The organism is Paraburkholderia sediminicola, assembly GCF_046027825.1.
Lineage (GTDB): Bacteria > Pseudomonadota > Gammaproteobacteria > Burkholderiales > Burkholderiaceae > Paraburkholderia > Paraburkholderia sediminicola_D.
This window is the reverse complement of the sequence record NZ_JAQQDU010000033.1, coordinates 1-56,661: the sequence shown is the minus strand read 5'-3', so window position 1 is coordinate 56,661 and position 56,661 is coordinate 1. Positions and strand designations below refer to the sequence as shown.

Below are 56,661 nucleotides of genomic sequence, written 5' to 3'. Positions count from 1 at the left end.
CCGTATTCTTCCGGCGGCTCCAGGTCGGTCAGATCGTTTCCTTCGCGCTTGATCCCGAGGGCGCGGGAATGATCATCCATGTCTTTGTCAATGCGCCTTACGACCGCTACGTGACGAGCGACACGCGCTTCTGGCACGCAAGCGGTGTGGATGTGACGCTGGATACGACAGGCGTAAAGGTCAACACCGAATCGCTGGTGTCAGTCCTGATTGGTGGCCTCGCATTCGAGAACCCATCTGGCGCGACGAACCGGGTTGAAGCAGACGCGCAGCATCAGTACGAGCTTTTCGTAGGTCGGGCCGAGGCAATGAAGGAGCATGACGCGCTCGTCGACAAGTACGTGCTCAACTTCAAGGAGTCTGTGCGCGGATTGACTGTCGGGGCGCCCATTGACTTCCGCGGGATCGTGATCGGCGAGGTCTCGGCGATCAACACGCACTTTGACCCGGCGACAAAGGAATTCAGTATCCCCGTCGAGGTCAGCATTTTTCCTGAACGGCTGATTTCACGCGACGACTCCGGAAGCGCCATTGCGGCGATACCGTCGGAGCGCAAAGAGTTCGCGGACTATCTGGTGAAAAAAGGGCTGCGGGCCCAACTGAGGACGGCGAGTCTGCTGACTGGTCAACTCTATATCGCGATTGATTTCTTTCCCTCGGCACCGAAGGCAGCCGTCGACTGGAGTAAAAAGACGCCCCAACTGCCAACGGTACCGGGCAACCTGCAGGGCTTACAGGACTCCATAGCAAGTCTTGTTGCCAAGCTGAACAGGATTCCATTTGAAGGAATCGGCAACGACCTGCGCAAAACGCTCAATGACGCGGATACGCTGATGAATACGATCAACACCGACGTGGCGCCGGAGGCAAAAGCGACGCTGGCCACAGCACGTGAAGCGCTCACGTCAGCGAATCGCGCGCTGCAAAGCGACTCGCCATTGCAGCAAAGCACTGCGGAAACCATGCGCGAGTTGTCGCGGACAGCGGCCTCGTTCCGCGCGCTGGCGGAGTATCTCCAACGCCATCCAGAAGCGCTGCTCCGTGGCAAGACCGAGGACAGGTGATGAGCAGAATTAAAACGTTACGTCTGACGACAATCGTGTTGATGATGTTGACCGTGTTCGCCGGATGCGCAACGTCGCCGGCGTCACGTTTCTACACATTGAGTGCGGTTCAAGCGGTAGGACAACCGCAACGCGCCGATCCGATCCTGATCGCGATCGATCCGGTGACGGTTCCCGAGCTGGTCGATCGACCGCAAATCGTATCCGGGCTGGATGCGAACCGTGTGTCTATCGATGAGTTCGCGCGCTGGGCCGAGCCGCTGAAGAGTCAGATTTCACGCGTACTGGCTGCGGATCTCGCGCAACGCATCCCCGGAGCGATCGTATCCAGCTATCCACAACGTGTGGACGAAAACGCCTGCCGCGTATCGGTTGATGTGCAGACCTTCGATTCGTCGGCCGACGGCACAGTGACGCTGGCCGTTATCTGGTCGGTGCGTCAGCCGAAGCGTGAGGAAAGAATCAGCGGACGAACGGTTGTACACGAGACCGTGAGCGGACCTGGCTACGACGCCCTGGTAGACGCGTACAGCCGAGCCCTTGCGTCCGTGGCAGGTGATGTCGCCGTAGCGGCGCGTTCGGCTATGCGACAGTGATACGAGACTTTATCGCGAGCTTTGGCGGCCGCTAGGGGGAGGTCAGGCCTGGAAGCTGGTCAGTCGATGCGACAGACTGTTGAGCGAGCGGTCCAGGTACCCGGGCGGCGCGAGCGCTGGGCGGCGACGGAAAGCGTCGCCGTGTGAGATGACAGCGCATGCTGGCCTAGCCGCCCGAAGGCGACGTATGGCCCAGCACGCCGGCCACAGCTAATACCGCAAGCATGACGACGGCTTCGACGGCCAGCAGCCGGTCGATGCCACGCTGCGCATCGCGATACGCAGCGCCGCCATCTTCTGCCGTAGTTCGCAGATGCGGCAGATAGATCATCCGGTTGTAGCCCCCCAGCAGCACCGCCAGTGTGACGAACACGAGCTTGAGCGTCAGCACGCGCCCATACAGCACGCTAAGCAATGGCGCGGTGAGGTGCGCCGTGTCCTGCGTCACGTTATAGAGGCCGGTCACGATCACCACCGCGAGTGCAATCGTCGCCAGATGCGACAACTGTGTGCAGAACGCCACGCGCCGCAGCGGCGTAGCCGATGCCGGATCATTCCATCGCCACAGCACGGGTGCTGCGACGATCACGCTGCCCGCCCACAACGCCGTTGCACTCAGATGCACCACATGCGCCGCCTCGCGCACCGTGAAATCACCCGCGTCGGCGGCGTGGCTGGCAGAGGCTTTGCCCGCCACGTAGACGAGTATGCCCACCGTCGCGAGCCACCACGCCGGGCGGCTGTTGCGCGTGCCGCCAAGGCACGCGAATACCGCCCCGGCAAAGCCCACCGACCACGCGATGCCGAAGTGCGATTGCCTCAGCACGGCGCCGACCGCCGCACCTGCGTCGCTGAACGCCGACCCGCTCATCACGGCAGCCTGCAGCCATAGGTACAGGCCGCAGGCCAACACGAGCACGCAGAGTGCATCGAGTCGGGAGCGGCCCAGCGTCACTGAAGCAGCGGCTCGGCCCTGATCCTGCCGCCCGAGCAGCACGCCGCACACGAGCGCCCCGACAGCAACCGCGAACAGCATGTCTTGCGCGGCCGCGACGACGATCTGCACGACGACGAGCGGATCCACCGTTACTTCACCGTGAAGGTGTAGTGCCCCTGTGTGCGGTGACCGTCGTCAGCGACCGCCACCCAGGCAACCGAGTAGTCGCCCGGCGTCAGTGGATTCAGCGCCACCGACATGTGCTTCTTGTTGGACGGATCGACCACGGATTTGCCGCTCGTCACCGGCTTGCCCTGCGCATCGGTGACGGAGATCGAGCTGAACGCCGGTTCGAGACCATCATCGAAATCGATGGCCACATCCTTTTGTGAAGTGCTCACGGTCGAGCCGGCGGACGGCGCCTCGTGAGTTGGATAGGCATGAGCGTGCGCGAATTGCGCAACAGTCAGCGTCAGCGCGGCGACGAGGCCGCGCGCCATGGAGGCGTTCAGGAGAGCGGTTTTCATCAGTTGAAGAGCGGCTTGCCGAGAGAGTTAGGGAAGATGTCGTCGAAATACAGGTGAGCGTCGAACAGGACGCCCACATGGTTGCCGGTCAGGTGATTGACAGGGATCTGTGCTTCGATGCCAAACTGGCCGTAGCGGTTGAGCCAGAGAACGCCCGGGTTGACGGTGCCGGTTGTTTGGCCGGCACATGCGCCCGCCGTACAGGTGCTCATCGGGGCTTCTACGACCAGGACCATGTTATTGAACGGTTGTGGAATCCCGAGGTCCTTCACCTGCGATTGCAGGTAAGGAATGCTGTACTGCAACGTGAGTCCCCAACCGAGCGAATTCGGTCCGTTATCCGACGACGTCGTCGTCAGGTTGGGGCCGATCTGTCCGGTGACGGCGAAAGGCCGCAGGTAGTTCAGCGAGGCCGGCAGGTCGCCGAAGCCCTTGCCGAAATAGAAACTCGGCGTGAGCGTCGAATACGAATTCGCGATCGATTTCGCGCCGGTTCCGCCAACTTCAGCGAGCAGCCCGATCGACGTCATGAATTCGTGGCGCGCATTCGCATAGATCATGTACTTGGCGCCGACGGTGATGTTGTCCCAGCCCTTGGCCGAGCCGCCGTTCGGGGCGTTCTGGGTCACGTAGTCGCTGGCAATGCTGAAGGCGAGATTCTTCGTGATCAGCTTGTCCCACTCGTAGGACACGGTGTTGACGTTCATGTTGTCACCGTTGTCGTCCGGGGTCTTGATGTGGCCGAACTGGGTGTCGAATTCATCGCCGACACCGGGGTCGTCGACCGTCAGCGTGGCGGGAAATACGCGGTCGCCAACCACCGCGTGAGCTGATGCAGCCGGCGAACCGGCGAGGCAGGCGGCGCCGGCCGCCATCATCAGGGCAGCGCGCGCGGGCGCCGCGTGCCGTTTGAAGAACGTACGCATGATCTGATTCTTCTCCAATTGTCTTGATGCATCGCCGCGTTTGCGTGCGGCGACGTCCCGCGACTGCTAACGCAGCGCGGATTCTGTTCGGGTACAGATCGACTCAGGAAAGAACGGGAGGCGCACGCGGCTGGGCCGCGGTATAGATGAGGGGGACGTGGACCGCGTCGTGCGTTGCGACGACCGGTGCTCGCGCAACCGATAGCGTGGCGGCAAACACCGCAGGCGTACCCGGCAGCACCGGCGCGTGGGCCAGCACGCCGCAATAAGCGCAAGCTTGCCAATGGAATGCCGGTGAATGCGAGGATTTGCTGTTCTGCGCGACCGGACTGTTATCCGGATCTGCGGAGCAGTAAGTGGCGAGTGCCTGGCCGAGCCGATCGTGTGCCGCCAGCGCCTGCGAAACTGTCGGCGCGAGCGTACTCATCAGGATTGCAAGCAATCCCAACAGGCTGCCGATTTTCTGGAGGCGAAGACGAAGCATGCTGAGCGCTAAGCATGAGAGGAGGCAATGAATGGCGCCGATTATGCCACGCAACTATTCACTTGAAGATACAAAGTCCCACATATTCGGGGTAGATGAGTTGCATTGTAAGCACGTTGACAGGAATAGCGGATTGCGAAGCTTCGGTCGAGCCGGCGTCGCCTCGATTCGCTACACCATGATGAATCCGTGCCGCATACCCAGCATCACCGCTTCGGTGCGGCTTGTTGCGCCCAGCTTGCCGAAAATGGCGGAGAGGTGGAATTTGACGGTGTTGTCGGAGATGGTGAGTTGGCGCGCGATCTCCTTGTTGCCGAGCCCTTCGGCGAGCATCGCCAGCACTTCGATCTCGCGTGCAGTCAGGGCTTCGATGTGCACTGCGGACGCCAGCGGGCGAGGCGGCTTTCGTCCGGCCAGCAGCCTCGCGAGGATCTCTGGCGGCAGCACGCAAAGACCCGCGGCCGCGGCTTCGATCGCGGCGACGATTTCGCCTGGGGCCGCGTCTCGCGGCAGGATCGCCATGACGTTGTCGGGCACCGCCTCATGAATCCATTCGATGTCCGTATCGTCGGTCAACAAAACGAGCGCCAACGGCGCTTGAGTTGCGTCGAGCGCTGCGTCGAAACTTGACCTGAGCGTGTCGCTCGCCTCAGGCTCCAGGTCGATGACGATCACATCCGGCAACGAACCGGCAAAGCCGATGACGAGCTTTTCCCCGTCGGGTGCACTGCCCACGAACCCGAGTGACGGCGTCGCATCGACAAGCGCTTGCAGGCCCGCGCGCACCTGCGGCGCTTCGGCGATAACGACGACCCGGACCGGCCTCATCTGTGCCATTTGCTACCCGCCACTTGACTGGTTGCCTCAACCTCAGCGGCACGCATTCCGTTGAGGGCGTTCGCCGACGATGACCGCACACTCGTGGCGCTCCCCGCCGCGAATCAGCGCGATCTTCAGCGCCTGGCCGATGCGCTCGGAACCTAGCGCGTCGTGCACGTCGTCCATATCGCGGCATGGCTCACCGTCCAGCTCGATCAGCACATCGCCGATCAGCACGCCGGCCTTTTCCGCCGGACCGTTCGCCGCGAGCGAAACGACCAGCAATCCGTGATCGGATGACAAAGTCATTTTCTGCATCCATGCTTCCGACAGGTTGACTGGCTGCGTGCCCACGCCGAGGTAGCCGCGTGACACGTGTCCTTTGGCCAGCAGTTCGTCGGTGATGCGCGCCACGGTTGCCGCCGGAATCAGGATGCCGGCGCCACGTGCGAGCGCCGATGTGCAGATGCCCATGACCTGTCCGCGCATATCCGTGAGGGCCGCGCCCGAGAAACCCGGGCGCAGACCACCGTCGAGCCGCACGAACGCATCCAGTTGCCCGCCACGCCACGTACGCCAGGGTCCGCCAACGGCGCCGACTACGCCGAAATCGGCACTGGCGCCAGGCCCGTCATCCCGCGCGACTGCGAGCACCAGATGACCTGTCTTGAGCGAACGGGCGTCGCCGGACTCGACTGGGTCGACGTCCACGCCGTCCAGTTTGAGCACGGCGAGATCGGTGCCCGTGTCCCGCCCCGCGAGAACCGCCGCGACGGTCCGGCCATCGGCCAGCGTGACGTTGATCCCGTCTTCGTGTCTGAGCGTGTGCGCAGCCGTGACGACGACGCCCCCCCGCCAGATTACGCCACTTGAAGGAATGCGATGCCGCCCGTGCACCGCGACGACGCGCTGTCCCACGCGCTCGACGATGCCCGCCAGGTTATCGGAAAGGTCCTGCAAGGGATTTCCGCCAGACGTTGAGGTTTCCATGTCGTTTCTCCTGCCAGTTGGAACGCGATCCGCGCGTGTTTCGCGCCCTATGTGCGCGATTCTTCGCCGGCATGGTGCTGGCGAGCGTATTCAGAATGACAGGGCGAGAACGGACGCACACCACCCGAATGGGTAGTCGGCTGGATGCAATACGGGCGTCGGGATGCGACATTGTTTGGCCGTTGTGCATCCGGCTTTACGACCGTGTCACTTCCGGCTACGCTGCCAGACAGGGCGTGTTGGCGTTGCCCAAGAAGCACACGTCATCGTTTCGACATCGAGGGAGCATGCACGATGGAGAATGAGCAAACGGCTGCTGCTGCCGAGCCAAACCAGGCCGACGGCCTCCCGAGCGTTGCGCTGGCGCTGCAGGGCGGTGGGTCGCATGGCGCCTTCACGTGGGGTGTGCTCGACCGGCTGCTGGAAGAGGTCGAGCGGGAGAGGCTTCATATCGCCGCGTTCAGCGGCGCGAGCGCGGGCGGCATCAACGCCACGCTGTGTGCGTGCGGACTGGCACTCGGTGGCGCCGAAGCGGCGCGAGGCAAGCTCCGTGCATTCTGGGAAGCAGTGTCGCGCAGCGGCGCACTCGCCGGCAATTCGCTCTTCGGGTTTGCCGAACCCGGTCCGTTCGGTGGCTGGAACATCGACTGGAGTCCAATGGCGATCGCTCTCGAGGCCGTGGGCCTCGTTATCTCTCCGTACAACAATCCGTTCTACCAGGATGCGCTGCAGCCGCTGCTTGAGCAGGCCTTGCCCCCCGCCGATCTGGCGGCATTTAACCAGACCGAAGGCGCGGCACCCGTGTTCGTCGCGGCGACGAATGTACGCGACAACCAGCGCGTGATATTCACGCAGCCGGCAATTTCCATTGATGCGCTGCGTGCCTCCGCCTGCCTGCCGACCGTGTTTCGGGCGGTGACGATCGACGGCGTGCCCTATTGGGACGGCGGTTATCTCGGCAACCCGCCGCTGTCGCCGCTCGTCGATGTCGTCCAGGACCTGATCCTGGTGATGGTCAATCCGCTTGTCAGGCAGCACATGCCGCCCAGAAATGCGCCCGACATTCAGGATCGCCTGAACGAGATCGGTTTCAATGCGTCCGTCGTGCTTGAGATTAATGCCATCGAGGCGGTGAATCGCGTCCTGGCCGATCTCGGTGGCGCGGGCGCGTCGAAGCGGACGAAATACAAGCCAGTGCGCTTCCACCTGATCCGTGACGACCCTTTTCTGGCGGAGTTCGGCTTCGTGTCGAAGAGCAGCACGTCGTGGGCGCTCATCGACAGGTTGTTCGAGCGCGGGCGAGCGGTGGCCGACCGATGGCTCGCTTTCAGTCAAGGCCAGATCGGCCGCGCGTCATCGTGTGACGTTCACGCTGAACTGGTCAGGCCGGTGTTGGGGGTGAGGAGCGTCGATTCAAAGAATCACCCTGTACAGCCGGGGAGTACCGCTTAACAAACGTTGCTTTTGTATAAGCAAGACTAAAACCGGCCCGTTCTGTATTACGAGCGCTAGTGTTGTAAGGCCGGGCGGTAATGCTCGCCATTGTGCAGCCCGCGTTCCGCGCGGCGGCCAGTCTCGACCGGATTAGCGCGAGCTGAATGCCACGACCACGATGGGCAGGATGCGTGCTGGCAATGTAGAGATGCGCGATTTTTCCCACTGGAGTTGCAATGACGCTCATGCCTCCGGTGCCCGCGAGCTGGCCGTTCAGTCTTGCCGCAAACAGCATCGTATCGGCTCTCGCAATGGCAATCTTTGCAAGCGCTTCAAGCAGAAGAGGCGATCGACGTACCGCTTGCATTTCGAACCCCGCGATCGAATGTGACACAAACACATCCTCGACGATGGCGCGATCGGTCACGATCTCGATGCCGTTCGGCGGCCGTGCTGTCAGATCCTCATCGATTAGCATCCGGACGTAGGTGTTACTGAATGCATTGACTGCGTATCCACGCTCCATTAGCACAGCGAGCGCGGTGCCATCTGCATGCGGGCAGAGATCGATCTCGACATCCAGCGCCCGCTCGTTATATACCGCTTCAAGCTGCTCGACAGCGTCCGCGCTGACCGGTGTACCCATACCGAACCCCGTGACGTGATTGAGCTTTCTTCCGAAGATGTTTTCAGTCAGCGCCGCAATCCCTCCGCACATTTCGAGCGTATGGACGCCTTCACGCTTTGTCAGTCCACGGTAAGTTTCGACTTGCAGCGCCAAATGTCGGGCCTCGGCATTCTCTAGCGCATAGGCAACTTCAGGCCCTGTCAGAATCATGGGAATCACATCGGGGACGTTTCGAAGCCTTGAAATCTATCATCATTGACGCACTAATCTGATTGCCTTTTCTGGCTTCGATTGAGTCAGGGGAAGCGGCCCGAGCACGTCCGATAAAAAAACGCCGCACCCGGCGGGGTACGGCGCATGTCGAGCGGTCGTGAAGAAGTGACTATTAGGCGCTCTTTTCCGCAGCGGCCGGAAACGGCAAGCTGTGAATCCGCTTACCAGTGGCCGCGAAAATCGCGTTCGCGACCGCCGGCCCGACCGGCGCGACACCTGGCTCGCCGACGCCGGTCGGCGCTTCGCCGGACTGCACGATATGCACCTCGACCTTAGGCATTTCAGCAAACCTCAGCACCTGGTAGGCGTCGAAGTTGTTCTGCTCGACCTTGCCGTCCTTCAGCGTGATCGCGCTGTGCAACGCAGCGCCGAGGCCGAAACCGATGCCGCCTTCCATCTGGGCCGCGATGATGTCGGGATTGATCGGCGTGCCGCAATCGACGGCACAGACAACGCGTTCCACTTTCACGTTGCCGTCCTTGTCGACGGAGACTTCCGCGACCTGGGCCACGAAGGTCTGGAATGCCTCGGCGACCGCGATTCCACGCCCGCGACCTTTCGGCAGCGGTTTAGCCGGATCCCAGCCCGCTTTCTCTGCGGCGAGTTCGAGCACGGCCCGCATGCGCGGTTCGTGCGCGAGCAGGTCGCGGCGGAAGACGAACGGGTCCTTGCCCGCGGCGTGCGCGGCTTCGTCGATGAACGCCTCGACCGCAAACGCCGTGTGCGAGCTACCGACGACCCGCCACCACAGCACCGGCACGCCGGTCTGCGTGGTCGTCAATTCGACCGAGATGTTCGGAATCGCGTAGGCCACGTTCGCGGCACCCTCGACCGACGTCGAGTCGATCCCGTTCTTGACCATGACGCTCGCGAACGGCGTGCCGGAGAGAATCGACTGGCCGACGATCCGGTGCTGCCAGCCGACGAGCTTGCCGTCGGCGGTGAGGCCGGCATCGAGTTTATGGAGGTACATCGGGCGGTAGAGGCCGCCGTGGATGTCATCCTCGCGGGTCCACTGAAGTTTGACGGGCGTGCCGTTCGCGCCGAGCGCTTTCGCGATCGACACGGCCTCGACGATATAGTCCGACCGGGTGTTCGCGCGTCTGCCGAAGCTTCCACCCGCATACAGCGTGTGAATTTTCACCTGCTGCGGATCGAGCCCCGCCGTGCGTGCGGCATTGCCCTGGTCGACGGTCTGGAACTGGTCGCCTGCCCAGATTTCGCAACTGTCGGCGGTGAGCTTGACGACCGCGTCGAGCGGTTCCATCGGCGCGTGGGCGAGATACGGGAACGCGTAGGTGGCAGAGATTTTCTTCGCCGCGCCCGCGAGCGCCTGCTCCGCGTCACCGTCTTTTCGGGCGGACATGCCGGGCCGCTCGGCGAGCTGCCTGTATTCAGCCATGATCGCGTCCGAGCTGCGCTTTTCGGCCTTCGAATCATCCCACTCGACCTTCAGCGCGTCGCGACCCTGTTTCGCCGCCCAGAAGCCATTCGCGACCACCGCGACGCCGCCCGGCACCTGCACGACCGAGACGACGCCCGGCACCGCTTTCGCGGCCGACGCATCGAACGACTTGACCGTCGCGCCGAAGAGCGGCGGACGTTGCAGTAGCGCGACCAGCATGCCCGGAAACGTCACGTCGAGCGTGAACTGCGCGGTGCCGTCGGTTTTCGGCGGCACGTCGACGCGCGGCAACTGATGGCCGATCAAACGAAAATCCGCTGGCGACTTGAGCGTGACCTTGTCCGGCACCGGCAAGCGGGCCGCGGCCGACGCCAGCGAGCCGTAGGTCGCGGTGCGGTTGGCGGCCGCGTGGTGGACGCTGCCGTCGCGCGTCGTCAGGTCGGCGGCGGGCACCTGCCACTGCGCCGCAGCGGCCGAGACCAGCATCGCGCGGGCTTTCGCGCCGGCTTCGCGCAACTGCATCCACGAGTTGGCCATTGCCGAACTGCCGCCGGTGCCCTGGATTGTGCCGAAGGCGAGATTCGCATAGCGCTTCGCGTCGGCGGGCGCGCTTTCGACACGCACGTCCTGCCAGTTCGCATCCAGCTCTTCGGCGACGATCGTCGCGATGCCGGTGTACGCGCCCTGGCCCATCTCGACGTGCTTGGCGATGACGGTGACGCTGTTGTCGGGCGCGACGCGCAGGAATGCATTGGGTGCGAACGTCGCCTCCGGCAGCGTGGCAGCGAGCGCGCGGCGCCCCGTGCCCGCCCACTCGAAGCCGACGGTGAGGCCGACTGCCGCGATGGCGCTGGCTGCTTTCAGGAAGGTCCGGCGGGATGGACGTGCCGCGTTCGTGAGATCGAGATCGAGATCGGTCGTCATGGTCAGGCCTTCAGGGTGGCGGCGGCTTCGTGGATGGCCGCGCGAATGCGGACATAGGTCGCACAGCGGCAGAGATTGCCGTTCATCGCGGTGTCGATGTCGGCATCGGTGGGGGTGGGATTATGTTCGAGCAAGGCCGTCGCGGACATGATCTGCCCGGACTGACAGTAGCCGCACTGCGGGACCTGCAGCTTGACCCATGCGGCCTGAATGGCTTTGGCGGGCCGGCTTTCGATGCCTTCAATGGTCGTGATGCGCTTGCCCGCGATGGCGGCGAGCGGCAACACGCACGAACGGGTGGCTTCGCCTTCCAGATGAACCGTGCAGGCGCCGCATTGCGCCATGCCGCAGCCGAACTTCGTGCCGTGCAGTCCCGCGTTCTCCCGGATCGCCCAGAGGAGCGGGGTAGTGGGATCGGCATCGAGCGTAACGTTCTTGCCGTTGAGGACAAACGATGTAGACATGGAATCTCTCCGTGGGGAAAGCCCGGACTTGGCGCCGGGTGTACGCGGCAGTGTGACTGACCGCTTGTCGTTGCGCTTACACAATCCTGCAAATATATTGAACAATGCTGCAAATCCAGTGGGCCAGCGGCGGTTGCCCGGCAGCGGATGGGTATGCTCGATTCCGTCAACGGATTTCAATGCGTATGAAACAGAATTCTTCCTGGGTCGATCCTTCGACGTCGCGCGAAACGGCACGCCGTGAACTCGCCGCGCTAGTCAGCCGCTTCGCGCCGGTGGACGGCGCGCATCAGACGGCGATTCCCGCGCTGACGTTCTACCGATACTCGACGCCCTCCGATCTTGGCTGTGGCGTGACGAGTTCCGCGTTCGTGTTCGCAGCGCAAGGCGCCAAGCGGGTCGTGGTCGCAGGGCAGGCTTACGACTACGATCACCTGCATTGCCTCGTGACGTCCGTCAATTTGCCGATGACGTCGCAGGTGACGCGGGCATCATCGGACGCGCCTTATCTGTGCGTGAAGCTCACGCTTGATCCACAACGCATCGTCGAACTGGCGACGCAGTTGCATCTGCCGGAACCGGATGCCGCGTCGGCGGGCGAAGGCATCGCCGTGGGCTCGCTGTCGGCGCCGGTTTTCGATGCGGCGCTGCGGCTCGTGCGATTGCTCGATACTCCGGGTGACATCCCGGTTCTCGCGCCGCTCATCGAGAAGGAATTGCTCTACCGGCTGATGACGAGCGAGCAGGGCAAGCGACTGCGGCACATCGCTATCAGCGGGAGCCAGACGTACCGGATCGCACGGGCGATCGAGTGGATCCAGAATCACTACACCGAGCTTTTGCGGGTGGAGACGCTGGCGCAGGAGGTGAACATGAGCGTGTCGTCGCTCCATCATCACTTCAAGAACGTCACGACACTGAGCCCGCTGCAGTATCAGAAGCAACTGCGGCTGCATGAGGCGCGCAGATTGTTACTTGGGCAGAATGGGGATGTCGGGTCGGTGGCGATCCGGGTCGGGTATGACAGCCCCTCCCAGTTCAGCCGCGAATATAGCCGGCTGTTCGGGGCGCCTCCACTTCGCGATGTGGTGCAGTTAAGGCGCGGGAACGGGGTGGGGTTTGGGGAGTAGTCGAAAGAACATGGTGTGCCGCGATTCTGGCGGCGTGTTGATGAACGCAACCCGGGAAATGAACATGAGCAAGCTGACCGCCACGATCAAGCGCGAATTCATGGAGCTGCTGCCACCGACGATCTTTTTCTTCGTCATCCTCCACATCGTCGCGATTGTCCGCGCACTGATGACCCGAGGCACAGGCATTTCGATGCCGACGTCCGCCTCCGTGACCATCGCCGCCCTGATTCTCGGCAAATCGGTGCTGATCGCCAACATGCTGCCGTTTGTCAACCGCTTTCCCGAGAAGCCGCTGATATGGAATGCCGGCTGGAAGACCTTGCTGTACGCGCTAGTGGCTTTGTTTGTGCATTACCTGGAGCGCTTGTACGACTACTGGAAAAACGCATCGGGCCTGATTGCTGCCAACGATCAACTCCTCGCGGAGATCAACTGGGCTCATTTCTGGGCCATCCAGATCCTGCTGGTTGTGCTAATCGCTAACTACTGTGTACTCGCCGAGTTGTCTCGCGTGATCGGTCGCGACAGGTTCAGGGCCATCTTCTTCGGTCCCTTGCCGGCCAGGCCGACAGGGCAGGGTAGCTAGTTCACTTGCCGCAGGCGGGTAGGTGCGGGCGGGAGCGTGACGGCCAGGGGCGGAGCCGCAGCCGGCATCGGGGCGGGCAGGGCAGCGTCACTCCCAAAGGCTTTCAGGCCCCCAACTGGAGTTACCGGCGGCTTGCGCCTATCCTTGTCTCACCTCTTTCGCTGCCAGCGGCGCCGAAGAGGTCTTCCGCACTCTTCGACAATGGCTACCGCCCATCAAGGGCAAACCCGAAAGGAGAAAAGCAAATGTCACTATCCATCTCGCAGCGCGCCTTCATGGTGTTCGGTGGTCTGGCCTTGGCGGGCACGCTGACCTTGGCGCAAGCGGCACCGGTTTCATTCGACGTCCCGTTGACGGGTGCCCAACAGGTTCCGGCCGTGCAGACTCCAGGTAGCGGTAGCGCCAACCTCACGTACGATCCCAGTACGCGGGTCGTAACCTGGAACATCAGCTTTAGCGGATTGACGAGTCAGGCCACGATGGCGCATTTCCATGGCCCCGCCCCGGCCGGTAAAAACGCCGGCGTGAAAGTCTGGCTCTCCCAGAAAGGCACCATGGAGGTGACGAGCCCGCTCAGCGGTCAGGCCACGCTATCCCCGGATGACGCCAAGATGTTCGAAGCCGGTGACATGTACATCAACGTTCACACCAAGACCAATCCGGGCGGTGAAATCCGCGGCCAGGTGGTGCCGCCGAAGGGCAACTGACGCGATCGCTGAAGCGGCACCCTGAGATCAGGTTCGCGGCAAGCTCAGAGATAGGCCGCGAGCAGCATCACCACGGCAGTGCCTACGCCGAGCGGCAGCAGCGCCAGCAGTGCTGGCGTCTGCCGCGGCGCGTCGATGGAGGCGGGCAGGAGCTTGTAGCCGGTTAGCATCGGACGCAGCAGATTGTGTCCTTTCGCTACCGCATAGAGAGCGATCACGAGCACGTGCAGCGTGACCGCGGCGAGCAGTACGTCCCAAACAAGCCCGTGCAGTGTCGAAATAGCGTTGGCGACCCACGCGGGCACCAGTTCGCTCAACGGCCCTTCGTCGGCAATGTCGTTATTGACGTAGAGGCCGCTCAGCGTCTCGACCAGTAGCAACGCGAGCAGCAGCAGGACCATCCAGCCGCCGGCCGCATTGTGTCCTACCTGCACGTCCGGCTCGCGGCGAAACAGGTGACGCAAGTGACGAAGTGCAGCCGCGGGCGACGCCACGAAACTGCGAAAACGCGCGGTCTCACTGCCAAAGCAGCCCCACAGCAGCCGGAAAATGACCAACGCGAGCAGCGTTTCGCCGACCCGGATGTGCCAGTCGATCCAGTTCAGCTTCAAGGTGACATAGGCCGCCGTGACGAGCACCACCACGAGCCAGTGAAACAGCCGCACCGGCACGTCCCAGACCAGCACCGGGCGGCGGACAGGCTGGGTGGGCCGCGTGACGGGTTCGTGAGCGTCCATGTGTCGTGTCTCCGTCCGCAAGTGGCTGGAAGAGATGCAGGGCCGGTTTGCACACCGTGCCGGAGAATAGTAACTCGGTGAGGCAGTGGCCCGTGTTGTTCCGTATGCCAGGCGCTGATAGCGCTCAGAACCGCTGCGTCATATTACCGTCTTCATTCTGTCCTCGTCGGCGGTAGGAATACCATGCCGAACGTGCGTCATATCAAGTCCTTAAATAGGGCGCAGAACCTCGCGAGTTCGAACTGCAGCACAAGCATAGGGGGCTGCCAAGGTGTAACCTTTGAAAGACGCGCAGGATGCCCGATTCATTCAAGACACATGTCAACGCGATGTCTACCTTCGGTGCGCATGAATCGAAGGCAAGTCATCGCTACGCTGACTATGTGCGCGGCGTTGCCCGCTGCCGCAAGAGGAGCTCACATGCAAGAGTTCGAGCGTATCAAGATCCTGTTCGTTGCCGGGTTTGGACCCATCGTCCGCGATAAAAGCGTGGGACGAAACTTGTACGGCGAGATCCTCAATATCTCATTCACGGAGGAGCAGGGCGGTTATCTGCATACAGTGACCCTGAAAGGTGTTGGGAGTTTTGCCTTGTGGCCGCTCGAGCAGGCGGCACAGTCCTGCTTTGGCAAAGATTCCTGGCCAGACGACACCCCCGTTCCCCAAGCATGGCTCGAATTTGATGTCGAGGACGTTGAAGACGCAACTGCGGAACTGGAATCGCGAGGCTATCGAATGCTCGTCAGAAACAAGAAAGAGCCATGGGGTCAGACAGTCACACGATTTCTTTCGCCGGAAGGATTGCTGGTCGGACTAACAATCACGCCGTGGATGCGGCGCTCGTAAGTGCCGACGAGGTGTTTCGGCCGATGCCGGAAACGGAGATTACGCCGAAGGATTGGAGAGCGTTGGTGAGCCGCTCTGGCGAGTTACACGTGGACATCGTTTCTTGCGGTTCACGGTTGCACAGCGATGCGTCGGCACCTTGTGCTACCGCTAGCGCATTTGCTGTGTCAACAGCTGACGCTGTCCGCTGCCCGATAGGTTGAGTCCGCCATACGTTGTCAGCTTCCAGGGAGCAGACGTGTGGAAAAGCTCCGCGATGCCGGGGCAATTTTTCCCAAGTCTGTTCCACATGTGCGTTCTACGCTGTTTGCACGGTCAATTGCCGTTCAGGAGAGGTGCGTATGTTCAATCACATTGGCTTGAGGGTATCAGACGTGGCGCGCAGTGTGCGCTTCTATCAGCAACTGCTGGCGCCGCTCGGTTTCGAGTTGTGTATGCACAAAGGCGAGCTCGCAGGATTCGGCAAACCGGGGCAGCCACAATTGTGGCTGCATGGGGCGGCCGCGGCCGCCGCGGCGTCGCGCGGCACGCACGTCGCGTTCGAGGCGACGAGCCGCGCAGCCGTGGAGCGCTTCTATAGCGAAGGCATACGCGGGGGCGGCGTGGACAACGGCAAGCCCGGGCTGCGCTCCGACTACAGCCCGACGTACTATGCCGCGTTTCTGATCGATCCGGACGGGAACAACATCGAGGCGGTTTGCATGCACGACGACGCATGAGCCGCGCGGTGCAGGGGAAGTGACGTCCATCAGCGTGGGCGCCTCAGCGCACCGTACTGTCATTTGGCGTCACGCGACGCACGGTATTCAAACACGCGTTCGGCCAGCGGCTGGCGCGTTCGCCGTCACCGAAACCGGTCATCCGGGACCGTGGTATTCCTGGCCAATGTGTGGGGCAATTTTTGCTGTCTTTGTGCGCAACCAGCTAGTCGAGGCGGCTGATATGTCGGCGTTGCTATGCCTGCAGCCGGAGCGGCGCAGAGGCCACAACGGCCGTCACAGCCGGTGCGGTGCTAGGGAGAAGTGGGAGGCGCAGCTGAGATAACACCCGTTAGCCCGACGAACCGCTGCCCACCGATTTCCGCACGTCGTTGGAACGAGTCCGGGTGACGGCGCCCAACGAATACACAACTCACGCAACGATCCCCGAAAGACAAAAGCGACCGCGAGCCTTGTCTGGAAAGGCGTCGATTCACATGACATGCTGTGAAATAACTTTCGCATGGCCCGTTGCGGCGTGCGCGGCTAAAGTGCGCGTATCGGATGCGGTGCAGTGGTCCACAACTCCACCGCAGACGATACCCCGGCCACTACCGTTATGGCATTGTCATGGTACAACTTGCAAAATTCTCGCTGTACGTCACGGCTTTCGTCATTGCCGTATCGATGGTCGAAGCCGTCTGGCTTACCCGAAAAAATCGCAATACGGCCACGCCGTTTGCGTGGCACGAAGTGTGGCTTTCGCTCGCCGACGTCGGCGCGCGAAAGCTGCTCGCGCTACTGCCGCTATCGCTCGCGACACCTGTGTTTGCCCTAGCTTGGGAGCATCGCATTTTCACGGTAGAACTCAATAGCGCGCTGATGGTGCTGGCGCTCTTCATTGGTCAGGAATTCTGCTACTACTGGTATCACCGCGCATCACATCGCATTCGCTTCTTCTGGGCCACGCATGCGGTGCACCACTCGCCGAACCAGCTGACGCTTTCCACCGCGTACCGGCTCGGCATAACAGGCAAGCTTTCGGGCTCGGCGATCTTCTTCGCGCCGCTCGTGTGGCTCGGCGTGCGTCCTGAAGTCGTTCTGCTGACACTTTTCATCAACCTCATGTATCAGTTCTGGCTCCATGCCACGTGGATTCCGAAGCTCGGTTGGCTCGAGTATGTGTTCAATACGCCGTCCTCGCACCGCGTGCACCATGCGTCGAATATCGACTATCTCGATGCGAACTACGGTGGCGTGCTGATTATCTTCGACCGGCTGTTCGGCACCTATGTCGAGGAACGCGCCGACGAACCTTGCCGCTACGGGCTTGTCACGCCGACCACCTCACGCAATCCGTTCGTCGTCGAGTTCGAGCACTGGGCGACGCTAGTGCGGGATGTGATCAAGGCGAAGAGCGTGTGGGCCGCGATCAATCACGTGATCCAGCCGCCGGGCTGGCTGCCGGGTGGTGGCGGCGAAACCGCGGAAGAGCTGCGCCGCAAAAGTGAGGCCGCGCGCCGCGAGTGCGAAGGGGCCAACGGCTGATGAACTGATGAAAATGTGACGGGCAGGGCGCGTGGATTGGAGCGCATCCTGCCTGTTTTTTTTGTGAAGATGATGCTGTGTAATGTGTGTACCCTCGGTCCATCGCCTTCACCAGGTGTGCGATCGGGGGTAAACATGCCAGCGCATCCAGGTTCTTTCCGTTGGTTCGTCGGCATGCCCGATGCACGCCGCGCAGTTTTGACAGACGAAATGATGGAACAGGCGCAGCGACGTTCCATCATGGAACTCTCCGGGCGTGCTTCGCAACCGGTCAAGCAATTTGACGCGTTGCGACTCAAGGACGAAATCCTTGCGATGGTGGCGCATGAACTTCGCGGGCCTTTGACGCCGATGCAGCTCGCGGCGAACTATATCCGCAGGGTGTCGGCCGATCGAACCGACGTGTTGCAGTCGGTCGATATGATCGAGCGGCAGATCACACAGATCACACAGATCGCACGGCTTGCCGAGGATCTGATGGACGCGATGCGAGTCGAGCGTGGGGCGCTCCGCGTGATCAAGGTCCCCATCGACGTCGTCGCGGTACTTGCTGCTCCGCTAACCGCGGCTGCACTGGCAGCGGCGCGGCGCAAGCAGACTCTAACGGTCCAGATTGCTGACAGGACGTTGCGCGTTGACTGTGATCCTGTTCGCATCGCGCAGGCCGTGAACAATCTCCTGCACAACGCGCCGAAATACACGCCGGAAAACGGGTGTGTCACGGTGAAAGTGCTGGCGGAGCGCAACGTTCTTGTCTTGTCCGTGAAGGACGATGGTATGGGCATGTCGAATTCGCTCATGCCGCATATCTTCGAACTTTTCGCTCAAGCCAGCAGAACGATAGGGGCAAGTGCCGGTGGCTTGGGGGTAGGGCTTGCCGTCGTGAAAGCCGTTGCGGAGTCGCATGGCGGGACTGTGTCGGCGTTCAGTGCTGGCCCGGGTGCAGGCAGCGAATTCACGCTTCGACTGCCCGTCGTGGTGAAGGCGTGCGTAACGGAGCTGCTAGCGTGATGGTGCGCTCCAGTTACGCGCGATCAACATCATCTATGAAACGACCAAAGAACTTGGTGCGATGATCCTGATTCCGAGTTCGATGGTCGACCGCCTGGACCCACCGCTCGCGCTGGCGATTGCAGCGCATGATTTAACGGGCGCTGCGCCGCCCCAGATCAAGACGTCTGGGGAATGCGGTACTTGGAGCACGGCATCGATCGAAACAGGATGACGTCAATGGTCCAGATAAATTTCAGAAAAGGCGGCTTAAGTAGACGCTACCGTACAGACGGCCAAAGCTCGCTCGGTCCATGCTGACCTCAGAAACAGGAGGCGGCCATGTACATCGAACTTTCACCTCAGGCTGTCCAGACTCTCAAATCGCTCGATCGGATTCCAGATTCCCTGGCAGAGACGCCGCGCTCGATAGCGGAAGAACTGTTGAGCTTCGGGCTTGCCTATGAATCGCGTGCCTGTGGCGTCATCAACATGACCGCGGCGGGCCGGGTGTGGTTGAATCAGCGCGTCGCATAGCTCGATGCAGCTGGCTGAGCCTTGCTTTCGCCTGTTGGCCGCAGCGGGCGCCTTTCGATTTCTCGTCTTTGCGTCCGGCGGCGGACCGACTACCGCTAGCCTGGCGACTATGTCAACGTCAGCTATTGCGACGTGACGTTGGGTTGCGAACACCAACGTCGAATTAGTCGGAACCTTGCATATCCGTTCGCGACACAGGGAGATTTAAAATGTCATTAGGATTACTTCTTCTTATCGTTCTGGTTCTGATGCTCGTCGGCGCTTTTCCGTCATGGCGATACAGCAATGGATGGGGCTACGGTCCGAGCGGCATTCTCGGGGTTGTGCTGGTCGTGGTGATTGTTATGCTCTTAATGGGACGATTGTGATACTTCTGTCCCGATCGGCTCGCGCCCATTTCATCGAGTTGCGACAAGGCCGTGGGGACCGGTTCGCGTACCTCGACCGCGAGTGCTGCACTGGGCTGATTTGCCGGTGAAACGGCCCAGAAACCGGTCGCTCCCGCTTTCGCGCCTGACAGCGGGTCCAGATTTACCGCCGAGCCTGTGCCACCCTTAGTTTCATGATGGAGGGTAGGCTGCTGCGCGCCACCGCGCAGCGTAATTCAATAAACCGCTCCGAACGGTAGTACAACTGCGCCTGCGCCCATCTTGTTAGTCGCAATCTTACGAAGACGACGCCGCTTCTCCCGGGATTTCGGGGAGTGTCTCATGTCGAAACGGGCGCCGTATACCTGGTGCCTGGCTGGTACCTGGCACCTGGCGTCCTCAGCGGTGTTGTGGATGGCCGGGCGAAACTAGAGCGGCAGGAACAAGCTGATTCCAGGGGCCTCCTGCGGTGCATAAACAACAGGCGGTGCTCCGTAGCCATAGTCTTGATCACCGTAACCGTGACCATTGTGACGATGATCGTCATGCCGGTACGCCTGGCGTGGGGGAGCATGGCCCTGGCCATGCTGCTGGCCGCCATGGTGAGTCTCCTCCGCTTGCAGAGGCGCTGTTGTGACGAGGCAGGCGATCGCTAACGTAAGGCCAAGTGCGCTCAAAAGTCGTGCTTTCGTCGCGCCCTTGTCAGGCGTGCGGGTGAGTGAAGTTTTCATGATGTGTTCCTTGGTTCGGCTGCCGACTGCGTGGTGCAGCCGCGGGTCATCCCTTCTTCGCCGCATGGTGGGTGTCGCTGCGGAAAATCAGATCGGCATTGTGCTTCTGCGTATCCGACATGCTGTTGTAAAGCGCCTCGAAGGCTGAGGTGAGCTTCTTGATGCCGTCCGCGTGAGCATCGACAACCTGACCATAGGATCGAAGATCGTCGATCGCGCTCATGCTGTTGGCGTTAGCCATACGGGACTGTCTGAGTGAATCCATCGTGCCGGCGTTGTCGCGCATGACCTGCGCAACGGGTTGCCAGAGGGATTCCTGGTCAGCAGTGATCTGAAGCCTTGCGTGAAGGTTGTTGATGCGGGTATCGACGGGGGTATGGGTCGCCACGGTCATGACGTGCGCGCTTGCCTGAGTCTGCCCTGGCGTGGCGGCGCTTGTCGGAAGGGCAAGCGTCGCGATGGCGAGAAGCAGTCCTGCCGCGAGCACAGGCATGGGCCGGCGTTGGAAAGGAGTTGTCGTGCGCTTCATGGTTTCTCTCCCAGGGAATTCGGTCAGGGATCGAATTGCCTGCAAAGTACCCATGCTGCGAGCGCACTGCGAGCGAATTCGATTGAACGGATTACTTATGTCCCCATTCCCGATCCAGGTCTGTCCGATGGCGGACGTTTGCGTGCAAGGTGGCGGGACGCCGCTCGTGGGGTTCTGCAGGTATGGCGGCTGGACATCGCGTCGACGCGGGGCGGAGTCTGGTACGGGACCGTACCGACATCTCTCGCGAACCTGGCCACGCTTTGATTAGGTTATCGCCGGCAGCGGTGGAGCACAGGAGAAGACGCCATGACCCCCACGACAGCGACGGCTCCAACAAATGACCCGGTCAGCCCGCCGGGCGCGCCACCGGCTGGCGGCCTGAGCAGCGCTGAAGCGCGCCTGCGGAGAAGGGCGTCTGGTCCAAACACCATGCCCGATACGTCAGCGCATCCGTGGCGCATGGCGCTCGAAAAATTCTGGGCGCCCGTGCCGTGGATGCTTGAAGCCGCCATCGTGCTGCAGTGTGCACTCGGCAAACTCCTCGAGGCGGGGATCATCGCCGGACTACTCGTGTTCAACGCCGCGCTCGGACTGCTGCAGGAAAGCCGCGCGCAGGCGACGCTCGCGGCACTGAAATCGCGCCTGGCGCTGAGCGCGTCGGTGCTGCGCGACGATAAATGGTCGATCGTCCCGGCCGCGGACCTGGTGCCGGGCGATGTGGTCAAGCTATTCCTGGGCGGTGTCGTGGCGGCCGATATGCGCCTCACCTCGGGCAATGTGCTGCTCGACCATTCGATGCTCACCGGCGAATCGGTACCGATCGAAGCCGGTGCTGGTGCGCAGACATTCGCCGGCGCTTTGGTACGACGCGGCGAGGCGGTGGCAATCGTGACGGCGACGGGCGCGCGTACACGCTTCGGCCACACGGCGGAACTGGTTCGCACCGCTCACGTGGTGAGTTCTCAACAGAGGGCGGTGCTGCTCGTGGTGCGCAATCTTGCGGCCTTCAACGGTGTTGTCATCGCAGTACTGGTTGCCTACACGTTGTTTGTCCACATGCCACTTGCCGACATCGTACCGCTCGTACTAACCGCCGTGCTCGCATCGATCCCGGTTGCGCTACCCGCCACCTTCACGCTGTCGGCTGCGCTCGGCGCTCGTGCATTGGCCTTGCGTGGCGTGCTGTCCACGCGTCTGACCTCGGTCGACGAAGCCGGCACCATGGATGTGCTGTGCGCGGACAAGACGGGTACGCTGACGTGCAACGCGTTGACCGTGACGACTGTGCTGCCGATGCCGGGCTTCGACAAGCCGCACGTGCTGACGCTCGCAGCGCTAGCGAGCGCAGAGGGCGGGCAGGACCCCGTCGATACCGCAATTCGTACTGCCGCTGTGGGCAGTGTCGAAGCGGACGCACCGAAACTCGTCAAGTTCACGGCGTTTGACCCCGCACAGAAGATGTCTGAGGCGAGCGCCACGAATTCGAGCGGTGGCACGCAACGAATCGTGAAAGGTGCCTTCACCGTTGTTGCGGGGCTGGCTCAACCGTCGCCGACCGCGGCAGACTGCGCGAAGGCACTCGAGGGACAGGGTTTTCGGGTAATGGCCGTCGCAGCGGGAGCGCCGGGTGACCTGACGCTGGTGGGGCTGATCGCGCTTAGTGATCCGCCGCGTGCCGATTCGGCGGCGCTCATCACGGAACTGCACGGCCTTGGCGTGCGCGCCGTGATGGTGACGGGCGATGCACCGGCGACCGCTGCCATCGTCGCGCATGCGGTCGGGCTCGACGGCGCGATCTGCCCGCCGGGACCCATCCCGGACGGCGTAAAGCCGGCGGCGTTCGCCGTGTTCGCCGGCGTGCTACCGGAAGACAAATACAAGCTCGTCAAGGCATTCCAGCAGAGCGGTCACATCGTCGGCATGTGCGGCGACGGCGCGAATGACGCGCCAGCGCTGCGCCAGGCGCAGATCGGCATTGCGGTGTCGAGCGCCACCGATGTTGCCAAATCGGCCGCCGGCATGGTGCTAACCGAACCCGGACTCGCCGGGATTGTCGCGGCGGTGAAGGAAGGCCGCGTGACGTTCCAGCGCATCCTGACCTATACGCTCAACTCGATCCTCAAGAAGATCGTGACTGCGCTACTGCTGCTGTTCGGCCTCGTGATGACCGGGCATGCGGTCCTGAATCCGTTACTGATCGTGATCCTGATGATCGCAGGGGACTTTCTCGCGATGTCGCTGACGACGGACAATGTCGATCCTTCGCCGTCTCCGAATGCGTGGAGGATTGGCAACCTGACGATTGCGGGTGTGGTAATCGGCATAGCGTTACTTGCCTTCTGCACGGGCGGGCTGGCGATCGGCAAGTTTGAAATGAATCTGGGTACCGACGCGTTGCGGACCCTGACCTTTGTCATCCTCGTGTTCGGTAGCCAGGCGACGTTGTACGCGATTCGCCAGCGCCGGCATATGTGGGGTGCGCGTCCGAGTCTTTGGCTGGTGCTCTCGTCGGTGACCGATGTCCTGATTGCTTCGATGCTTGCCATCGGCGGGGTCGCGATGACGCCGCTGCCTGTCGTGACGGTTGGGGCTACGCTTGCGGCCGCGGGGGTGTTTGCGGTCGTGCTGAACGTGGTGAAGATTCCAGTATTCGCTCATCTGCGGATTACCTAGATGGGGCCGGTTCCGCACTTGTACGGCACCGTACCGACCTCCATCGGCGTTAGGTGCACCGTGGTTACAGACGCCTTGCGTCTCTCATCCAAAGGCGTTCGAGACACCCTCGCGCAGTATGATTTTCTTTGATCGCTCGCCCGGGCCGCCCCCTCCAGCAAGGCGTGGCCATCATGCCCACAATCCGGCAACACTATTTCTTTCCGCCACGCTTGTGGCGTAGACAGTCGCTGCCATGCCATGGCGCGGCAAGACAGATCACATTGCGTAATTTTGTTTCAAGGGCGCAATCGCCCTTCTCGGCGCGCGCAGAGTTGCATCTCGTGCGCGAATTGAATTGTGACGGGATCGTCCCGGTTTCATGCCTAAACCCGCACGGGAGAAAAGAATGCTAGTCACCGATGTCAATGATTCGATACTTCGGGAACCGAAGATATTTCTTCCGTCTGCGGCGTTTTCGGCGCAGGCGGCGATTTCCGGAATGGATGCGTACCGTGCGCTTGTTGCCGAAGCGGAACGCGATTACGAGGGCTTCTGGCGGCGTCTTGCCAACGAGACGCTGACCTGGAAGAAGGCGTTCACCAAGGTGCTGGACGAGTCGAAGGCGCCGTTCTACACCTGGTTCGAGGACGGCGAACTTAACGCGTCGTATAACTGCCTGGACCGCCATGTCGAGGCGGGCAATGGCGAGCGCGTCGCGGTGATTTTCGAAGCTGACGACGGTGCCGTCACCCATGTCACCTACCAGGATCTGCTGCAACGCGTGTGCCGGTTCGCCAATGCGCTGAAGAAGCGTGGCGTGAAGAAGGGCGATCGCGTGGTGATCTATATGCCGATGTCGGTCGAAGGCGTCGTCGCGATGCAGGCGTGTGCGCGGATCGGCGCCACGCATTCGGTCGTGTTCGGCGGCTTCTCGTCGAAGTCGCTCAATGAAAGACTCGTCAACGTGGGCGCAATAGCGCTTGTCACCTGTGATGAACAGATGCGCGGCGGCAAGGCGTTACCGCTGAAGAATATTGCTGACGAAGCGCTCGCGATGGGCGGCTGCGAGGCCGTCAGGAGCATGATTGTCTACCAGCGCACCGGCGGAAAAGTCGCATGGAACGAAGGCCGCGATCTGTGGATGCATGAGATCACACAGGGCGAATCCGATCAGTGCGCGCCGGAATGGGTCAGCGCGGAGCATCCGCTCTTTATCCTCTATACGTCGGGTTCAACCGGCACGCCCAAGGGCGTGCAGCACAGCACCGGCGGCTTCCTGCTGTGGGCCGCGCAGACCCTGAAGTGGACCTTCGACTGGAAGCCCACGGACGTATTGTGGTGTACCGCGGACATCGGCTGGATTACGGGACACAGCTATATCGCGTACGGTCCAACGGCACTCGGCGCCACCCAGGTCATGTTCGAAGGCGTGCCGACTTATCCGAATGCGGGGCGCTTCTGGGAGATGATCGCGCGCCACAAGGTGACGCTGTTCTATACCGCGCCGACTGCCATCCGCTCGCTGATCAAACTGGCGGAGGCCGACGTCAAGGTGCATCCAGACAGCTTCGATCTGTCGTCGCTGCGCGTTCTCGGCACGGTCGGCGAACCGATCAATCCGGCCGCGTGGATGTGGTACTACGAGCACGTTGGTGGTGGCCGCTGCCCCGTCGTCGATACCTGGTGGCAAACCGAAACCGGTGGCCACATGATTGCACCGATGCCGGGCGCGACGCCACTCGTGCCGGGTTCCTGCACCTTGCCGCTGCCCGGGATCATGGCGGCGGTGGTCGACGAGACGGGCCAGGATGAGCCGGACGGCAAAGGCGGCCTCCTCGTGATCAAGCGCCCCTGGCCGTCGATGCTGCGTACGGTATGGGGCGATCCAGCCCGCTTCGAGAAGGGATATTTCCCGGAAGAACTCGGCGGCAAGCTGTATCTCGCCGGCGACGGCGCGGTGCGCGACAAGGAAACCGGCTACTTCACCATCACGGGGCGGATCGACGATGTGCTGAACGTGTCCGGGCACCGGCTCGGCACGATGGAGATCGAGTCTGCACTGGTGGCCAATCCGCTTGTCGCGGAGGCGGCGGTGGTTGGATGCGCGGACGAAACGACGGGCGAGATCGTCGTTGCCTTTGTGGTCCTGAAGGGCGCACGTCCCGAAGGCGAAGAAGCCGAGAAGATTGCTAACGAACTTAGGGCATGGGTCGGCAAGGAGATTGGGCCGATCGCGAAACCGAAAGTGATCCGCTTTGGCGAGAACCTGCCGAAAACGCGTTCGGGAAAGATCATGCGCCGGTTGCTGCGCTCGCTTGCAGCAGGCGAGGAAATCACGCAGGACGTGTCGACGCTCGAAAATCCGGCCATTCTCGACCAACTCGGTTAATCGACACCGGCATCGCGTGCCGGGTACTTGGAAGCATTGCTCGTCGACCGGCTGTGAAGACCGCGTTGACGGGACCTCAGGAGCAGGCAATGAGCAATACAGCCGTTTTGCCGAAACTATCTAATCCTGCCCCGCTGGGTCTCGCGGGCTTCGCGTTGACTACATGGTTGCTGAGCATGATCAATGCGGGCTGGTTTACGGGCGACGCGATGGGAATCGTCCTGGCTTGCGCTCTTGCCTATGGCGGCACCGCGCAGGCCATCGCCGGGATTATGGAGCTGCCGCGCGGCAATACATTCGGCGCTACCGCGTTTCTGAGCTACGGTGCGTTCTGGTGGTCGTTTGCGCTATTCGTTCTGTTTCTGCATGACAAGGTGCCCGCCGCGTTCGTTGGCTGGTATCTGTTTCTATGGGGCGTATTCACCTTCTATATGTGGTTGGCCACCTTTCGTTCGCCGCGTGCACTTCAGGCTATTTTTCTGGCGCTCTGGATCACTTTCTTTCTGCTGGCGGCGGGGGAATGGACTGGCTCAAGCACTCTGCACGTAGCTGGAGGATATATGGGGCTGGTCACTGCGGTGCTGGCTTTTTACCTGTCGGCGGCCGATCTGATCAACGAGGTCTACGACCGTATCGTCTTGCCCATTGGTGAGCCGCGAAATTTCAGGCGGCACGCGGTCGCTCTGTAACGCACAGCAGGGCGCCCGACGTCATGCCGGCAACCGGTGTGCCGTCAACACATACCCGACCACACATTGGTCCAAGGAGATCAGCATGTTCAGAAAGGTGCTTAGTGCCGAGGAGATCCAGCAGGAGGTTCATAGGCGGGTACTGCTGAAGCCGCCGGCGTCCGGCTATCCATGGGAAGTCTCTTTGCCTTTGCCCAAAGCGCATGCGCCGGATGCCGAAGCGCGGAACTGGGATATTGAAACGGTAGGCCGCGCCGGCTATAGCGCGTATGTACGGCACGTAGTGGATGAGGCGAGGAAAGAATTCCTGCTGTCCGACTCGGCCGAACGCGATGAGATCATCGGCGACTCCTTCGCCCATAGTTAGGACGTTTGCCGATACCGTATAGACACATCGCATTCGACGTGCAACTATGAACGTCTGCGCTGTATGCAGCCACGCCATGAAAAATCACCTGCGTTGCCTCGATCCCGAATCCGCTGGATTGTCCAGAGCATTCACACAATGTCAGACATTCGCCTCTCTGAAGCGGATGGGAGCGCAGACCCGCAGCTTCCTGTACCGGTTCGCGCGCCCCATCAGGCTGCCGTCCACTTCGCCGTCGTAGGTATAGGCGCGTCGGCTGGCGGCCTCGACGCTTGCCGCAAACTTGTCGAAGCGCTGCCTGCTGCGACGGGGATGGCCTATATCCTGGTCCAGCACCTCGACCCGGACCACGAAAGCCTGATGGTGGAACTGATTGCAGACCACACGTCGATGACCGTACTGCAGGCCGCCGATGGGATGCGACTGGAGCACGAACACCTTTACATCATTCCGCCCGGAACTTATCTTGCGGTGCGTAGCGGAACCTTACAGCTTTCAACACCCGAGGCGCCGCACGGCGCGCGTTTTCCGTTCGATTTTCTGCTGCAGTCACTCGCGAAGGAATACGGTCCGCGCGCCGTCTGCGTGGTCCTTTCCGGCACGGGTGCGGATGGGAGTATCGGCCTGCGGGCCGTGAAACAGGCGGGCGGGTTCGTGATCGCACAGGATCCCGACGAGGCCGGCTATGACGGCATGCCGCGCAATGCCATTGCGACAGGGGCGGTTGATCGGGTGCTGCCGGTGGCCGCGATCGCCGGGGCATTGATTCAATACGACGAACACAAGCTATCCGCGCGGTTGCACGAGCATCCGGAGTCACAGGATATTCAACCGGACGCGGTGAGTCATGACGATACCGTCAACCAGATCGTCAAACTGCTGCGCAGCAAGACTGCCTACGACTTCACGCTTTACAAGCCAGGCACGCTGGAGCGGCGCATCGAGCGGCGCATGGGCATGGAAGGTATCGACGCCCGTGACATGGCGCGCTATCTCGACATTCTCGAGAGCGCGCCACAGGAATGCAACCTGCTCGCCAAGGATCTGTTGATCAATGTGACCCGATTCTTTCGGGATCCGAAGGTCTACGATTTTCTCAGCGAAACAATCGTTCCGGATCTGATCTCCGGTCATCCCGCCGACCAGCCGCTGCGCATCTGGACGGCCGGCTGCAGCACGGGAGAGGAAACCTATTCGCTTACCATTCTGTTTCTCGAGCAGATTGCAGCAGCCGGGAGCAAGCTCAAGCTGCAGGTCTTCGCTTCGGATGTCGATCCCGACGCGATAGCGGGGGCCCGTGAAGGTCACTACCCGCAAACGATCGAAGCCGACGTCTCCCAGGCACGTCTAAGCCGGTTCTTTTCAAAGGACGAACACGGCTACCGGGTCTTGCCGGAGCTGCGGACAGCGGTCGTATTTACGGTTCTGGATGTGCTCGCCGATCCGCCGTTCTCGCGTCTCGATCTCGTCTCCTGTCGTAACCTGCTGATCTATTTGCGCGCCGCAGCTCAGGACAAGGTGATCTCGCTGTTTCACTTCGCCCTTCGGGAAGGCGGTGTTCTGCTGCTTGGCAACTCGGAGACCCCGGGTCACGTCGACGGCCGGTTCGAGGTCGTCTCGCGCTCGGCACGCGTCTACCGGCACATCGGCCATGGCCGCCCTGGCGAATTCGGCTTCCTGACGCGTGCTGCGGGTGGGGCGCGAGGCGTCGGCCTGCCTGGAGAAAGGCCCGCCAGCATCGGTCAGTCCGCCGTGGCCGAGCTGTGCAGGCGCCTCGTGCTCGAGCAGCATGCGCCTGCCACAGTCCTGATTAACCGGAACCACGAGTGCGTCTTCCTGCTGGGTCCAACGGACCGCTATCTGAGCGTCGCGCCTGGACAACCGAGTTTCGACCTGCTCGCCATGGCACGTCCGGGCGTGCGCACGAAGCTGCGCACGGCAATCCAGCAGGCAACCCGGGAAAGCCGCCGTATGGTTGCGACAGGAGGAAGGGTAGACGTCGAGGGCAAGTCGATATCGTTTAGCGTTGAGGTTCAGCCCGTGACGAGCGACGGTGAGCAACGGTTGCTGATCTGTTTCGTCGACGAGCCCAGGACCGCACAGCAGCCGGGGCGCACCGGCGAGCCGCAGGACCTGCCGCGCATCGCCGAGCTGGAGCAGGAACTCGACGCCACGCGCGCGGAGTTGCAAGGCGCGATACGCAGCCTCGAAATTTCCAGTGACGAGCAGAAGGCGATCAACGAAGAGGCCTTGTCCGTCAATGAGGAGTTCCAGTCCACCAACGAGGAACTGCTGACCTCGAAGGAAGAGTTGCAGTCGCTTAACGAGGAACTGACTGCGTTGAACGGCCAGCTCCAGGAAACACTTGAGCGGCAGCGGACCACCTCCAACGACTTGCAGAACGTCCTGTACAGCACGAATGTTGCGACGCTTTTTCTCGACCTCCGCCTGAATATCCGCTTTTTTACGCCCGCTACGCGGACACTATTCAAGCTGATTCCCGGCGATATCGGCCGGCCACTCTCCGATCTGAATTCGCTGGCGAGCGACGATGCGCTTCTGACCGATGCCAGGACCGTGTTGCGCAGTCTGGTGCCGATCGAGCGGGAGGTCGAATCCGCGGGCGACGTCTGGTTCACCCGCAGGATCTTGCCCTACCGGACCCAGGACGAGGAGGTCGCGGGGGTGGTGATCACCTTCACGGATATCACCGGGAGCAAGCAGTCCGCAAAGGCGCTCGAGCTGGTCACGCGGCAGGCGGAGCAGGCGAATGCGTCCAAATCCAGGTTTCTTGCCGCAGCGAGCCATGATCTGCGCCAGCCGCTGCAAACGCTGACCCTGCTGCAGGGACTGCTGGAAAAGACGGTGACAAGCGACAAGGCACACGCCCTGCTGGGACGGCTCGACGAAACCCTGGGCGCCATGTCCGGTATGTTGAACACGCTGCTCGACATCAACCAGATCGAGGCGGGTATGGTCCGCGCGGAAATCGTCAGTTTCCGGATCGGCGATCTGCTGGGGCGGCTCGAGCAGGAGTTTGCCTATCCCGCGCATGCACAAGGGCTTGCGCTGCACGTCGTACCCTGCGATCTGACGATATGCAGCGATCCACGTCTGCTCGAGCAGATGATTCGCAACCTGCTCTCGAACGCGCTCAAATACACGATGCACGGCAAGGTACTACTCGGATGCCGCCGTCGCGAAGGTACCCTGAGCATCGAGGTCTGGGATAGCGGCGTGGGTATTCCTGAAGAGGATCTGCAGTCGGTGTTCCAGGAGTACCACCAGCTTGATAACCCCGCGCGCGAACGGAGCCGCGGATTGGGCCTAGGCCTGTCCATTGTCCAACGCCTCGCGGGATTGCTGGAGCACCCGTTACGTGTACGCTCGGAACCTGGAAGAGGGTCGGCATTCGCCATCGAGGTCAAGCTCGCGCCGCCCGGGTCGCCATCCCAACCGGAAGCTCTACCGCCGGCCGCCGACCTGCAGCCGGCTGAAGACTTGCACCGCTCTGGCGTAATCCTGATTGTCGAAGATGATCCGGAGGTGCGCGATGCGATGGAGATGCTGCTCAGGGACGAAGGTCATCACCCGGTGACGGCGCCGGATGGCGTCGCTGCCCTCGAATGGTTGGCGCAAGAGACCGTCCGGCCTGACCTGGTTCTGGCGGACTACAACTTGCCGCGCGGCATGGACGGACTGCAGATGGTCGCAAAGGTACGCGAAAAGCTGCAACGTGAGTTACCGGCCATCATCCTGACAGGCGATCTATCGACTGAGACATTGCGCGTTGTAGCACAGCAGAATTGCGAGCACCTTATCAAACCGGTGAAGTTCGAGGATCTGGCTCAGGTGATCCAGCGCCTGTTGACAACATCGCACGCAGCATCACACACGGCGATGCTCCATCCTGGGGATAGCGCAGACGCCAATGAATCACCGGTGGCTATCTTCGTGGTCGACGATGACAGTCACGTGCGTGGCGCGATTCGCAGTGTGCTTGAGGATGAGGGGATGAGGGTCGAGGACTTCGCCACGTGTGAGGGGTTTCTTAACGCCTGGCGACCTGGGCGCCGTGGCTGCCTCATTCTGGATGCCAATCTGCCTGGGATGAACGGCCTCGAATTGCTGAACACTTTAAGCAAGGCGGGGCACGCGTTGCCCACCATCATGATCACGGGCGCGAGCGATGTGCAGATGGTGGTGCAGGCAGTCAAGGCGGGCGCCTCGGACTTCATCGAGAAACCGATCGGACGAACTGAACTGCTTGAAAGTATCGAGCGTGCGTTTGAGCAATCGCAGGACTCGGGCAAGCTGGCGGCCTGGCGGGAGAGTGCGGCGGATCATATTGCGAGCCTGACGGCGCGTCAGCGGCAGATCATGGAGATGGTGCTCGCAGGCCAGCCGAGCAAAATCATTGCCGCGAACCTGTCCATTAGCCAGCGCACGGTTGAAAACCATCGCGCGTCGATCATGAAGAAGACCGGCTCGAAGTCGCTTCCGGCGTTGGCCCGCCTGGCGCTGGCGGCTTCCTGGACGGATGTCGGCGAGCGGCCCGCGGCGGATGAAATGGCCTAACCGCCTGCCGCGAGATAGACCACGGCGTCCGCGCAGCCTGGACGGAACGATGACTGACCGTCAGCGTACCGGATTTATCCGGTCAGAGGGTTCGGCGTAGACCGAGTTGTGTCTACGCTCACTGAGTAATTTCCGACCCTACCTTGGGCGAACCGATAGGGATACCCTCGACACAGGGAGAGGGTTCCTTCCCGGACCGGTGAGAGCCGCTGAAAATCTCCATTTCATTGGCAAGTGATCCGGGTAAGTCGCGCCCTGGTAGATAAGGATGGCGAATCATGTTGCGAAGCATACAGGATATGTTTGGGTGTAGCGTGACCTGCCCGGACGGTGACATGGGCAAGGTCGATCAGATCTACTTCGACGTCCACAACTGGCATGCACGCTACCTGGTGATCGATACGTCGGCGTGGGGATACGGGCAAAAAATCTGGGCGCCACCCTGTTGTATTCATCAGATCGATTTCGATTCAAGCGTCGTCAAATTGAACCTCGAGCAGCAGAAGATGTTGGGTAGTCCAGCTATCGATACGCTGAAGCCTATTTCCCGGTTTCAGGAAGCCAGGCTCGTCAATTACTACGGATGCAAGCCTTATTGGGAAGAGGCAAACGCGCACGATGCTTTGCAATGTTCCTCGCGGACAACCAGCCCGGCAGAAGTCGTCGAACCCGAGAAGCGCGATCGCATGACGCTTCACACGAACGCCGTGAATATCAAGGTCCACTTGCTGAGCATCAAACAGGCGGGCGGGTACACGATAGAGGCGGTTGACGGCCCGATTGGCCGGATTCGCGACTTTGTGTTCGATGACGAGACATGGCTGATTCGATACCTGACTATCGATACTCGGGAGTGGTGGCAAAGCAAAAGTGAAGTGCTCCTGTCAACTGAATCGGTCGACAGTATCGATTCGGCTGCCTCAACTATTTTTACTACCCTCAGCCGCGAGGCGATCCAGCAACGTCCGGTGTACCTGGACGATGTTCCTCTTCGCCGTATGTATGAGACCCAGTTCCATAAGGCTTAAGACCTGGATTGGGCAATACCGGTGGCGTTGCAGGATGCGATGTCGCGTCAGGCGCAGGCAGAACGAGAAAAGCAGGCCCGCGTGATTCTCGGCTCTGCGGAAGCGCCGATCGCATCGAATTTCGTGGAAGCCGCGAGAGTCTACGAGCAACAGCCTGGGGCACTGCAACTGCGGGCGATGAATATCATCTACGAAACAACCAGGGAACGTGGGGCCACGATTCTGATGCCGACGTCGATGGTGGATAGCCTTAACCCTGCGTTGGCGCTTGCCATTGCGGGGAGTGATGCCGCCGGCACGCCTCTAAGACCGCTTAAGACGGCTGCCTGAAAGACGATACAACACGGCGATCGGAAGGCATGCACGGCTCCCTGAGGAGCCGTACTCGTTCCGCTATTCGCGCGCTAGTCCGGCGCGTACTTGAACTCGGGCAACGCCCTCAGGGATTCTTTGGTCGCATCCGGTAGCCGCATCTGTTTGTCGACGATCTGAACACTGCTGAACGGTACCGCGACCAGATGGGTTCCCATGCCCAGAAATCCACCCACCGAAAGGATAAGGTACGGTGCTGGATCGGCTGGGCCGACGATCAAATCATCGATCGTCCCGATCGCGACCTTGTTGCGGTTGTAGACGGAAGAACCGCTGATCTTCGAGGCGCGATACCCGCTCGCCAGTTGTACCACGTCGACCCGCTTCGCACTGATCGTTTGCGGTGTCCCTTGAGCCCAAAGCGGCCCGCTGGTTATCGCCATAACCAGTAGAACCGCAGACAATGAATAGTTAAATCGTTTCATGGTGACCTCACTCTGTTTGCGATGCGACGCGGTTATGCGTCTCGCTCCTGTCGGATCGAAAGCGTGAGGCTCGATGCCCATCAAGATGAACCCTTTGGTTCCGGGGTACACACTCAATACACGCAACAATCGCACTGCCCGGAATAGACCGATCCAGTCAGCTCAGCTTGGCATCGATTTGCCGCGCGGTCGGTACGGCGACGGACATCGAGACTTTTTTTCGCGCTCATTGAGGCGGGTTTCGCACTTGTACGGCACCGTACCGACCTCCATCGGCGTTAAGTGCGTTCATGCTCACTATGCCGCTCCACTATCTCCGAGCCCTGACGGCTCGCAAGCGCACCGACGATGCGAATCGCCGGCTTGGCCAGGCGCTTGCCTTCGTTGCCGGCGCTGCCAACGCGGGTGGATTCCTGGCGGTCGGACAATACACCTCGCATATGACGGGGATCGTCTCGGCGATGGCCGACAACCTTGCATTCGGTAGCGTCACGCTGGTGGTCGCTGGACTGAGTTCGCTTCTGGCGTTCATGACCGGCGCTGCGACCTCGGCGATGCTGATCAACTGGGGCCGGCGACGGCAGGCGCAGAGCGAATTTGCGATGCCGCTGATGCTCGAAGCGCTGCTTCTGCTGTGCTTCGGCTTACTGGGGGCGAACCTCGAGCAGCACCGATGGCTGTTCGTGCCGGCCACCGTCGATCTGCTGTGTTTCGTCATGGGTCTGCAGAACGCGATAATCACAAAAATTTCGAAGGCGGAGATCCGGACCACCCATGTGACGGGCCTGGTTACCGACATCGGGATCGAACTAGGCAAGCTGTTCTACTGGAACTTCGAAGCGGTGACAGACTGGGAAAATAAGGTCCGGGCGGACCGCGGGCGGCTGCGGCTGCTTGCGTCGCTGCTCGGGATGTTCTTTGCCGGCGGGCTGGCTGGCGCCTTCGGCTTCAAGAAGATTGGCTTCGTCGCCACAGTCCCCCTCGCGGCGATCCTCGTCATACTGGCGGCGGTACCTGTGCTCGATGATCTGATCGGGCAGCGCAGCCGATCCTGAGCGGCCTGTACGCCTGATGCACAACGCTCTGGCTCGTTCGCTAATGCGACATCAGCACCGGCAGCGTCATCGATTTTAGAATTTCCCGCGTCGCGCCCCCCATCACCACCTCCTCCCAACGCGCATGCCCGTAAGCGCCCATCACGATCAAGTTAGCGCTGAGATCAGAGGCGTGACACAGCAGTGCATCGCCGATTGACGCACCGGTCACCTCGTCGATATTGATCACTTCAACCTTGACACCGTGCCGCGCGATCACGGCCGCGATATCGGCTCCGGCAGGGCGGCTATCGGCCGGTTCGTCTTTCCTCCCGTTCACGGTGATGACCGTCGTCCTCTTCGCGTGCTGCATGAACGGCAGTGCGTCGTGAACGGCGCGGGTGGCTTCGCGACTGCCGTCCCACGCGACCATCACTTCGCTACCGAGCGAGGGAAAGGCGCCGACGTAGGGGACCATCAGCACCGGGCGGCCCGTAGACATCAGGAGATTTTCCGGGAAGTGATCGCCGACGTACGCTTCGGGGTCTTGTGGATCGCCCTGACCCGCGATGATCAGGTCCGCGGTGCGGCCACGGCGTGGGACGGCGAGATTCGCGCATCCGTCGGTGGTAACCCAGTCGCCCTCAACCTTCGCACGGCCCAGCTCGGCGTGAAAGAGTCGCTCGATTGCCGCACGTCGCTCGTGGCGTACCTTCTCCTGGGCGCTGTAGTACTCCGCAGAACCTGCCATCACGTCGAACGACCGCGGGTCGGGCGTGAAGACCGAGAACATGCCGGTGAGATGCGCGCCGAACTGCTTTGCCACCCCTAGAGCAAGTTCGAGCCGCGGATGCGCGCGTTCGCTGGTGTCGAGGTGTACGACGATGCTCTTGTAGCTCATAGCGGTAACTCCGGGAAAATTGCGAATGTGCGTGCGGGTCTTGTCCCTGATGGACTCCATATGAATGTTCGTGTAGGCGCGATCCACTCCAGGATATCCATCAATGTTCATGACGTTACACCTAGCGTATGCGGATGCGGTACGACAGCGTACAAATGACGTGTCCGGTTTCGACGTTGTCTTCGCTATCGGGCTGCGACCCCGCTCATTGCATGGCCATTGCGGACCGTATTGAAACGCGGCGTGGTATCTGGAGATGCAGCCGTTTGTACTCCAGCAAGATGGACGCTGATTGACCGCAATGCGCACCTCAATGCGCACCTGCCTGAGTAGTTTCCGACCCTGTCTTCGTCGATCGCGCAGCCCTATGATGAGTAGGGGCCGTTTCGATCGGATCGCAGCACTTCATTTGCACGCCGATCGAGGGCAGTACGCGCTCCAGCGACGCGCATTCGACATGACGATTCGCGCGCCCATATGACTGTGGGGCGGAATTGGGGAGAGATGCCATGCGCACCATCATTGAGAAACTTTGCACGGAGCACCTCAGGCTTGCCCGACTGGTGCGCCTGCTCAACGGTCACTCGTGCCAGCGCACGGATGCATCCGCGCCGAATATCGCGTTGCTGGTCGATGCGCTTTGCTATTTGACGCGATTTCCCGACATCAGCCACCATGTAATCGAAGACCGTATGGTCGAAAAACTGCTGGCGAAGAAAGCGCTATCAGTTGAATTCGGTCACGAAATCGAGACCCAGCATCAGACCTTGATCCGGGACGGGCGCGATCTGTTGCAGGATCTGGAGTCCGCCGTCCGCGGCGAAAACATGTCGCAGGAACTCGTCGATAGCCGCGTTCAGCTCTACGCGGAGCGGTTGCGACACAACATGGTCATTGAGGAACTGACACTATTCCCGGCCGCAGAGAAAAACCTCAACGATGAGGACTGGAGTGAGATCGAAAACGCCGGTGCATACGGACAAGCCGATCCACTCTTCGAAGGTGCGGTGGACGAGCGGTTCGCTCAACTGTATCGGGTCATTACCGCAGAAGCGACGGTTGCCAGCGTTGAAGAACCCTTCTGAGCATGCGCCGGAGATCATGTCCGCAAGGTCGAACGCAACCCTGTCAACAGGCTCCGCTGGCTTCACAACGCAGCGGAACTGAGTAGTTTCCGAGGCTACCGGCCGCTGCCAGTCGAGGCCTATGATCAAAGTATCCCGCTAGGACGAACGCGGACGGACACCGCTCCGCATGAGGACACCACGTTGCACCGCTCTCGTGGCCCTTCGGCCGACGCAGTTGCGGAAGTCAAACTGTGCGTTTATCGCGGTCCGCCCCAGAAATCACTGACGACGTATCCGGCGCCTGAATTCAAGGCGTTCGCAGAATGATCGTCAGGATGACAAACACAAAAACGACGCAGCGGTTCAAAAACCCTTGAGATTTCCACCTCGGACTCAAGCGCACCCCCATTTAAAGAGAATACAACCATGGCTTACCAAAGCGTCAACCCTAACAACGGGAAGGTCCTGAAGAGCTTCGACAAGCTGACCGATGAGCAACTTGAAAAGTCGATCTCCGCTGCCGAGACCTGTTTCCAGACTTGGAAGCACACTACTTACGCCCAGCGTGCCGAGATCGTGGCTAAGGCCGCGACGCTGATGCGTCAGAACGTTGATGATTTTGCCAGACTGGCGACCCTTGAAATGGGCAAGCGCATCGACGAAGCGCGTGGCGAAGTCAAGTTCAGCGCCGACATCCTCGCTTATTACGCTGAGCACGCGAAGACTTTCCTCGCACCGACCAAGCTGAATCCGAAAATCGGTGAGGCGCACATGGAGAACAGTCCGTTCGGCGTGCTCTTCTGCGTGGAGCCGTGGAATTTCCCGTATTACCAGCTTGCACGCGTCGCCGGTCCGCAACTGATGGCGGGTAACGTGCTGGTGGTCAAGCATGCAGGCTGCGTACCGCAATGCGCGATTGCCTTTGAGAAGCTTTTGCTCGACGCGGGCGCGCCTAAGGGGGCCTACACCAACCTGCTGATCTCGCACGAACAGTCCGAGCGAATCATCGACGACCCGCGCATCAAGGGCGTGGCATTGACGGGCAGTGTCGAGGCCGGCAGAAGTATTGCGGCGCGAGCGGGGCAGAACCTCAAGAAGACTTCGATGGAGCTAGGCGGCAGCGATGCGTTCATCGTGCTCGACGACGCCGACCTCGAGAAAACCGTTCCGTGGGCGGTATGGGGGCGGATGTATAACGCCGGCCAGACCTGTTGCGCGGCGAAGCGATTCATCGTTCTCGATTCGATTGCCGACAAGTTTCTTGCGAAGTTCAAGACCGCGCTCTCCGAATTGAAGGCCGGAGATCCAATGGACGAGAAGACCACGCACGGCCCCTTGTCCACCGAGGCGGCACTGGTTCAACTGCTCAAGCAGGTCGACGATGCGGTGGCACATGGCGCGACGCTGGTGATGGGCGGCAAGCGTATCGACCGTCCCGGCTCGTTCATGGAAACCACGATCCTGACGGACATCAAGCCTGATAATCCGGCCTTCCGCGATGAGTTCTTCGGCCCGGTCGTGTCGTTCTTCCGTGTCAAGGACGAGGCCGCAGCGATTGCGCTCGCCAACGACTCGGACTTCGGTCTGGGCGGCTCGGTCTTTACCGAAGACGTAGCGCGCGGCAAACGCGTGGCGAGTGGCGTCGAAACCGGCATGATGTTCATCAACAACATCGACTGGTCCGATGCGGAACTGCCGTTTGGCGGCATCAAGGATTCAGGCTACGGCCGTGAACTCGGCAACATGGGCATCCAGGAATTCGTCAACACGAAGCTGGTTCGCACTGCCCACCTCGACGCACCGGCCTGATCGCCACAGGGAAAGCCCGCCATGTATATCAACGTTGCCGTTCTGACGGAGACCCGGGCCCATGAGCGCCGTGTGGCGCTCGTGCCCTCAGTGGTCCAGAAACTGGTCAAACTCGGTGCCCGGCTGCATATGCAGCCGGGGGCGGGCGCAGCGATTCATCTGGACGACGCTGCGTTCGAGGACGTCGCCTTCATAGCGGATCGCACTGCGCTGGTGAAAGACGCCGATGTCGTGCTCGCCGTCCAGCCTCCCGCACTGGAGGTGGTCAATGCAATGAAGGAGGGCGCGATCCTCGTTTCGTTCATTTATGCACACAACGAGCCCGCGCTGGTGAAGCGCCTGCTCGACAAGAAGATCACCTGCTTTGCGATGGAGCGGGTGCCTCGCATTACGCGCGCCCAGTCCATGGACGCGTTATCGAGCCAGTCCGCGCTTGCAGGCTACTACGCGGTGCAACTCGGCTCGACCCATCTCGCACGCGTGGTGCCCAAGATTACCAGCGCGGCAGGTTCGATCGGACCGGCTCACGTTCTGGTGATGGGCCTCGGTGTGGCAGGGCTGGAGGCGATCGCGACGGCGCACCGCCTTGGGGCCGTCGTCGAGGGCTATGACGTGCGGCCGGAAACTCAGGAACAGGCGCTCTCGCTGGGCGCCACCTTCGTCGATACCGGTATCGATGCGCGCGGTAAAGGCGGTTATGCCCGTGAGCTGAGCGCCGAGGAAAAGACCAAAGTCGCGGACGTGCTGACGAAGCACATCCAGAGCGCCGATCTGATCATTACGACCGCCGCGATTCCCGGTAAGGCCTCGCCCAAGCTCATCAGCCACGCACAAGTGGCGGGTATGAAAGCGGGCTCAGTGATCGTCGATCTATCGGCGGAAGGCGGCGGCAACTGTGAAGACACGCGGCCTGGCGAGACCACCCGGATCGGCAATGTGACGATCGTCGCGCCGCTGAATGTACCCTCGCTGCTCGGCGAAGACGCGAGCGAACTGTATGCGAAGAATCAGTACAACCTGCTCGCGTTGATCATGAAAAACAACGTCATCGAGATCGACTGGAGCGACGAAGTCCTCGCCAAAACGGTACTCACTCACGCGGGTGAGAACAAGACGGAGGCGAGCGACGAGGCGGCCACGCCTCTTGCAGCGACGAAGAAGCCCCCCGCGAAAGCCGAACCTGTTACGCCTGCATGACCGCCGGCGTGAGCATCGGTATCCGCGCCTGTGTCAGCACCGGCACGAACACGCTCCGACCAAGGACATAGTGATGGAATTCCAGATCAGCATTTCCGGCTTCGTCGCGATTTACATCTTCATGCTGGCCGCTTTCGCCGGCTGGGTGATCATCGGACACGTGCCGGCCATCCTGCATACCCCGTTGATGTCGGGCTCGAATTTCGTACACGGCATTGTCGTGGTGGGCGGTATCTATGCGCTCCTGAACGCGAGCACGGTACAGGAGCAGGTCATCGGCTTCGTTGCTGTGTTGCTCGGCGCGGGCAATGCCGCGGGCGGTTATGCCGTCACGGACCGCATGCTCGCCATGTTCAAGACCAGCGGCCACCCAGCGGGACACGGCGCACACGGTGCACACAGCAAATCCGGCACCGTGAAGTCCATCCACGCAAAGAAGCATTGAGGACGCCGCCATGTTGACCCTGATCCCCCAACTCGGCATCGGCGCGGTTGATCTCGCTGCTGCGTTTCTCTTTCTCTATGGCCTGCACCGCATGTCGTCGCCGGTGACGGCGCCTTCCGGCATTTTCGTCGCTGGCATCGGCATGGCCGCGGCCGTGCTTGCAAGCTTCCTCTACGCCTTCGACGTCGATGCGGCGGCCCGGCCCAACCTGCCGGTCAACCTGGGGCTCGCCGTCGTTGCTTTGGGGCTGGGCGGCGGGGTGGCCTGGTGGGGCGGCCGCAAGGTCGCGATGACCGCCATGCCGCAGATGGTGGCGATCTACAACGGCATGGGTGGCGGTGCGGCCGGCGCGATTGCCGCGGTGGAACTGTTCGGCAACAAGGCGCAGGGCGCGACCGCGCTCATCATGACCTTGCTAGGCGCGCTGATCGGCGCGGTGTCCCTGTCGGGCTCGCTGATCGCCTGGGCCAAGCTCGACGGGGTCATCAACAAACCGGTCCGGGTGAAAGGGCAGCAGGTGTTCAATGGACTGGTGCTGCTGGCTACCTTCGTGGTTGGCGGCTACATTGTCGTCGCAAGCGCGGACAAGGCAGCGCTGATTTTGGCGATGCCGACCTGGATCTACCTGTTCTTCGGTTGTGCGCTAGCACTCGGTATCCTGATGACGCTGCCAATCGGCGGCGCCGACATGCCGGTGGTGATTTCGATCTTTAACGCCTTTACCGGCCTCGCGGTCGGCATTGAAGGCTACGTGCTGCAAAACCCCGCGCTGATGATCGCCGGCATGGTGGTCGGCGCGGCCGGCATGCTGCTGACGCTGCTGATGGCCAAGGCCATGAACCGTTCCGTGAGCAATGTGATCTTCACCAACTTCGGTGAGGTTGCCACGCACAAGCAGGGCAAGATCAAGGGCAGCCTGAAGCCGACGCAAGCAGGCGACGCTGGCATCGCGATGCGCTATGCGGCCTCGGTGATTATCGTCCCGGGTTACGGTCTCGCCGTCTCGCAGGGGCAAGGCAAGCTATACGAATTCGTCAAACTGCTGCAGACGGGCGGGGTGTCGGTGAAGTTTGCGGTTCACCCGGTGGCCGGCCGTATGCCGGGCCAGATGGACGTGCTGCTGGCCGAGGCTGGCGTGCCCTACGACATGATCTTCCAACTCGAGGACATCAACGATCAGTTCGCCACGACCGACGTGGCGCTGGTGATCGGCGCCAACGACGTGGTGAACCCGGCCGCGCGCACCGACAAATCCTCAGCCATTTACGGCATGCCGATTCTCAACGCCGACCACGCCAAGCAGGTGTTCGTGATTAAACGCGGGGAAGGCAAGGGCTACGCCGGCATCGTCAATGAACTCTTCTACGCAGACAACTGCAACATGGTCTATGGCGACGCACAGGCCGTGCTCATCAAGATGAGTGAAGCGGTCAGAGGGCTCGGATTGCCCGCCGTGGCCTAGCACGCTGAACCCATCGCAACCGAGGTACAAGTCATGACATCCAGAATGCAAGCTGCCGTCGTTGAACAGTTCGGCAAGCCACTGGTGCTAAAGGAACTGGATATTCCCGAGCCCGGTCCAGGCCAGATTCTGGTGAAGACCGAAGCGTGCGGCGTATGCCACACCGATTTGCATGCCGCGAACGGGGACTGGCCGTTGAAGCCCACGTTGCCGTTCATACCGGGGCATGAAGGCATCGGCATCGTCACCGCGCTCGGTGCGGGTGTCACGGCTGTGAAAGAGGGCGACCGCGTCGGCGTGCCATGGCTCTACTCCGCTTGCGGACATTGCGAGTTTTGCCTTGCAGCGCGCGAGCCGGTGTGTGCCGAAGCGCAGTTCGGCGGCTATACGAAGAATGGCGGCTTCGCCGAATACATCGTCGCCGATCCGAACTATGTGGCTCATATTCCAGCCCATCTGGCGGCCCGCGACGCGGCGCCCCTCATCTGTGCCGGGATCACCTCGTACAAAGGCATCAAGGAGACCCAGGCACGGCCAGGTGAATGGGTCGTGGTCTCCGGCGTCGGTGGCCTCGGACACCTCGGCATTCAATACGCCAAGGCGATGGGCCTGCACGTCTGCGCAGTGGACATCGACGACGGCAAGCTCGCGCATGCCAAACGCCTTGGCGCCGATGCCATGGTCAACGCAAAGGACGGCGACGCGATTGCCGCCGTCAGGAAGGCCACCGGGGACGGTGCGCATGGCGTGCTGATTACGGCGCCGTCGCTGGGCGCATTCAAGCAAGGCGTGGGCATGACGCGCAAATGCGGTACCTGTGTGCTGGTTGGGCTGCCGCCGGGCGAGTTTCCGACACCCCTGTTCGACGTCGTGGCGAACTGCATCACGATTCGCGGCTCGTTCGTCGGCAATCGTCGCGACATGGCCGAAGCGCTTGCCTTCGCCGCTGACGGCAAGGTCAAGGCGGACATCGAACTGCAGCCGCTCTCGGCGATCAACAGCGTGTTCCATCGCCTCGCCCACGGCGATGTCCCGTCGCGTGTGGTGCTCGAGTTCGCCAAGGGTTGAGAGGAGGGCGCTATCGTGGCTTCCGGACCCGGTCTGGCTCAGTTCGCCGACGTGCCAGGCGATGCGATCAACTCGCTGCTGGCGCGGCATCGCGGTAATCCGCATGCGCTCGTGCAGATTCTGCGTGAAGCGCAAGTCCAACACGGCTGGCTGCCGCGCGCCGTGCTGGCTGACCTGGCCGACGGGCTGGGTCTGACCCTGGCTCACGTGGAGGGCGTGGCGACGTTCTATCGGTTCTTTCATACCCAGCCGGTTGGCGAGTACCGCGTGCTTTTCAGCGATAACATCACCGACCGCATGCTCGGTAACGTGTCGTTGCTCACCGATCTGTGCCAGCGGCTCGGCGTCGAGCGCGGAAAGATGCGCGCCGACGGCCGCGTCAGTGTGGATTTCTGCTCCTGCACGGGTTTGTGCGATCAAGGGCCGTCCTTGCTGATCAATCATCATCAGGTCGTCACGCGGCTCGACGCCGCGCGTGTCGCCACGCTTGCGGAACTCATCGAAGCAAGGCTGCCGCTGGCCGACTGGCCGGCGGAATGGTCGCGCGTGAACGACCATGTGCGGCGCGCCGATGTCCTCCTCGCCACTTCTTTGCATCCGGGTGAAGCCATCGCGGCCGCTTTGGCGCGTGGCGTACCTGCGCTATTCGACGAGATGAAGCGCTCGAACCTCCGTGGACGCGGCGGCGCAGGCTTCGTCACCAGCATGAAATGGCAACTGTGCCGGGATGCCAAAGGCAGCGAACATTACATGGTGTGCAACGCCGACGAAGGCGAGCCTGGCACCTTCAAGGACCGGGTGTTGCTATCACGCCATCCCGACATGGTGTTCGAAGGGATGACGATTGGTGCGCTCGCCATCGGTGCCCGGCACGGCATGCTTTATTTACGCGGCGAGTATCGCTACCTGCTGGAGCCATTGCTCGACACGCTGCAACGCCGGCGCGACGCTCATCTGTTGGGAACGTCGATCCAGGGGCAGCCAGGTTTCGATTTCGACATCGAGATTCACGTCGGTGCCGGTGCCTACGTGTGCGGGGAAGAGTCGTCGCTGATTGAGTCGCTGGAAGGCAAGCGCGGCACACCGCGCATCCGGCCGCCATTCCCGGCTGAAAACGGCTACTTGGGACAGCCTACAGCGGTCGATAACGTCGAGACCCTGTGCGCCGCGACGCATATTGCGCTAAAAGGCGGCGCATGGTGGGCGGCTATCGGCACACCGAAGTCCACCGGCACGAGCGTTCATTCGGTGTCGGGAGACTGCGATCGACCGGGCATTTACGAGTATCCGATGGGCACCAGCGTCGATCGGATTCTGGACGATTGCGGCGCGCGCGACACCCAGGCGGTGCAGGTCGGCGGTCCCTCCGGCAAGTGCCTGTCTGCCCTCGAGTTCGGCCGTCGGATCGCGTTCGAAGATGTGCCGACGGCAGGCGCGTTCATGGTGTTCAACCGTTCGCGCGACATGTTTGAAGTGGCCCGCAACTACGCGGGCTTTTTTGCTGAAGAGAGTTGCGGATTTTGCACGCCGTGCCGTGTCGGCACCGCGCTGGTCGTCAAGACCATGGACAAGCTCGCCGCTGGGCGGGGCTCACGGCGCGACGTCGAGGTGCTCTCCGACATCGATAGCCTGATGCACGGCACGACCCACTGCGGTCTGGGCGGAGCGGCCTGCAACGCATTGCACGACACCATCGTCAAATTCCGTCCTGCCTACGAGCGACGCCTGCAGTCACTGCGGTTCGAGCCGGCCTTCGATCTCGATGCCGAACTGGCGGACGCACGCCGCCTGACCGGCAGAGACGATGCGGCGGCGCATCTGGAGCCCCCGTCATGAATGCGCTCGCCAAACCAGCTGCCGCCACCGTCACCTTCTCGCTCGACGGTGAGGAGGTGCCCTTCGAGCCGGGCGAAACGATTCTGCAGGCGGCACGGCGCGCGGGTCGTTACATCCCGCACCTGTGCTGGCATCCCGACTTTCATCCGCAAGGCTCATGCCGTGTGTGCACCGTTAAAGTCAAGGGTCGCCCCGGGTCGGCCTGTACCCTTCACGCGGCCGCGGGCGAAGTGGTCGAAAGCAACACGGATGAACTCAATGCCGAGCGCAAGATGCTGTTGCAGATGCTGTTTGTCGAAGGCAATCACTTTTGTCCGTCCTGCGAAAAAAGCGGCAACTGTCTGCTGCAGGCCACGGCCTATGAGATGAACATGGAGGACGTGCTGTTCCAGGAGTTCTATCCACGCCGCCCCATCGACGCGAGCCATGCCGACGTCATGATCGATTTCAACCGCTGCATCCTATGCGAGTTGTGTGTGCGCGCGAGTCATGATATCGACGGCAAGGACGTGTTCGCCATCGCCGGGCATGGCATCGGCACGCACCTGGTGGTCAACAGCATGAGCGGCAAGCTGGCCGATACCGACCTGGCCGTCACCGACCGGGCCGCGAACATCTGCCCGGTGGGCGCGATCCTGCCCAAACGGCGCGGCTTTGTGATCCCGATCGGGGAGCGTCGCTATGACCCGCACACGGCTGCCGATCCCGACACACAGGAGGCGTCATGAGCACGCTCACGAGCGTCGACGCGACCCATCAGCCGCGCAAGTGGAAGGTGGCGACCGTGTCGCTGGCGGGGTGCTTCGGTTGCCACACGTCCTTCCTCGATATCGACGAGCGCCTGCTGGCGTTGATCGAGCACGTCGAGTTCGACCGCTCGCCGCTGACGGACATCAAGGAAGTCGGCAAATGCGATATCGGTTTGATCGAAGGCGGCGTGTGCAACTCCGAGAATGTGCTGGTGCTGCGTGCGTTTCGCGCCAACTGCAAGACGCTTGTGGCGATGGGCGCTTGCGCGATCAATGGCGGTCTGCCGGCGGAGCGCAACCGCTTCGATCTGGCCAGCCTGCTCGATGAGGTCTACCACGATCGTCCTGGCCTGAACGAAGGCAGTGCGATTCCAAACGATCCTGAACTGCCGCTCCTGCTCCGGCAAGTGCGCCCGATTCACGCGGTCGTGCATGTGGATTACTTTCTGCCCGGTTGCCCGCCCTCGGCTGATGCCTTCTGGAGCTTTCTGAATGACCTGATGGCCGGGCGCACGCCGCACCTTACCCACGCACTGATGCACTACGACTGAGTGCCGGAGACCAAACCGCCATGAGCTTCGACCTCGAGACTGCTGCCAACCCGCAGGGCCTGCGCCGGATAGCGATCGACCCACTGTCGCGCGTCGAGGGCCACGGTAAAGTGACGATCCTGCTCGACGATCAGCAGCGCGTGCAGCAGGTGCGTCTGCACATCGTCGAATTCCGCGGCTTCGAGAAATTCATCGAAGGCCGGCCTTACTGGGAAGTCCCGGTGATGGTGCAGCGCCTGTGCGGCATCTGCCCAGTGTCGCATCAACTCGCGGCGTGCAAGGCGATGGATCGGGTCGTGGGCGCGCAACCCATCACGCGCAGCGCGGAGAAAATCCGCCGGCTGATGCACTACGGCCAGGTGATGCAATCGCATGCGCTGCACTTTTTCTACCTGGCGTCGCCCGACCTGCTGTTCGGGTTCGACTCCGACGTGAACTTGCGCAACATTGTCGGCGTGGCGCGGGCGCATCCTGACATCGCCAGAAAAGGCATTCTGTTGCGCAAGTTCGGCCAGGAACTGATTCGCGTGACTTCGGGAAAACGTATCCATGGCACCGGTTCGGTACCGGGCGGCATGAACAAGCATGTCAGCCAGGCGGATCGCGACATGCTCTACAAAGACGTGGATCAAATGATCGCGTGGGCGGCTGAAGCGGTGGACGTCGTCAAGCAGTTACACGCGCAAAACCGGACCCTTTACGACAGTTTCGGTAGCTTCCGCTCGAAGATGCTGTCGCTGGTGCGTGCGGACGGTGCGATGGATCTCTACGATGGCGTGCTGCGCGCTCGCGATGAAGACGGGCAGATCATGCTCGACGGCGTGAGCGACCAGCGCTACATGGACCTGATCGAGGAGGAGACGCGTTCCTGGACCTACATGAAGTTTCCGCATTTGCGCAGCATAGGCCGCGAAACCGGCTGGTACCGCGTCGGGCCGCTCGCGCGAGTGCAGAACTGCGACTTTATCCCGAGCCCTCTGGCCGAAGCGCAGCGTAGGGAGTTCATCGACTGGGGGAAAGGTGCGCCGGTTCATGCGACCCTCGCTTACCACTGGGCACGCATGATCGAGGTGCTCCACGCGGTGGAGGTCATCAGGGATCTGCTTGACGATCCGGACATCCTGCAAGGCGAATTGATGGCGGGCGGCGCTCGCCAGAGTGGTGGCGTAGGCATCATCGAAGCGCCACGCGGCACGCTGATTCACGACTACCGCGTGGGCGCTGACGACCTTGTCACGATGTGCAATCTGATCGTCTCCACGACGCACAATAACCAGGCCATGAACGAGGCGGTGCGTTCGGTGGCGCGCGAGTATCTGGACGGCAAGGAACTGACTGAAGGCTTGCTCAATCGCATCGAAGTCGCCATTCGCGCCTTTGATCCATGCCTCTCATGTGCCACCCACGCATTAGGGCGCATGCCGCTAGATGTGGTGCTGACGGGCGCCGGCGGCGAACCGCTCGACCATGTCACCAAGTCGTACGACGGCGCGATCGTGCACCATCTGGCGACATCCGTGGGCCTTCGCGCATGAATGCCCCGCTGCTGGTGTTCGGATGGGGCAATCTGAGCCGCGGCGACGACGCGCTCGGCGTCTTGTTCGTCCAGCAGTTAAGCGCGCTGACCGGGGCCGCAGTCGGCATCCGGGTGGATTTTCTGGAGGACTACCAGCTACAGATTGAGCACGCGCTCGACCTCGTGTCTCGTGAGCATGTGCTGTTCGTCGACGCCAGCCTGAGTTGCGCGCCCCCCTTTGAGGTGACCCCGCTGCGCGCATCACGCGACGCCAGTTTTACGACTCACGCCATCTCGCCAGCGTCGGTGATGCAGGTGTACCGCGACCTTTACCGCACTGAACCTCCGCCATGCACGCTGCTCGCGATCCGTGGAATGCGTTTCGAGCTGGGAGAGCCGCCAGGACGCGAGGCGCTCGACCATCTGGCGCAGGCGGTGGCGTGGGGGCAGGGCTGGCTGACAGGAATACGATTTGCGCCGCCTAGCGGCGCCGCATCTCCCGGCGTGCCAACCAGATGCCGGGCAGCATCGGCAACCAGAACGTCAGGGCGCGCAACAGAAGGGTGGCGGCGAGCGCCGCTTCGACCGACACGCCAAGCAAACTCAGCATTCCCACGCAGGTGGCTTCGAAGGTTCCCAAACCGACTGGGATGGGGCCGATGGTGGCCACCATCGACGCGATGATGAAACTCACGAACACCACCCAAAGTGGCGGCACTTCACCGATCGCGTTGAACGCAAGCCAGAGCGTCAGGGCATCGAATGCGAAGATGGCCAGTTGCAGTCCCACTGTCTGCAACAGCAGGCGCGGGTTGCGCAGCAGGTGAGTGGGCGCGTCGGTCAACTCCTGAAGCAGCGTAGTGACACCTAGACATTTGCTGAGCCATGCGATCGGCGCACGTTGGCCCCATTGTTTGAGTCCCAGCACGGCAGCCGGCACCCCCACCGTCACGACCACAAAGATTGCCACGCCGGCGATCAGCGCCGCGTTCAGCCGATGCTGAAGCCACAGGACGCCGGTGCTTGCGAGCACCACGGACAGGTAGGCGATGTCATAGGACACCATGCCGGCCAGCATGGCGGCCATCGCGATGCCAGCAGGGACGCGCCGGCCGGTCAGGCCGCGCACTACGAGCATCGTGCCGCTGATGCCGCCGCTCGGCAGCACCTGATCGGCAAAGACCTTGGCGATGCCGAGTGGAATCAGGGTGCGCAGAGAGAGTGGGTGACCGGCCTGGCGCAAAGCTTCACGCCATACGAACGCCGCGCTGACATAGGTGCCGGACTGAACCGCAAGCGCGATCAGCATCCAGACAGGACGCGCCGAGCGTATCAGTTCGGCCATCTTTTGCAGCGAGCCGAGGTGTAACACCACCAGAATGACGGCGAGAAAGCCCATCAGTCCGACGATCCAGAACACGACCGAGCGCAGCCGCGATGATTTGCCCAGCAACCCGGGAGCGATGTGCACGAGGCCGGTTTCGGCGACAGGCATTGGCGTGGGCAGCAACGCACCGCTTCCCGGCATCGGCGGGGTATGGGCGGAGCGGATCTGCTGAGTGCTCATGGGATGAGATACGTTTGAAGCCGTTGCCATGAAGGTGCCGCAAGAGTTCGAGTCCCGTCGGGTGGCGTCACTTCGCCGCGACGGTCATGTTGCCGCTCTAACGCGGTATCCCAACTATCGCTGCGGCAACGTCGGCGTGGCCCGGCTTGGCTGACTCGACGTGCGTGGTCTGCGCCTGCCGACTCGGCACCAGCAACACTGGAAAGCAGGCGCTGCGCACCACGCGCTCGGCGACGCTGCCGAGAAACAGTCGCTTGAATCCACGCCGGCCGTGCGTGCCGAGCACCAGCAGGTCCGCATTGAATTCGTTGGCCGTGATGCGGATGCGCTCTGAAATATCCTCGCCTATCGGCGCGACGTCCACCATCCGCGGCGTGCCGGCCACGTTTTCGTGTTTCATCCGTGCCAGTGCGTCCGCCAGCAAACGCTGGCCTTCTTCCACGAATGCGTCACGCAGGATCGTCGGATCGTAGCCGGAGGCGTCGTACGCCATCAGCGGGTTGTCGACGACATAAAGCGGTTGCAATTGTGCGCCGCTCTCCCTGGCGAGTTGTAAAGCGGCATCGAACGCATGTTCAGACGTCTCGCTGCCGTCGATCGCTACCAGAATGCGTTTATACATGTCGGCCTCGAAGAGTTCGCCCGGACGGCGGCCGCCGTCGCGGGATTGGAATGCGTGCGCTCACAGCGCCGCAGCCTGAACCTTGCCGTCGACGATGTCCTTGCCGAACTGCATGGCAAGGTCAATCGCGTCGTTGAAGGTGGCGGGGCTCACAGCGTCGAAGACTGTCGAGTAGCGCCGTACGTCCGCTTCGTTCGACGGGATGGAGTCGATTCGCACCACCGAAGAAAAGCGCCGCGCACCCTTGGCATACGGATCGTCGAACGGCGGGAACTGCTGGCTGGCATAGGCACGTAACTCGTGTCCGTTGTATGTCGCGGTGGGGATGATCATGATGACGGGCTCCTGGACGAACGGTTTATTCCGCTGGGCTCGGCCCGGATATCGAAGGCGTAACAGACGGTCGGAAACAGCACAGTGAATAGCCCTACCTTGCGCTCAATAGCAGCGTAATGCAATGAACAGATCACTGGGGATACCGCAACGCGGTACGGCACCGTACCGACTTCGATCGGTCCTGCGCGCACCGTGAGTGTGGAAGCTTTCCCGTCTGCCCAACATTGCCATTCCATTCGCTCAGTTATTCGTTCTCGCACCTGCCGCGCTCATTTCAAGTCAGGAGTGTCACCCCATGACCTTTCTCAAGTCCCCGCCATCCACGCCCGATGCCGTCGCTGATGAATACGCCGCGACAATCTCCGGTTCTTCGCTGCCGAAGTACCGGATTCCGGAGACATCGTCCGATCGCCGCGCCGTATTCGATCTGGTGCGCGACGAATTATTCATGGACGGCAATTCGCGGCAAAACGTCGCGACGTTTTGCACCACTTACGCCGACGACGAAGTTCGGCGCCTGATGGATTTGTCGATCGATAAGAACATGATCGACAAGGACGAATATCCGCAAACCGCCGAGATTGAGATGCGCTGCGTGCATATGCTCGCCGATCTGTGGCACGCAACGAAGTCCTGGAAAACCACCGGTTGCTCGACGACGGGTTCGAGCGAGGCCTGCATGCTCGGTGGTCTCGCGCTCAAGTGGCAGTGGAAAAAGCGCAGGGAAGCGCAAGGCAAGCCGACTGACAAGCCGAACTTCGTCTGCGGACCGGTGCAGGTGTGCTGGGCGAAATTTGCCAGGTACTTCGACGTCGAGATGCGCCAGGTGCCGCTCAGCGGCGACGCGACTGGACTGCGGCCGGAAGATCTGGCTCAGTATTGCGACGAAAACACCATCGGAGTCGTGGCCACACTTGGCATCACGTTCACCTGCGTCTATGAACCGGTGAAAGCGCTGTCGGGCGCGCTCGATGCCTTGCAAGCCGACCTCGGACTCGATATTCCGATTCACGTCGACGCGGCCAGCGGCGGCTTCGTCGCGCCGTTCATTCAGCCGGACCTCGAATGGGACTTTAGCGTGCCGCGTGTCAAATCGATCAATGCGTCGGGCCATAAATACGGGCTCGCGCCGCTCGGGGTTGGCTGGGTTGTCTGGCGCAGCACTCAAGACCTGCCAGACGAACTGATTTTCCGGGTCGACTATCTGGGCGGCGACATGCCGACGTTTGCACTGAATTTCTCCCGACCAGCTGGCCAGATCATCGCGCAGTACTACATGTTGCTGCGTCTGGGTCGCGAGGGCTATCGGCACATCCAGCAGGAGTGCGCCGATACCGCGCAGGCGCTGGCCGACGGTCTGGCGAAGCTCGACGCACTGGAGATGATCTACGACGGGCGCGGCGCCTTGCCGGCTGTCTGCTACAAGCTGAAGCATCCCGAAACAGCGGGCTTCACGCTATTCGATCTGTCCGACCGGGTACGCATGCGCGGTTGGCAGATCGCCTCGTACGAGCTGCCAGCAGGGCGCGAGGACACCATCGTGCAACGCGTGTTAATCCGGCGAGGCGTGACCCGCGACATGGCGGCGATGCTGCTCGAGGACATCAAACACGCCGTCGCGCATCTGACGAAGAATCCGGTGCCGCATTCGACCGCCGGCCCTACCTTCCATCACGCTTGATGTCGCATCGTCACAGGAGCGCACGAAATGGATAACACCGTTACCACCGCGGCCGCGTTGCCGGCCGCAAACACCGCAAAACGCGGTAAGTATCTGAGCGTCACGTCGATCGGTCTGATGACGGCCGCAGCCGTGGTCACAAGCCTGCGTGGGCTTCCTTTGCTGGCTAAGGAAGAGATGACGATGTTCGTCTATCTCGCGTTTACCGTTGTTTTCTATCTGATCCCCGCGTCGCTGATTTCGGCTGAACTGGGCGGCGCATTTGCGGACCGGCGCGGGGGTATCTATACGTGGGTCGCAGAAGCATTCGGCACACGGTGGGGCTTTCTGGCGATCTGGCTGCAATGGATTCAGAACGTCGTCTGGTTTCCGGTCGCGCTGACGTTCGGTGCGGCGGCGCTCGCGTACACGATCGGCCGGCCGGAACTGGCGAAGAACGGCGTCTACGTCGGGATTTTCTGCATCGTCGCCTATTGGCTCGCGACGTGGGTGGTGCTGCAAGGCGTGGAAGTCTTCGCAAAGATCGCCAACTGGACCTTCGTGATCGGCACCATCGTGCCGGGCGTCGTGCTACTGGCGTTGCTCGGCTACTGGATCAGCAGTGGCCACCCGCTCGGCTGGCAACACCTGAACGATGCGGCACTGTCTCAGGATGGTCATGCCCGCTTCTGGCCCGCGATTCACGGCTTCGGCACGATCTCGTTTCTTGCCGGCATTGTTTTGTTGTTCGCTGGTGTGGAGGTGCAAGCGGTTCATGTGATCGACATGCGCAGCCCGAGTCGCGGTTATCCGGCGGCCATCGGACTGGGTGCGGTGATTTCGGTGCTGATCTTCGCACTTGGCGCATTGCCGATCGCCGCAATCTTGCCGTACGAGAAAATCTCGCTGCAATCGGGGGTGTTCGACGCATTTGGCGCCGTGCTCGCGGACATCTGGCACATGAGCTGGGCTGTGTCGGCGTTATCGCTGCTGGTCGGCGTCGGTGCAATCAGCGGCGTGCTGGCGTGGCTCGGCAGTCCGTCGCGCGGCTTGCTCGAGACCGCGCATGAGGGCGAGTTGCCGCCGATCCTTCAGGCGAAGAATCGCAAGGGCATGCCCACGCATATTCTGCTGGTGCAAGGTCTGATCGTGACCGTCATTTCGTGCTTCTACTTCGTGATCCAGAATGTATCGGTCGCGTTCTTCCTGATTTCCGCGATGACGATCGCGCTTTACCTGATCGCCTACATGTTGATGTATGCGGCGGCGATCAAGTTGCGCTATTCCGCCCGTGCTTTGTCACGACCATTCACAGTGCCCGGTGGTTTAGCCGGTATGTGGCTGACGGCTGGCATCGGCTTCGCCGGCGTGCTGTTCAGTTTCGTCGTGTCGTTCTTCCCGCCGGACCAGTTGCCGGTCGGCTCGCCCTGGCTTTACACCGGGCTGGTCGTTCTCGGTATCGTCGTGTTCGCGGGAATTCCGTTGATCATCCACCACGTGCGCCGCAGCGACTGGGCGACCGTTCATGACGCGCCGCTTGTTCGTCCCGGCGTGATACCGCTGAAATAGGTGCGCGCGCGGCCTCTCTCATAGGCCTTCGATATGAAATACAAAGACTATTACGAAGTGCTGGGATTGCCGCGCAACGCGACGCAGGACGATATCAGGCGTACGTATCGCAAGCTCGCTCGCAAATATCACCCGGACCTGAGTAAACTCGACGACGCGGAGCCGCGCTTCAAGGAGGTCGGCGAGGCGTACAGCGTGCTCAAAGACACGGAAAAGCGTGCAGCCTACGACCGGATGGGCGACCAGTGGCGCAATGGTCAGGACTTCGAGCCGCCGCCGCAGTGGGACGAAGGCTTCGAATTCTGCGGCGGGGACGATCGCGGAGCCGAGGATGCACGCTTCAGCGAATTCTTCGAGGCACTTTTTCGCGGCGAGCACGCCAATGGTGGCCGCGCCTCGACAGGACGCGCGCGGCACGCTGCCGGCGCCGGTCATGACCGCGCAACTGGGCAAGACAGGGAGGATGCCTATGGCGGTGTGCCGCATTCGGCGCGAGGCCAGGACCACCATGCCAAAGTGGTGATCGATCTGGAGGATACCTATCGTGGGGCACAGCGCACGATTTCGCTGGAGACGCCAGTACTCGATGCAAGCGGCCGTCCCGTGCTGAAGTCGCGGACGCTTGATGTCTCCATTCCGAAGGGCGTGCATAGCGGGCAGCATTTGCGACTCGCCGGCCAAGGGGGGGCGGGTTTCGGAGAGGGGCGCGCGGGAGACCTGTACCTGGAAATCGCGTTGCGCCAGCATGGACTTTTCAGCGTCGACGGCCGCGACGTGACGATCGTCGTGCCGGTCGCCCCTTGGGAAGCGGCACTTGGCGCACGCATTACCGTGCCGACGCCCGATGGCGCCGTCGAAATAGCCATACCTAAAGATTCCAGCGCAGGCCGACGCTTGCGCCTGAAAGGCAAGGGAATCCCAGCGAGCGGTCCGGCCGGGCCATCGGGTGATCTCTATGCGCAATTGAACATCGTTCTGCCGCTGGCTGACAGCGAGCAGGCCCGCGCGGCTTACGAGGCACTACGACAGGCATGCGACTTCGACCCGCGCGCGCATTTTTCAGGTGATTCATCATGACCGAATCGCGCACTGGCTGGCTCAAATGCCTGATCGTCGAAGAGCAGGTGGAGTTCACACTACTCGAATTGTGCCGGGTGTCCGGCGCTTCTGAAGTCCAGCTCGTTGAATGGATCGAGCAAGGCGCGATTGAGCCGAAATGCGTCAGCGAGCACGATGGGCCGCACTTCGACGGCGTCTCATTGCGCCGCGCCCGTAAGGCTCGCCATCTCGCGCAGGATCTCGAGATCAACGCTGCGGGCATTGCGCTCGCGCTCGATCTGCTTGATGAAATCGAAGCCTTGCGAGCGCGGTATCCGAGGCGATAGGGCAGCTCCCTCACGCGACCCAGGTGACACCCATTGCCACGACCGTTGCGGCCATCACGCCGGTAGCAACCCAGCCGAGGATACGTAGCGCGGGCGGCAGCGTAAAGCCGGACATGATGCGGGTACGCATGGAGAGATGCATCATGACGATCATCACGGGTACCGCGACGATACCGTTGAGGACTGCGCTCCAGTAGAGTGCCTTGACCGGATCGATCGATGTGAAGTTCAGGCCGGCACCGATTGCCGTCGCCACGACGATCACGCCATAGAACGCCTTAGCCTGCGACGGCAGGCGCGCAAGGCCCACTCGCCATGCGAGCAATTCGCCCACCGCATAGGCACCCGAGCCGGCCAGCACGGGCAGTGTCAACAAGCCGGTGCCGATAATGCCGGCGGCGAACACAGCGAACGTAAATGGACCTGCAATCGCACGCAGCGCTTCCGCGGCTTGGGCTGAGGTTTGAATATCGACGAGTCCGTGTGCATGCAAGGTCGTCGCCGTTGTCACGACGATGAAGAATGCGATCACATTCGAGAGCGCCATGCCAAGGTATGTGTCGATGCGAATCCGCGTGAACTCAGCGGGCGCTTCCCATGGCGCGTGGGTCAACGGATGCGCGCCGGGCCGTTCCTTTTCGTCTTCGACTTCCTGCTCCGCCTGCCAGAAAAACAGATAGGGGCTGATCGTCGTCCCCATGACCGCGACGATGGCCACGAGGTAATCCGGTTTGACTGATAGCGCCGGCCATAGGACGGCCCAGCCCACCTGATTCCACGGCACTTTGATAACGAAGGCGCAGATCACGTAGCTGAATAATGACAGGCACAGCCATTTCAGAACCGACACATAGCGTGCATAGCGCGTGAACACTTCCAGCACCACCGACAGGAGGCCAAAACCGCACACATAGAGTAGGGCAGGGCCTGAGATCAACAGTTTGAGCGCTGCGCCCATGGCCCCCAAGTCCGCGCCCAGGTTGATGATATTCGCGACGAGCAACAAACCAACTACGCTGGTCGACAACCAGCGCGGATAGTGCTCACGCAGATTGCCGGCGATGCCGCTGCCGGTGACGCGCCCGATGCGCGCGCTGATCTCCTGGATCGCGGCCATTAACGGATAGCTGAACAGGAGTGTCCAGGCGAGGCCATAGCCGAATTGCGCGCCGACCTGCGAATACGTCGCGATACCGCTCGGATCGTCGTCCGATGCGCCGGTGATGAGGCCGGGGCCCATCACCTGCAGAAGTTTTGGGCGAGTCGGCTGCTTGACCGGTTCGCGGGTGAGCGTATCCATGAACAGGGTGCTCCTGGTGGCTGGCGAGGGCCATCACGATGAATCCATCGGATTTGATAGCGGCCTCGTAATGGATCACGCTTTCTTTCGGCAACCCCGCATTGTGATGAGGTTTGGAAGGGCGGCCCCGCGCTATTTCAGATTGTTGAGCTCGGCACGTGCAAGCGTCTCAGCCGATTCCCATGCGACATCTTCACATTCGAAGAAAGTGTCGAGTTTGATGACGAGCTCATTGCTCGTTGACGCGCCCTTCGGAACGATACACACGCTCGCCACCCAACCATCGGCGATATGATCTCTGACGGTCATGTGAGCATCGTGCGTCCTGCTTGAGATGATTCTTTCTGCCATGGCGCCGCCTGTCTGATCGACCTGGTAACGAATTGCCTGGTCGGTGTCGTCGTAAATGAAGTCCGATACGTGACCGATGCTGCCGTCGGCCGTCTTGAGGTGGTAGTCCTTGACCTCGTCGGTGCTGCGCAGATGTACGTCGGGTTGCGGTTTGTTCGTATGCACGGTTGGCCTTGGCAGCTCATCGAGCAGGGCGTCTGGCGGCACGCCTGTTGGGTCATAGGCCAGGTAGGCACCCATGCCCCGCAGATTCGGACCGCCCCAATACGTCGGATAGCTGTAGCAGCGTAAATGATTGACTGAGCCGATGTCGCCGTCCAATGCGCTAACGGTGCTTCCGTGCAAGTCTCGTATGCTTCGCAACATGGTTTCTCCACACTGTGTGCCGACGTGGCCACGTGTCACACTGCGCCCCTCGGTCAGATTTTCAAACTGACGCGAGACCTGAGAGCACCACACCGAATACCAGAAGTGATCCTGACGTGCTCCAGATAAAGCTTCGTCTAAGCATGATTTTCTTCCCACTAGTCGACGATAGAAGACACGCTACGCGCACGCGCAGCAGAAAGCGGTACGACAACGTACAGAGTTCTGTCTATGTTCAAACGCACAATCCACGTTGACCGTCACGGAACTTTTCTGATGGCAAGTGGGCACCGCGGTCCGCGAATTGCTCGACTGAAGCAATTTTGTTCACTCGATTGCCTCTTCAACCCTATGATTTAAAAGGAATTGATATTATTGGCTGGTCAGTTTTCCATCGCTGCTCCGTGAAGCAGTCGCGACCACTCTTTATCTTTTGAGGTGCGTTGTAGCCTTTCAATAACCGCGCGATGCAGTTGTGACCCC

The 56,661-nt window shown here is 61.5% G+C and carries 52 protein-coding genes and 3 pseudogenes (1 of these 55 only partly in view); 36 read left to right on the top strand and 19 right to left on the bottom strand.

Annotated elements, in window-relative coordinates:
- Window positions 1-1,064, top strand: the 3' portion of a protein-coding gene (locus PQQ96_RS19305; protein ID WP_408295058.1) for a PqiB family protein. 562 nt of this gene lie to the left of the window's left edge; 1,064 of the gene's 1,626 nt are visible here — the last part of the coding sequence; the start codon falls outside the window, past its left edge; it ends in the stop codon at window positions 1,062-1,064.
- On the top strand, window positions 1,064-1,660 hold the full coding sequence (locus tag PQQ96_RS19300; RefSeq protein WP_408295055.1) for a PqiC family protein: 597 nt from the start codon (window positions 1,064-1,066) through the stop codon (window positions 1,658-1,660). Before PQQ96_RS19305 ends, PQQ96_RS19300 begins: the two co-directional genes overlap by 1 nt.
- A 166-nt stretch (window positions 1,661-1,826) precedes the next feature.
- Here the strand turns inward: PQQ96_RS19300 and PQQ96_RS19295 are convergent, their stop codons facing one another.
- From PQQ96_RS19295 to PQQ96_RS19270, 6 genes are all read right to left on the bottom strand, one after another.
- Window positions 1,827-2,744: a CopD family protein gene (locus tag PQQ96_RS19295; protein ID WP_408295052.1), complete on the bottom strand. Its 918-nt coding sequence runs from the start codon at window positions 2,742-2,744 to the stop codon at window positions 1,827-1,829.
- Between the two features lie 2 nt (window positions 2,745-2,746).
- Window positions 2,747-3,124: a copper resistance CopC family protein gene (locus PQQ96_RS19290; protein ID WP_408295049.1), complete on the bottom strand. Its 378-nt coding sequence runs from the start codon at window positions 3,122-3,124 to the stop codon at window positions 2,747-2,749.
- Window positions 3,124-4,050: a hypothetical protein gene (locus PQQ96_RS19285; RefSeq protein ID WP_408295046.1), complete on the bottom strand. Its 927-nt coding sequence runs from the start codon at window positions 4,048-4,050 to the stop codon at window positions 3,124-3,126. Before PQQ96_RS19285 ends, PQQ96_RS19290 begins: the two co-directional genes overlap by 1 nt.
- A gap of 103 nt (window positions 4,051-4,153) precedes the next feature.
- Window positions 4,154-4,534: a DUF2946 domain-containing protein gene (locus PQQ96_RS19280; protein WP_408295043.1), complete on the bottom strand. Its 381-nt coding sequence runs from the start codon at window positions 4,532-4,534 to the stop codon at window positions 4,154-4,156.
- A gap of 171 nt (window positions 4,535-4,705) precedes the next feature.
- Entirely contained in the window at window positions 4,706-5,371 is a 666-nt protein-coding gene (locus PQQ96_RS19275) for a response regulator transcription factor (RefSeq protein ID WP_408295041.1), read from the bottom strand.
- Between the two features lie 33 nt (window positions 5,372-5,404).
- Window positions 5,405-6,343: a S1C family serine protease gene (locus PQQ96_RS19270; protein WP_408295038.1), complete on the bottom strand. Its 939-nt coding sequence runs from the start codon at window positions 6,341-6,343 to the stop codon at window positions 5,405-5,407.
- A 294-nt stretch (window positions 6,344-6,637) separates the two neighbouring features.
- Here PQQ96_RS19270 and PQQ96_RS19265 point away from each other — a divergent pair, with 294 nt between their 5' ends.
- Entirely contained in the window at window positions 6,638-7,795 is a 1,158-nt protein-coding gene (locus PQQ96_RS19265) for a patatin-like phospholipase family protein (RefSeq protein WP_408295035.1), read from the top strand.
- Here PQQ96_RS19265 and PQQ96_RS19260 read toward each other — a convergent pair.
- The 3 genes from PQQ96_RS19260 to PQQ96_RS19250 form a co-directional block, all read right to left on the bottom strand.
- Entirely contained in the window at window positions 7,725-8,615 is an 891-nt protein-coding gene (locus tag PQQ96_RS19260) for a GNAT family N-acetyltransferase (protein WP_408295032.1), read from the bottom strand. The two genes, PQQ96_RS19265 and PQQ96_RS19260, sit on opposite strands and share 71 nt — an antisense overlap.
- Before the next feature lie 175 nt (window positions 8,616-8,790).
- Window positions 8,791-11,007 carry a xanthine dehydrogenase family protein molybdopterin-binding subunit gene (locus PQQ96_RS19255; protein WP_408295029.1) on the bottom strand — a complete coding sequence of 739 codons (2,217 nt, stop codon included), beginning with the start codon at window positions 11,005-11,007 and terminating at the stop codon, window positions 8,791-8,793.
- A gap of 2 nt (window positions 11,008-11,009) precedes the next feature.
- Window positions 11,010-11,471, bottom strand: a complete 462-nt coding sequence (locus PQQ96_RS19250; protein ID WP_172311874.1) for a (2Fe-2S)-binding protein — start codon at window positions 11,469-11,471, stop codon at window positions 11,010-11,012.
- A 185-nt stretch (window positions 11,472-11,656) separates the two neighbouring features.
- Here PQQ96_RS19250 and PQQ96_RS19245 point away from each other — a divergent pair, with 185 nt between their 5' ends.
- From PQQ96_RS19245 to PQQ96_RS19235, 3 genes are all read left to right on the top strand, one after another.
- Complete coding sequence (locus PQQ96_RS19245) at window positions 11,657-12,601, top strand: AraC family transcriptional regulator (RefSeq protein WP_408295026.1); 945 nt, start codon at window positions 11,657-11,659, stop codon at window positions 12,599-12,601.
- Window positions 12,602-12,665: 64 nt separating this feature from the next.
- Window positions 12,666-13,190, top strand: coding sequence for a hypothetical protein (locus PQQ96_RS19240; protein ID WP_408295023.1), 525 nt, complete (start codon window positions 12,666-12,668; stop codon window positions 13,188-13,190).
- Between the two features lie 245 nt (window positions 13,191-13,435).
- Window positions 13,436-13,897: a CHRD domain-containing protein gene (locus PQQ96_RS19235; RefSeq protein ID WP_408295020.1), complete on the top strand. Its 462-nt coding sequence runs from the start codon at window positions 13,436-13,438 to the stop codon at window positions 13,895-13,897.
- A gap of 44 nt (window positions 13,898-13,941) precedes the next feature.
- On the opposite strand, the gene PQQ96_RS19230 is transcribed toward PQQ96_RS19235, so the two are convergent.
- Window positions 13,942-14,634: a cytochrome b/b6 domain-containing protein gene (locus tag PQQ96_RS19230; protein ID WP_408295017.1), complete on the bottom strand. Its 693-nt coding sequence runs from the start codon at window positions 14,632-14,634 to the stop codon at window positions 13,942-13,944.
- 420 nt (window positions 14,635-15,054) lie between these two features.
- Here PQQ96_RS19230 and PQQ96_RS19225 point away from each other — a divergent pair, with 420 nt between their 5' ends.
- From PQQ96_RS19225 to PQQ96_RS19195, 7 genes and pseudogenes are all read left to right on the top strand, one after another.
- A complete protein-coding gene (locus PQQ96_RS19225) occupies window positions 15,055-15,480 on the top strand; it encodes a VOC family protein (protein ID WP_408295014.1) in 426 nt (141 codons plus the stop codon).
- 341 nt (window positions 15,481-15,821) lie between these two features.
- Complete coding sequence (locus tag PQQ96_RS19220) at window positions 15,822-16,199, top strand: VOC family protein (protein WP_408295011.1); 378 nt, start codon at window positions 15,822-15,824, stop codon at window positions 16,197-16,199.
- Window positions 16,200-16,808: 609 nt separating this feature from the next.
- Entirely contained in the window at window positions 16,809-17,726 is a 918-nt protein-coding gene (locus tag PQQ96_RS19215) for a sterol desaturase family protein (protein ID WP_408295008.1), read from the top strand.
- 36 nt (window positions 17,727-17,762) lie between these two features.
- On the top strand, window positions 17,763-18,737 hold the full coding sequence (locus tag PQQ96_RS19210; RefSeq protein ID WP_408295005.1) for a sensor histidine kinase: 975 nt from the start codon (window positions 17,763-17,765) through the stop codon (window positions 18,735-18,737).
- Between the two features lies 1 nt (window position 18,738).
- A pseudogene (locus PQQ96_RS19205) lies at window positions 18,739-18,951 on the top strand (hypothetical protein); the annotation flags it as partial.
- A gap of 107 nt (window positions 18,952-19,058) precedes the next feature.
- On the top strand, window positions 19,059-19,253 hold the full coding sequence (locus PQQ96_RS19200; RefSeq protein WP_408295003.1) for a hypothetical protein: 195 nt from the start codon (window positions 19,059-19,061) through the stop codon (window positions 19,251-19,253).
- Window positions 19,254-19,462: 209 nt separating this feature from the next.
- Window positions 19,463-19,621 carry a DUF3309 family protein gene (locus tag PQQ96_RS19195; protein ID WP_408295000.1) on the top strand — a complete coding sequence of 53 codons (159 nt, stop codon included), beginning with the start codon at window positions 19,463-19,465 and terminating at the stop codon, window positions 19,619-19,621.
- A gap of 428 nt (window positions 19,622-20,049) precedes the next feature.
- Here PQQ96_RS19195 and PQQ96_RS19190 read toward each other — a convergent pair whose 3' ends face one another.
- Together PQQ96_RS19190 and PQQ96_RS19185 are read right to left on the bottom strand one after the other, a co-directional pair.
- Window positions 20,050-20,352 carry a hypothetical protein gene (locus tag PQQ96_RS19190; RefSeq protein ID WP_408294997.1) on the bottom strand — a complete coding sequence of 101 codons (303 nt, stop codon included), beginning with the start codon at window positions 20,350-20,352 and terminating at the stop codon, window positions 20,050-20,052.
- A 46-nt stretch (window positions 20,353-20,398) separates the two neighbouring features.
- Window positions 20,399-20,881: a Spy/CpxP family protein refolding chaperone gene (locus PQQ96_RS19185; RefSeq protein ID WP_408294994.1), complete on the bottom strand. Its 483-nt coding sequence runs from the start codon at window positions 20,879-20,881 to the stop codon at window positions 20,399-20,401.
- Between the two features lie 309 nt (window positions 20,882-21,190).
- Between PQQ96_RS19185 and PQQ96_RS19180 the strand changes: the two genes are divergently transcribed.
- The 7 genes and pseudogenes from PQQ96_RS19180 to PQQ96_RS19150 form a co-directional block, all read left to right on the top strand.
- Window positions 21,191-23,557 (top strand): HAD-IC family P-type ATPase, encoded by a 2,367-nt coding sequence (locus tag PQQ96_RS19180; protein WP_408294992.1) that lies wholly within the window; start codon window positions 21,191-21,193, stop codon window positions 23,555-23,557.
- A gap of 388 nt (window positions 23,558-23,945) precedes the next feature.
- Entirely contained in the window at window positions 23,946-25,928 is a 1,983-nt protein-coding gene (acs, locus tag PQQ96_RS19175; protein ID WP_408294989.1) for an acetate--CoA ligase, read from the top strand.
- Window positions 25,929-26,017: 89 nt separating this feature from the next.
- Window positions 26,018-26,617, top strand: a complete 600-nt coding sequence (locus tag PQQ96_RS19170; RefSeq protein WP_408295147.1) for an acetate uptake transporter — start codon at window positions 26,018-26,020, stop codon at window positions 26,615-26,617.
- Window positions 26,618-26,702: 85 nt separating this feature from the next.
- Window positions 26,703-26,984 carry a hypothetical protein gene (locus tag PQQ96_RS19165; protein ID WP_408294987.1) on the top strand — a complete coding sequence of 94 codons (282 nt, stop codon included), beginning with the start codon at window positions 26,703-26,705 and terminating at the stop codon, window positions 26,982-26,984.
- Between the two features lie 138 nt (window positions 26,985-27,122).
- A complete protein-coding gene (locus tag PQQ96_RS19160) occupies window positions 27,123-31,562 on the top strand; it encodes a chemotaxis protein CheB (RefSeq protein WP_408294984.1) in 4,440 nt (1,479 codons plus the stop codon).
- A gap of 335 nt (window positions 31,563-31,897) precedes the next feature.
- Complete coding sequence (locus PQQ96_RS19155; protein ID WP_408294981.1) at window positions 31,898-32,590, top strand: PRC-barrel domain containing protein; 693 nt, start codon at window positions 31,898-31,900, stop codon at window positions 32,588-32,590.
- A gap of 6 nt (window positions 32,591-32,596) precedes the next feature.
- A pseudogene (locus PQQ96_RS19150) lies at window positions 32,597-32,920 on the top strand (SPFH domain-containing protein); the annotation flags it as partial.
- 74 nt (window positions 32,921-32,994) lie between these two features.
- On the opposite strand, the gene PQQ96_RS19145 reads toward PQQ96_RS19150, so the two are convergent.
- Complete coding sequence (locus PQQ96_RS19145; protein WP_408294978.1) at window positions 32,995-33,387, bottom strand: PRC-barrel domain-containing protein; 393 nt, start codon at window positions 33,385-33,387, stop codon at window positions 32,995-32,997.
- A 299-nt stretch (window positions 33,388-33,686) separates the two neighbouring features.
- Here PQQ96_RS19145 and PQQ96_RS19140 point away from each other — a divergent pair, with 299 nt between their 5' ends.
- Entirely contained in the window at window positions 33,687-34,442 is a 756-nt protein-coding gene (locus tag PQQ96_RS19140) for a YoaK family protein (RefSeq protein ID WP_408295144.1), read from the top strand.
- Window positions 34,443-34,482: 40 nt separating this feature from the next.
- On the opposite strand, the gene PQQ96_RS19135 is transcribed toward PQQ96_RS19140, so the two are convergent.
- The gene (locus PQQ96_RS19135) at window positions 34,483-35,322 is read right to left on the bottom strand and encodes a universal stress protein (protein WP_408294975.1); all 840 of its coding nucleotides are present in this window, start codon (window positions 35,320-35,322) and stop codon (window positions 34,483-34,485) included.
- Window positions 35,323-35,831: 509 nt separating this feature from the next.
- On the opposite strand from PQQ96_RS19135, the gene PQQ96_RS19130 reads away from it, so the two are divergent.
- The 11 genes and pseudogenes from PQQ96_RS19130 to PQQ96_RS19080 form a co-directional block, all read left to right on the top strand.
- Window positions 35,832-36,407 (top strand): hemerythrin domain-containing protein, encoded by a 576-nt coding sequence (locus tag PQQ96_RS19130; protein ID WP_408294972.1) that lies wholly within the window; start codon window positions 35,832-35,834, stop codon window positions 36,405-36,407.
- Window positions 36,408-36,815: 408 nt separating this feature from the next.
- Window positions 36,816-38,198: an NAD-dependent succinate-semialdehyde dehydrogenase gene (locus PQQ96_RS19125; RefSeq protein ID WP_408294970.1), complete on the top strand. Its 1,383-nt coding sequence runs from the start codon at window positions 36,816-36,818 to the stop codon at window positions 38,196-38,198.
- Between the two features lie 21 nt (window positions 38,199-38,219).
- Window positions 38,220-39,395, top strand: coding sequence for an NAD(P) transhydrogenase subunit alpha (locus PQQ96_RS19120; protein WP_408294967.1), 1,176 nt, complete (start codon window positions 38,220-38,222; stop codon window positions 39,393-39,395).
- A 73-nt stretch (window positions 39,396-39,468) separates the two neighbouring features.
- Window positions 39,469-39,840, top strand: a complete 372-nt coding sequence (locus tag PQQ96_RS19115) for an NAD(P) transhydrogenase subunit alpha part 2 (protein WP_408294964.1) — start codon at window positions 39,469-39,471, stop codon at window positions 39,838-39,840.
- A 10-nt stretch (window positions 39,841-39,850) separates the two neighbouring features.
- The gene (locus PQQ96_RS19110) at window positions 39,851-41,302 is read left to right on the top strand and encodes an NAD(P)(+) transhydrogenase (Re/Si-specific) subunit beta (RefSeq protein ID WP_408294961.1); all 1,452 of its coding nucleotides are present in this window, start codon (window positions 39,851-39,853) and stop codon (window positions 41,300-41,302) included.
- Between the two features lie 33 nt (window positions 41,303-41,335).
- Complete coding sequence (locus PQQ96_RS19105; RefSeq protein WP_408294958.1) at window positions 41,336-42,370, top strand: zinc-dependent alcohol dehydrogenase; 1,035 nt, start codon at window positions 41,336-41,338, stop codon at window positions 42,368-42,370.
- A 15-nt stretch (window positions 42,371-42,385) separates the two neighbouring features.
- A complete protein-coding gene (locus PQQ96_RS19100; protein ID WP_408294955.1) occupies window positions 42,386-44,206 on the top strand; it encodes an NAD(P)H-dependent oxidoreductase subunit E in 1,821 nt (606 codons plus the stop codon).
- Window positions 44,203-44,934, top strand: coding sequence for a 2Fe-2S iron-sulfur cluster-binding protein (locus tag PQQ96_RS19095; RefSeq protein ID WP_121107790.1), 732 nt, complete (start codon window positions 44,203-44,205; stop codon window positions 44,932-44,934). Before PQQ96_RS19100 ends, PQQ96_RS19095 begins: the two co-directional genes overlap by 4 nt.
- Window positions 44,931-45,506: an NADH-quinone oxidoreductase subunit B family protein gene (locus tag PQQ96_RS19090; RefSeq protein WP_408294952.1), complete on the top strand. Its 576-nt coding sequence runs from the start codon at window positions 44,931-44,933 to the stop codon at window positions 45,504-45,506. The genes PQQ96_RS19095 and PQQ96_RS19090 overlap by 4 nt, the downstream gene beginning before the upstream one ends.
- Window positions 45,507-45,526: 20 nt before the next feature.
- Complete coding sequence (locus PQQ96_RS19085; RefSeq protein WP_408294949.1) at window positions 45,527-47,041, top strand: Ni/Fe hydrogenase subunit alpha; 1,515 nt, start codon at window positions 45,527-45,529, stop codon at window positions 47,039-47,041.
- Window positions 47,038-47,454, top strand: a pseudogene (locus tag PQQ96_RS19080) (hydrogenase maturation protease); the annotation flags it as partial. The gene PQQ96_RS19085 and the pseudogene PQQ96_RS19080, both read left to right, overlap by 4 nt.
- A gap of 49 nt (window positions 47,455-47,503) precedes the next feature.
- On the opposite strand, the gene PQQ96_RS19075 reads toward PQQ96_RS19080, so the two are convergent.
- The 3 genes from PQQ96_RS19075 to PQQ96_RS19065 all read right to left on the bottom strand — a co-directional run bounded on the left by PQQ96_RS19075 (window position 47,504) and on the right by PQQ96_RS19065 (window position 49,544).
- Window positions 47,504-48,589: a lysylphosphatidylglycerol synthase transmembrane domain-containing protein gene (locus PQQ96_RS19075; RefSeq protein WP_408294946.1), complete on the bottom strand. Its 1,086-nt coding sequence runs from the start codon at window positions 48,587-48,589 to the stop codon at window positions 47,504-47,506.
- 97 nt (window positions 48,590-48,686) lie between these two features.
- Entirely contained in the window at window positions 48,687-49,211 is a 525-nt protein-coding gene (locus tag PQQ96_RS19070) for a universal stress protein (protein WP_408294943.1), read from the bottom strand.
- 60 nt (window positions 49,212-49,271) lie between these two features.
- On the bottom strand, window positions 49,272-49,544 hold the full coding sequence (locus tag PQQ96_RS19065) for a hypothetical protein (protein ID WP_408294940.1): 273 nt from the start codon (window positions 49,542-49,544) through the stop codon (window positions 49,272-49,274).
- 298 nt (window positions 49,545-49,842) lie between these two features.
- On the opposite strand from PQQ96_RS19065, the gene gad reads away from it, so the two are divergent.
- From gad to PQQ96_RS19045, 4 genes are read left to right on the top strand one after another with little or no spacing between them, the layout of a single operon-like run.
- Window positions 49,843-51,228: a glutamate decarboxylase gene (gene gad / locus PQQ96_RS19060; RefSeq protein ID WP_408294937.1), complete on the top strand. Its 1,386-nt coding sequence runs from the start codon at window positions 49,843-49,845 to the stop codon at window positions 51,226-51,228.
- 27 nt (window positions 51,229-51,255) lie between these two features.
- Window positions 51,256-52,776, top strand: a complete 1,521-nt coding sequence (locus tag PQQ96_RS19055) for an amino acid permease (RefSeq protein WP_408294934.1) — start codon at window positions 51,256-51,258, stop codon at window positions 52,774-52,776.
- A 33-nt stretch (window positions 52,777-52,809) separates the two neighbouring features.
- Complete coding sequence (locus tag PQQ96_RS19050; RefSeq protein ID WP_408294932.1) at window positions 52,810-53,853, top strand: DnaJ C-terminal domain-containing protein; 1,044 nt, start codon at window positions 52,810-52,812, stop codon at window positions 53,851-53,853.
- Complete coding sequence (locus PQQ96_RS19045; RefSeq protein ID WP_408294929.1) at window positions 53,850-54,161, top strand: chaperone modulator CbpM; 312 nt, start codon at window positions 53,850-53,852, stop codon at window positions 54,159-54,161. Before PQQ96_RS19050 ends, PQQ96_RS19045 begins: the two co-directional genes overlap by 4 nt.
- A 10-nt stretch (window positions 54,162-54,171) precedes the next feature.
- On the opposite strand, the gene PQQ96_RS19040 is transcribed toward PQQ96_RS19045, so the two are convergent.
- Both PQQ96_RS19040 and PQQ96_RS19035 read right to left on the bottom strand, forming a co-directional pair.
- Window positions 54,172-55,461 (bottom strand): NRAMP family divalent metal transporter, encoded by a 1,290-nt coding sequence (locus PQQ96_RS19040; RefSeq protein WP_408294926.1) that lies wholly within the window; start codon window positions 55,459-55,461, stop codon window positions 54,172-54,174.
- Window positions 55,462-55,593: 132 nt separating this feature from the next.
- Window positions 55,594-56,178 (bottom strand): hypothetical protein, encoded by a 585-nt coding sequence (locus PQQ96_RS19035; RefSeq protein WP_408294924.1) that lies wholly within the window; start codon window positions 56,176-56,178, stop codon window positions 55,594-55,596.
- Window positions 56,179-56,661: the final 483 nt, after the last annotated feature.

Bases quoted from the DNA above. Each gene is read 5' to 3' on its own strand.
- PQQ96_RS19300 (WP_408295055.1), top strand. From the start codon at position 1,064: ATGAGCAGAATTAAAACGTTACGTCTGACGACAATCGTGTTGATGATG.
- PQQ96_RS19290 (WP_408295049.1), bottom strand. From the start codon at position 3,124: ATGAAAACCGCTCTCCTGAACGCCTCCATGGCGCGCGGCCTCGTCGCC.
- PQQ96_RS19285 (WP_408295046.1), bottom strand. From the start codon at position 4,050: ATGCGTACGTTCTTCAAACGGCACGCGGCGCCCGCGCGCGCTGCCCTG.
- PQQ96_RS19280 (WP_408295043.1), bottom strand. From the start codon at position 4,534: ATGCTTCGTCTTCGCCTCCAGAAAATCGGCAGCCTGTTGGGATTGCTT.
- PQQ96_RS19275 (WP_408295041.1), bottom strand. From the start codon at position 5,371: ATGGCACAGATGAGGCCGGTCCGGGTCGTCGTTATCGCCGAAGCGCCG.
- PQQ96_RS19270 (WP_408295038.1), bottom strand. From the start codon at position 6,343: ATGGAAACCTCAACGTCTGGCGGAAATCCCTTGCAGGACCTTTCCGAT.
- PQQ96_RS19265 (WP_408295035.1), top strand. From the start codon at position 6,638: ATGGAGAATGAGCAAACGGCTGCTGCTGCCGAGCCAAACCAGGCCGAC.
- PQQ96_RS19260 (WP_408295032.1), bottom strand. From the start codon at position 8,615: ATGATTCTGACAGGGCCTGAAGTTGCCTATGCGCTAGAGAATGCCGAG.
- PQQ96_RS19255 (WP_408295029.1), bottom strand. From the start codon at position 11,007: ATGACGACCGATCTCGATCTCGATCTCACGAACGCGGCACGTCCATCC.
- PQQ96_RS19250 (WP_172311874.1), bottom strand. From the start codon at position 11,471: ATGTCTACATCGTTTGTCCTCAACGGCAAGAACGTTACGCTCGATGCC.
- PQQ96_RS19245 (WP_408295026.1), top strand. From the start codon at position 11,657: ATGAAACAGAATTCTTCCTGGGTCGATCCTTCGACGTCGCGCGAAACG.
- PQQ96_RS19240 (WP_408295023.1), top strand. From the start codon at position 12,666: ATGAGCAAGCTGACCGCCACGATCAAGCGCGAATTCATGGAGCTGCTG.
- PQQ96_RS19235 (WP_408295020.1), top strand. From the start codon at position 13,436: ATGTCACTATCCATCTCGCAGCGCGCCTTCATGGTGTTCGGTGGTCTG.
- PQQ96_RS19230 (WP_408295017.1), bottom strand. From the start codon at position 14,634: ATGGACGCTCACGAACCCGTCACGCGGCCCACCCAGCCTGTCCGCCGC.
- PQQ96_RS19225 (WP_408295014.1), top strand. From the start codon at position 15,055: ATGCAAGAGTTCGAGCGTATCAAGATCCTGTTCGTTGCCGGGTTTGGA.
- PQQ96_RS19220 (WP_408295011.1), top strand. From the start codon at position 15,822: ATGTTCAATCACATTGGCTTGAGGGTATCAGACGTGGCGCGCAGTGTG.
- PQQ96_RS19215 (WP_408295008.1), top strand. From the start codon at position 16,809: ATGGTACAACTTGCAAAATTCTCGCTGTACGTCACGGCTTTCGTCATT.
- PQQ96_RS19200 (WP_408295003.1), top strand. From the start codon at position 19,059: ATGTACATCGAACTTTCACCTCAGGCTGTCCAGACTCTCAAATCGCTC.
- PQQ96_RS19195 (WP_408295000.1), top strand. From the start codon at position 19,463: ATGTCATTAGGATTACTTCTTCTTATCGTTCTGGTTCTGATGCTCGTC.
- PQQ96_RS19190 (WP_408294997.1), bottom strand. From the start codon at position 20,352: ATGAAAACTTCACTCACCCGCACGCCTGACAAGGGCGCGACGAAAGCA.
- PQQ96_RS19185 (WP_408294994.1), bottom strand. From the start codon at position 20,881: ATGAAGCGCACGACAACTCCTTTCCAACGCCGGCCCATGCCTGTGCTC.
- PQQ96_RS19180 (WP_408294992.1), top strand. From the start codon at position 21,191: ATGACCCCCACGACAGCGACGGCTCCAACAAATGACCCGGTCAGCCCG.
- acs (WP_408294989.1), top strand. From the start codon at position 23,946: ATGCTAGTCACCGATGTCAATGATTCGATACTTCGGGAACCGAAGATA.
- PQQ96_RS19170 (WP_408295147.1), top strand. From the start codon at position 26,018: ATGAGCAATACAGCCGTTTTGCCGAAACTATCTAATCCTGCCCCGCTG.
- PQQ96_RS19165 (WP_408294987.1), top strand. From the start codon at position 26,703: ATGTTCAGAAAGGTGCTTAGTGCCGAGGAGATCCAGCAGGAGGTTCAT.
- PQQ96_RS19160 (WP_408294984.1), top strand. From the start codon at position 27,123: ATGTCAGACATTCGCCTCTCTGAAGCGGATGGGAGCGCAGACCCGCAG.
- PQQ96_RS19155 (WP_408294981.1), top strand. From the start codon at position 31,898: ATGGGCAAGGTCGATCAGATCTACTTCGACGTCCACAACTGGCATGCA.
- PQQ96_RS19145 (WP_408294978.1), bottom strand. From the start codon at position 33,387: ATGAAACGATTTAACTATTCATTGTCTGCGGTTCTACTGGTTATGGCG.
- PQQ96_RS19140 (WP_408295144.1), top strand. From the start codon at position 33,687: ATGCCGCTCCACTATCTCCGAGCCCTGACGGCTCGCAAGCGCACCGAC.
- PQQ96_RS19135 (WP_408294975.1), bottom strand. From the start codon at position 35,322: ATGAGCTACAAGAGCATCGTCGTACACCTCGACACCAGCGAACGCGCG.
- PQQ96_RS19130 (WP_408294972.1), top strand. From the start codon at position 35,832: ATGCGCACCATCATTGAGAAACTTTGCACGGAGCACCTCAGGCTTGCC.
- PQQ96_RS19125 (WP_408294970.1), top strand. From the start codon at position 36,816: ATGGCTTACCAAAGCGTCAACCCTAACAACGGGAAGGTCCTGAAGAGC.
- PQQ96_RS19120 (WP_408294967.1), top strand. From the start codon at position 38,220: ATGTATATCAACGTTGCCGTTCTGACGGAGACCCGGGCCCATGAGCGC.
- PQQ96_RS19115 (WP_408294964.1), top strand. From the start codon at position 39,469: ATGGAATTCCAGATCAGCATTTCCGGCTTCGTCGCGATTTACATCTTC.
- PQQ96_RS19110 (WP_408294961.1), top strand. From the start codon at position 39,851: ATGTTGACCCTGATCCCCCAACTCGGCATCGGCGCGGTTGATCTCGCT.
- PQQ96_RS19105 (WP_408294958.1), top strand. From the start codon at position 41,336: ATGACATCCAGAATGCAAGCTGCCGTCGTTGAACAGTTCGGCAAGCCA.
- PQQ96_RS19095 (WP_121107790.1), top strand. From the start codon at position 44,203: ATGAATGCGCTCGCCAAACCAGCTGCCGCCACCGTCACCTTCTCGCTC.
- PQQ96_RS19090 (WP_408294952.1), top strand. From the start codon at position 44,931: ATGAGCACGCTCACGAGCGTCGACGCGACCCATCAGCCGCGCAAGTGG.
- PQQ96_RS19085 (WP_408294949.1), top strand. From the start codon at position 45,527: ATGAGCTTCGACCTCGAGACTGCTGCCAACCCGCAGGGCCTGCGCCGG.
- PQQ96_RS19075 (WP_408294946.1), bottom strand. From the start codon at position 48,589: ATGAGCACTCAGCAGATCCGCTCCGCCCATACCCCGCCGATGCCGGGA.
- PQQ96_RS19070 (WP_408294943.1), bottom strand. From the start codon at position 49,211: ATGTATAAACGCATTCTGGTAGCGATCGACGGCAGCGAGACGTCTGAA.
- PQQ96_RS19065 (WP_408294940.1), bottom strand. From the start codon at position 49,544: ATGATCATCCCCACCGCGACATACAACGGACACGAGTTACGTGCCTAT.
- gad (WP_408294937.1), top strand. From the start codon at position 49,843: ATGACCTTTCTCAAGTCCCCGCCATCCACGCCCGATGCCGTCGCTGAT.
- PQQ96_RS19055 (WP_408294934.1), top strand. From the start codon at position 51,256: ATGGATAACACCGTTACCACCGCGGCCGCGTTGCCGGCCGCAAACACC.
- PQQ96_RS19050 (WP_408294932.1), top strand. From the start codon at position 52,810: ATGAAATACAAAGACTATTACGAAGTGCTGGGATTGCCGCGCAACGCG.
- PQQ96_RS19045 (WP_408294929.1), top strand. From the start codon at position 53,850: ATGACCGAATCGCGCACTGGCTGGCTCAAATGCCTGATCGTCGAAGAG.
- PQQ96_RS19040 (WP_408294926.1), bottom strand. From the start codon at position 55,461: ATGGATACGCTCACCCGCGAACCGGTCAAGCAGCCGACTCGCCCAAAA.
- PQQ96_RS19035 (WP_408294924.1), bottom strand. From the start codon at position 56,178: ATGTTGCGAAGCATACGAGACTTGCACGGAAGCACCGTTAGCGCATTG.